The organism is Streptomyces boetiae, from assembly GCF_031845405.1.
Taxonomy (GTDB): Bacteria; Actinomycetota; Actinomycetes; order Streptomycetales; family Streptomycetaceae; genus Streptomyces; species Streptomyces boetiae.
This window is the reverse complement of sequence record NZ_JAVREN010000012.1, coordinates 1-56,783: the sequence shown is the minus strand read 5'-3', so window position 1 is coordinate 56,783 and position 56,783 is coordinate 1. Positions and strand designations below refer to the sequence as shown.

Annotated in this window: 49 protein-coding genes and 3 pseudogenes (1 of these 52 running past the window's edge); 34 read left to right on the top strand and 18 right to left on the bottom strand. The window is 75.3% G+C overall.

Features of this window, described 5'->3' with window-relative positions:
- The 3 genes from RM780_RS11055 to amiA form a co-directional block, all read right to left on the bottom strand.
- Positions 1-732 carry the 5' end (the start) of a CocE/NonD family hydrolase gene (locus tag RM780_RS11055; protein WP_311630448.1) on the bottom strand. The gene continues 777 nt to the left of window position 1, outside the view, so only the first 732 of its 1,509 coding nucleotides appear in the window; its start codon is at positions 730-732; its stop codon lies off the left edge, out of view.
- The gene (locus tag RM780_RS11050) at positions 729-1,589 is read right to left on the bottom strand and encodes a hypothetical protein (RefSeq protein ID WP_311630447.1); all 861 of its coding nucleotides are present in this window, start codon (positions 1,587-1,589) and stop codon (positions 729-731) included. The genes RM780_RS11055 and RM780_RS11050 overlap by 4 nt, the downstream gene beginning before the upstream one ends.
- A gap of 131 nt (positions 1,590-1,720) precedes the next feature.
- Positions 1,721-1,834: a streptamidine family RiPP gene (gene amiA / locus RM780_RS11045; RefSeq protein WP_311630446.1), complete on the bottom strand. Its 114-nt coding sequence runs from the start codon at positions 1,832-1,834 to the stop codon at positions 1,721-1,723.
- A gap of 145 nt (positions 1,835-1,979) precedes the next feature.
- On the opposite strand from amiA, the gene RM780_RS11040 reads away from it, so the two are divergent.
- A complete protein-coding gene (locus RM780_RS11040) occupies positions 1,980-3,188 on the top strand; it encodes a hypothetical protein (RefSeq protein WP_311630445.1) in 1,209 nt (402 codons plus the stop codon).
- 15 nt (positions 3,189-3,203) lie between these two features.
- Here the strand turns inward: RM780_RS11040 and RM780_RS11035 are convergent, their stop codons facing one another.
- The 3 genes from RM780_RS11035 to RM780_RS11025 form a co-directional block, all read right to left on the bottom strand.
- Positions 3,204-4,754, bottom strand: a complete 1,551-nt coding sequence (locus RM780_RS11035) for a helix-turn-helix domain-containing protein (RefSeq protein ID WP_311630443.1) — start codon at positions 4,752-4,754, stop codon at positions 3,204-3,206.
- Positions 4,755-4,907: 153 nt separating this feature from the next.
- A complete protein-coding gene (mhpA, locus tag RM780_RS11030) occupies positions 4,908-6,542 on the bottom strand; it encodes a bifunctional 3-(3-hydroxy-phenyl)propionate/3-hydroxycinnamic acid hydroxylase MhpA (protein WP_311630442.1) in 1,635 nt (544 codons plus the stop codon).
- Between the two features lie 198 nt (positions 6,543-6,740).
- The gene (locus RM780_RS11025; protein ID WP_311630441.1) at positions 6,741-7,193 is read right to left on the bottom strand and encodes a MarR family winged helix-turn-helix transcriptional regulator; all 453 of its coding nucleotides are present in this window, start codon (positions 7,191-7,193) and stop codon (positions 6,741-6,743) included.
- Positions 7,194-7,411: 218 nt separating this feature from the next.
- Between RM780_RS11025 and RM780_RS11020 the strand changes: the two genes are divergently transcribed.
- The 18 genes and pseudogenes from RM780_RS11020 to holA all read left to right on the top strand — a co-directional run bounded on the left by RM780_RS11020 (position 7,412) and on the right by holA (position 26,912).
- A complete protein-coding gene (locus RM780_RS11020; protein ID WP_311630440.1) occupies positions 7,412-8,407 on the top strand; it encodes a TAXI family TRAP transporter solute-binding subunit in 996 nt (331 codons plus the stop codon).
- Positions 8,408-8,606: 199 nt separating this feature from the next.
- The gene (locus RM780_RS11015; protein ID WP_311630439.1) at positions 8,607-9,590 is read left to right on the top strand and encodes a hypothetical protein; all 984 of its coding nucleotides are present in this window, start codon (positions 8,607-8,609) and stop codon (positions 9,588-9,590) included.
- A 39-nt stretch (positions 9,591-9,629) separates the two neighbouring features.
- Complete coding sequence (locus RM780_RS11010; protein WP_311630438.1) at positions 9,630-10,730, top strand: alcohol dehydrogenase catalytic domain-containing protein; 1,101 nt, start codon at positions 9,630-9,632, stop codon at positions 10,728-10,730.
- 43 nt (positions 10,731-10,773) lie between these two features.
- Complete coding sequence (locus RM780_RS11005) at positions 10,774-11,127, top strand: VOC family protein (protein ID WP_311630437.1); 354 nt, start codon at positions 10,774-10,776, stop codon at positions 11,125-11,127.
- 361 nt (positions 11,128-11,488) lie between these two features.
- Positions 11,489-11,632: pseudogene (locus RM780_RS11000) on the top strand (Cmx/CmrA family chloramphenicol efflux MFS transporter); the annotation flags it as partial.
- Positions 11,633-11,917: 285 nt separating this feature from the next.
- The gene (leuS, locus tag RM780_RS10995) at positions 11,918-14,770 is read left to right on the top strand and encodes a leucine--tRNA ligase (protein WP_311630436.1); all 2,853 of its coding nucleotides are present in this window, start codon (positions 11,918-11,920) and stop codon (positions 14,768-14,770) included.
- Positions 14,771-14,896: 126 nt separating this feature from the next.
- A complete protein-coding gene (locus tag RM780_RS10990) occupies positions 14,897-15,514 on the top strand; it encodes a hypothetical protein (RefSeq protein ID WP_311630435.1) in 618 nt (205 codons plus the stop codon).
- 161 nt (positions 15,515-15,675) lie between these two features.
- A complete protein-coding gene (locus RM780_RS10985) occupies positions 15,676-16,539 on the top strand; it encodes a DegV family protein (RefSeq protein WP_311630434.1) in 864 nt (287 codons plus the stop codon).
- Positions 16,540-16,639: 100 nt separating this feature from the next.
- Positions 16,640-17,527: a ComEA family DNA-binding protein gene (locus tag RM780_RS10980; RefSeq protein WP_311630433.1), complete on the top strand. Its 888-nt coding sequence runs from the start codon at positions 16,640-16,642 to the stop codon at positions 17,525-17,527.
- A pseudogene (locus tag RM780_RS10975) lies at positions 17,514-19,946 on the top strand (ComEC/Rec2 family competence protein); the annotation flags it as partial. The gene RM780_RS10980 and the pseudogene RM780_RS10975, both read left to right, overlap by 14 nt.
- A gap of 46 nt (positions 19,947-19,992) precedes the next feature.
- Complete coding sequence (locus RM780_RS10970) at positions 19,993-20,787, top strand: arylamine N-acetyltransferase family protein (protein WP_311630507.1); 795 nt, start codon at positions 19,993-19,995, stop codon at positions 20,785-20,787.
- Positions 20,788-20,944: 157 nt separating this feature from the next.
- Positions 20,945-21,640: a hypothetical protein gene (locus RM780_RS10965; RefSeq protein WP_311630432.1), complete on the top strand. Its 696-nt coding sequence runs from the start codon at positions 20,945-20,947 to the stop codon at positions 21,638-21,640.
- Between the two features lie 35 nt (positions 21,641-21,675).
- A complete protein-coding gene (locus RM780_RS10960; protein ID WP_311630431.1) occupies positions 21,676-21,963 on the top strand; it encodes a hypothetical protein in 288 nt (95 codons plus the stop codon).
- On the top strand, positions 21,964-23,418 hold the full coding sequence (locus RM780_RS10955; RefSeq protein ID WP_311630430.1) for a hypothetical protein: 1,455 nt from the start codon (positions 21,964-21,966) through the stop codon (positions 23,416-23,418).
- A gap of 26 nt (positions 23,419-23,444) precedes the next feature.
- A complete protein-coding gene (locus RM780_RS10950; RefSeq protein ID WP_311630429.1) occupies positions 23,445-24,845 on the top strand; it encodes a hypothetical protein in 1,401 nt (466 codons plus the stop codon).
- Positions 24,838-25,488 (top strand): hypothetical protein, encoded by a 651-nt coding sequence (locus RM780_RS10945; protein ID WP_311630428.1) that lies wholly within the window; start codon positions 24,838-24,840, stop codon positions 25,486-25,488. Before RM780_RS10950 ends, RM780_RS10945 begins: the two co-directional genes overlap by 8 nt.
- Positions 25,489-25,836 carry a hypothetical protein gene (locus tag RM780_RS10940; protein ID WP_311630427.1) on the top strand — a complete coding sequence of 116 codons (348 nt, stop codon included), beginning with the start codon at positions 25,489-25,491 and terminating at the stop codon, positions 25,834-25,836.
- Between the two features lie 80 nt (positions 25,837-25,916).
- The gene (holA, locus tag RM780_RS10935) at positions 25,917-26,912 is read left to right on the top strand and encodes a DNA polymerase III subunit delta (protein ID WP_311630426.1); all 996 of its coding nucleotides are present in this window, start codon (positions 25,917-25,919) and stop codon (positions 26,910-26,912) included.
- A 260-nt stretch (positions 26,913-27,172) separates the two neighbouring features.
- Here holA and rpsT read toward each other — a convergent pair whose 3' ends face one another.
- The gene (gene rpsT / locus RM780_RS10930) at positions 27,173-27,442 is read right to left on the bottom strand and encodes a 30S ribosomal protein S20 (RefSeq protein ID WP_311630425.1); all 270 of its coding nucleotides are present in this window, start codon (positions 27,440-27,442) and stop codon (positions 27,173-27,175) included.
- A 164-nt stretch (positions 27,443-27,606) separates the two neighbouring features.
- Here rpsT and lepA point away from each other — a divergent pair, with 164 nt between their 5' ends.
- Positions 27,607-29,463, top strand: a complete 1,857-nt coding sequence (gene lepA / locus RM780_RS10925) for a translation elongation factor 4 (protein WP_311630424.1) — start codon at positions 27,607-27,609, stop codon at positions 29,461-29,463.
- Between the two features lie 105 nt (positions 29,464-29,568).
- Entirely contained in the window at positions 29,569-31,446 is a 1,878-nt protein-coding gene (locus tag RM780_RS10920; RefSeq protein ID WP_311630423.1) for an AMP-dependent synthetase/ligase, read from the top strand.
- 628 nt (positions 31,447-32,074) lie between these two features.
- Here the strand turns inward: RM780_RS10920 and hemW are convergent.
- The 3 genes from hemW to RM780_RS10905 are packed head-to-tail and all read right to left on the bottom strand — an operon-like array spanning position 32,075 to position 35,021.
- The gene (hemW, locus tag RM780_RS10915) at positions 32,075-33,307 is read right to left on the bottom strand and encodes a radical SAM family heme chaperone HemW (protein WP_311630422.1); all 1,233 of its coding nucleotides are present in this window, start codon (positions 33,305-33,307) and stop codon (positions 32,075-32,077) included.
- 57 nt (positions 33,308-33,364) lie between these two features.
- Positions 33,365-34,195: a DUF3097 domain-containing protein gene (locus tag RM780_RS10910; protein ID WP_311630421.1), complete on the bottom strand. Its 831-nt coding sequence runs from the start codon at positions 34,193-34,195 to the stop codon at positions 33,365-33,367.
- 13 nt (positions 34,196-34,208) lie between these two features.
- Entirely contained in the window at positions 34,209-35,021 is an 813-nt protein-coding gene (locus RM780_RS10905) for an MBL fold metallo-hydrolase (RefSeq protein WP_311630420.1), read from the bottom strand.
- A gap of 174 nt (positions 35,022-35,195) precedes the next feature.
- On the opposite strand from RM780_RS10905, the gene hrcA reads away from it, so the two are divergent.
- From hrcA to RM780_RS10890, 3 genes are read left to right on the top strand one after another with little or no spacing between them, the layout of a single operon-like run.
- The gene (hrcA, locus tag RM780_RS10900; RefSeq protein WP_311630419.1) at positions 35,196-36,212 is read left to right on the top strand and encodes a heat-inducible transcriptional repressor HrcA; all 1,017 of its coding nucleotides are present in this window, start codon (positions 35,196-35,198) and stop codon (positions 36,210-36,212) included.
- Positions 36,213-37,352 carry a molecular chaperone DnaJ gene (gene dnaJ / locus RM780_RS10895; RefSeq protein ID WP_311630418.1) on the top strand — a complete coding sequence of 380 codons (1,140 nt, stop codon included), beginning with the start codon at positions 36,213-36,215 and terminating at the stop codon, positions 37,350-37,352. It abuts the gene before it with no gap.
- Positions 37,353-37,384: 32 nt separating this feature from the next.
- A complete protein-coding gene (locus RM780_RS10890; RefSeq protein WP_311630417.1) occupies positions 37,385-38,134 on the top strand; it encodes a 16S rRNA (uracil(1498)-N(3))-methyltransferase in 750 nt (249 codons plus the stop codon).
- Between the two features lie 76 nt (positions 38,135-38,210).
- On the opposite strand, the gene RM780_RS10885 is transcribed toward RM780_RS10890, so the two are convergent.
- Together RM780_RS10885 and RM780_RS10880 are read right to left on the bottom strand one after the other, a co-directional pair.
- On the bottom strand, positions 38,211-38,327 hold the full coding sequence (locus RM780_RS10885; RefSeq protein ID WP_311630416.1) for a methionine/alanine import family NSS transporter small subunit: 117 nt from the start codon (positions 38,325-38,327) through the stop codon (positions 38,211-38,213).
- Positions 38,327-39,868 carry a sodium-dependent transporter gene (locus RM780_RS10880; protein WP_311630415.1) on the bottom strand — a complete coding sequence of 514 codons (1,542 nt, stop codon included), beginning with the start codon at positions 39,866-39,868 and terminating at the stop codon, positions 38,327-38,329. The genes RM780_RS10885 and RM780_RS10880 overlap by 1 nt, the downstream gene beginning before the upstream one ends.
- Positions 39,869-40,058: 190 nt before the next feature.
- Here RM780_RS10880 and RM780_RS10875 point away from each other — a divergent pair, with 190 nt between their 5' ends.
- The 3 genes from RM780_RS10875 to RM780_RS10865 all read left to right on the top strand — a co-directional run bounded on the left by RM780_RS10875 (position 40,059) and on the right by RM780_RS10865 (position 42,452).
- Positions 40,059-40,418: a histidine triad nucleotide-binding protein gene (locus RM780_RS10875; protein WP_311630414.1), complete on the top strand. Its 360-nt coding sequence runs from the start codon at positions 40,059-40,061 to the stop codon at positions 40,416-40,418.
- Positions 40,419-40,434: 16 nt separating this feature from the next.
- Entirely contained in the window at positions 40,435-41,352 is a 918-nt protein-coding gene (locus tag RM780_RS10870; RefSeq protein ID WP_311630413.1) for a ribonuclease Z, read from the top strand.
- Between the two features lie 92 nt (positions 41,353-41,444).
- Entirely contained in the window at positions 41,445-42,452 is a 1,008-nt protein-coding gene (locus RM780_RS10865) for an NADPH:quinone reductase (protein ID WP_311630412.1), read from the top strand.
- 67 nt (positions 42,453-42,519) lie between these two features.
- Here RM780_RS10865 and RM780_RS10860 read toward each other — a convergent pair whose 3' ends face one another.
- Positions 42,520-42,813, bottom strand: coding sequence for a hypothetical protein (locus RM780_RS10860; protein ID WP_311630411.1), 294 nt, complete (start codon positions 42,811-42,813; stop codon positions 42,520-42,522).
- 143 nt (positions 42,814-42,956) lie between these two features.
- On the bottom strand, positions 42,957-44,282 hold the full coding sequence (locus tag RM780_RS10855; RefSeq protein ID WP_311630410.1) for a family 4 glycosyl hydrolase: 1,326 nt from the start codon (positions 44,280-44,282) through the stop codon (positions 42,957-42,959).
- A 57-nt stretch (positions 44,283-44,339) separates the two neighbouring features.
- On the opposite strand from RM780_RS10855, the gene RM780_RS10850 reads away from it, so the two are divergent.
- From RM780_RS10850 to RM780_RS10825, 6 genes are all read left to right on the top strand, one after another.
- Positions 44,340-45,515 (top strand): PfkB family carbohydrate kinase, encoded by a 1,176-nt coding sequence (locus tag RM780_RS10850; RefSeq protein ID WP_394812936.1) that lies wholly within the window; start codon positions 44,340-44,342, stop codon positions 45,513-45,515.
- 192 nt (positions 45,516-45,707) lie between these two features.
- The gene (locus RM780_RS10845; RefSeq protein ID WP_394812934.1) at positions 45,708-47,825 is read left to right on the top strand and encodes a PhoH family protein; all 2,118 of its coding nucleotides are present in this window, start codon (positions 45,708-45,710) and stop codon (positions 47,823-47,825) included.
- 12 nt (positions 47,826-47,837) lie between these two features.
- Entirely contained in the window at positions 47,838-48,335 is a 498-nt protein-coding gene (gene ybeY, locus RM780_RS10840) for an rRNA maturation RNase YbeY (protein ID WP_311630408.1), read from the top strand.
- Positions 48,332-49,630: a hemolysin family protein gene (locus RM780_RS10835; protein WP_311630406.1), complete on the top strand. Its 1,299-nt coding sequence runs from the start codon at positions 48,332-48,334 to the stop codon at positions 49,628-49,630. Before ybeY ends, RM780_RS10835 begins: the two co-directional genes overlap by 4 nt.
- 126 nt (positions 49,631-49,756) lie before the next feature.
- Entirely contained in the window at positions 49,757-50,473 is a 717-nt protein-coding gene (locus RM780_RS10830) for a hypothetical protein (protein WP_311630405.1), read from the top strand.
- Between the two features lie 35 nt (positions 50,474-50,508).
- Positions 50,509-50,868 carry a cytidine deaminase gene (locus tag RM780_RS10825; protein ID WP_311630404.1) on the top strand — a complete coding sequence of 120 codons (360 nt, stop codon included), beginning with the start codon at positions 50,509-50,511 and terminating at the stop codon, positions 50,866-50,868.
- Positions 50,869-50,881: 13 nt separating this feature from the next.
- On the opposite strand, the pseudogene RM780_RS10820 reads toward RM780_RS10825, so the two are convergent.
- Positions 50,882-52,093, bottom strand: a pseudogene (locus tag RM780_RS10820) (RNA-guided endonuclease InsQ/TnpB family protein).
- 155 nt (positions 52,094-52,248) lie between these two features.
- Between RM780_RS10820 and era the strand changes: the two are divergent.
- On the top strand, positions 52,249-53,184 hold the full coding sequence (era, locus tag RM780_RS10815; RefSeq protein WP_311630403.1) for a GTPase Era: 936 nt from the start codon (positions 52,249-52,251) through the stop codon (positions 53,182-53,184).
- Between the two features lie 31 nt (positions 53,185-53,215).
- Here the strand turns inward: era and RM780_RS10810 are convergent, their stop codons facing one another.
- The 3 genes from RM780_RS10810 to leuA form a co-directional block, all read right to left on the bottom strand.
- The gene (locus tag RM780_RS10810; protein WP_311630402.1) at positions 53,216-53,854 is read right to left on the bottom strand and encodes a TerB family tellurite resistance protein; all 639 of its coding nucleotides are present in this window, start codon (positions 53,852-53,854) and stop codon (positions 53,216-53,218) included.
- A 110-nt stretch (positions 53,855-53,964) separates the two neighbouring features.
- Positions 53,965-54,615, bottom strand: coding sequence for a sensor domain-containing protein (locus tag RM780_RS10805; protein ID WP_311630401.1), 651 nt, complete (start codon positions 54,613-54,615; stop codon positions 53,965-53,967).
- 113 nt (positions 54,616-54,728) lie between these two features.
- On the bottom strand, positions 54,729-56,495 hold the full coding sequence (gene leuA / locus RM780_RS10800; protein ID WP_311630400.1) for a 2-isopropylmalate synthase: 1,767 nt from the start codon (positions 56,493-56,495) through the stop codon (positions 54,729-54,731).
- Positions 56,496-56,783 lie beyond the last annotated feature (288 nt).

Below are 56,783 nucleotides of genomic sequence, written 5' to 3'. Positions count from 1 at the left end.
CGCCGAGGGCCCGCCCCAGGCGCGCCACAGCGCGAACGTGTCCTCGGCGAACGGGTCGTGGTGGCCGCCCACGGCGAGCAGGGGAACGCCGGCCCGCACCGCGAGCGCGACCGTCCGGCCGCGCTCGCGGTGCCGCCACAGGCCGGGCCAGGAGGGGAGGCTCCGGCCGAGGCGGGCGGGGAGGGCGTTCACCGGGAGGTGGGCCAGCAGGCCGGGGTCGGCGGACAGGGCCCGCTGGAGGGCCTGTTCGTCGGAGTCGGGCCGGTCGCCGTGGGCGGCCCACCACCCGGCGCGGGCCGACAGCCGTTCCACGCCGGAGGGTTCGCGCGCGGTCTCGGCGGGGCCCAGCGCGGGCACGGCGGCGAGGACCGCGTCCGGGCGGGCGTCCTCGGGGGCCTCCAGCGCGAGGGCGAGGGCGCAGTGCGCGGCGTAGGAGGCGCCGGCCGCGATCAACCGCCCGTCGCTCCAGGGCTGTCGGCGCAGCCAGCGAGCGGTGGCCGCGCCGTCGGCGGCCTCGCGCGCGTAGGGGTGCCAGGCGCCGGGGGAGGCGTGCCGCCCCCGCACGTCCTGGGCCACGGCGGCGAACCCGCGCCGGGCCCAGCCGCGCAGCTCGGCGCGGTGCCGCAGCCGGTCGTAGGGCGTACGCAGCAGGACGGCCGGGAACGGGCCGTCGCCGTCCGGGAGTTGGACGTCGGTGGCCAGGCCCTCGACGGCCGTGGTGAGGGTGCTCATCCGGCCGTTGAAGGCATCGGGGCGACGGCGGGGACGGGCAGCACGGGGTGCTCGGTGACGGTGAGGGTGCGCAGGTCGACGCGGCGCAGGCGGCGCCGGGGAGGCAGGCCGCCGGGGGCAGGGGCGCCGGCCTCGGGGGCGCCGGTGGCCCAGCGGGCGAGGTCGTCCGCGAGGAGGCCGGCGAGCAGCCAGGCCGCCGGGGCGGTGAGGGGGACGGGGGCGCCGGAGGTGCGCGGGCCGCTCCAGTAGGCGGCCAGCTCGCGGTGGGCGGGCGTGGCGGCGAGGCGGCGGGCTCGGACGTGGGCGGAGGTGACGTCGCCGGGGGCGGCGGCGAGGGGTTCGAGGTAGTACTGCCAGCCCTCGCGGTGGCCGCGCAGCCAGGCGACGCCGCGCTCGGGGAGCCGGTCGGCGGTGTCCCACAGCCCCTCGGGCACGGGCCCGTCGAGGCACCAGACGACGGCGGCGGGGCGCCCCGCGTCCGCCTCGCCGGGCCCGACGGCGCGCGGCTCGGCGCCCTCGGCCCGCAGGCAGGCGGCCAGCGGCCCGGTCAGCGCGGGGTCGCCCACCAGCCGCACCTCCCGGCGTCCGGCGGGCCACTCCCGGCGGGGCGGGGCGTCGGCCAGGTAGCCGGCCCCCTCGAACGCCCGCAGCAGGCGGCCGAGTCCGGCCCGCGCCTCCTCCGTGCCCGCCGTGTCCGTGCCCGCCGTGTCCGCGCCGGAGAGGCGGGCGAGGAGCGCGGGGCGGTCGGCCTCGCCGGTCCGCACGGTGAGGAATTCCCCCTCGGCCGTGCGCAGGGCCAGGCCCCGTCCGGGCACGGAGACGACCTCGACGCCGGGGGCGAGCTGGCTGCGGGACACGGGGCGTTCTCCTGTCGGCGAGGCGAGGCGAGGCGAGGCGAGGCGAGCGGTCGGGCCGGGGCGCGGGGCGTGGACGGGCGGGTGGGCCCGCCCCGCGGCGCGGGCGGGCCCACGGGGGTGAGTCGCCCTGCTCAGTCCTCGACGTCGTCGAAGGGGTTCTCGACGAGCGCGTTGGAGTGGGAGGCCGAGTCGTGGGCCAGCTGGCCCGGGTCGGCGATCGGCTCGAAGACCTGCTCGTTGTCCATGAACTCTCCTTAATCGCAAGGGAGGTACGACGCCCGGGTGAGCGCCGCACGGCAGACCTTAATGAAGATGATTATCTTTTCCTAGTCTTGTTGGAGGGTGATCCGGGTAACACGAGCCCCGGGCGCCCCGGCGAAGGAGGCCCCGATGACCGCCGGTCCGCTGCTGCTGATCTCCGACCACGTGGCGGGAAACGTCCGCGTGCTGACCGTCCCGGACGGCGAGGAGGCTGCTCGCCTGACGCGTCGTCACCTCTCCGAGCACGCCGGGTTCCTGGCCCTGCCGCGCGGGCGGGTGGCCTGCGTGGACGACCGCCGGGGGGAGCTGCTGGTGCTCGACCCCTTCGGCCCCGAGCTGGTGGAGGCCGCGGTCCCGGTCGCCGCCCCGGCCGAGCACCTGGCCGCCGACCCCACGGGCCGGTGGGTGGCGGTCACCACCGGCCTGGGCAGGAACGGCGCCCCCTGGTCGGACCTGCTGACGGTCGCGGACCTGGCCACGGGGGACGCGGCCCGGGTGCGCACCCGCGCGGGCGAGCCGGGCGTCACCGTCCTCGGGGGAGCCGTGGGGGACCCCCTCCTCGTCCTGCGGCACCGGGAGCCTGGCGCGCTGGACGTTCACAGCTTCGCCGCCCTGCTCGGCGCGCCTCCCGGCTGCCCGCCGGCCGCGCCGCTGGCCTCCCTGCCCCTGCCGGGGGACGGGCACGGAGACGCCCAACTCCCCTGCGCCGGGCGGGTATTCGCGGCCACGGGCGAGGGCGTGCACGCGGCGCGCCGCGAGGGCGGGAGGCTGGTCGCGGAGGCGGTGATCCCGTGGGGCGCGCCCGGCCGGGGCTGGTACCTGCGGCTGGACACCCGGCGCCCGGCGCTGTGGTCCACGCTGCGCGCAGGCCCGGCGGACCCGCTGCGGTGGACCTCGTGGACGAACCGGGCCTGGCGCCACGACCTGGAGACGGGCCGGACGACGGGGGCGGACCTCGGCCCGGGGCTGGTCTTCCGGCTGGCCCTGGCGCGGGAGCACACCGCCTTCACCCGCGTCCACCCGGACGGGGACGAGCTGATCCTGCTGGGTGCCGACGCCTCGGCGCCGGCGGCGCGGGTTCCCCTCCCGGCCATGGACGGGGCCCCGCGCCGCGGGGGCACCCCCTGGGAGGGCGTTCAGCGCCGCGCGGTGGCGGCCTCGCCGGGCGCGCGCTGGGTCGCCGTCACCCGAGGCGGCCACGGCGAGGTCCACCTCATCGACGCCCGCACGGGCGGGGAAACCACCCGCCTGCGCCTGGACACGCCCCTGCACCACGGCGGCCACCTCGCGCTGCGCACCCCGGCCGACGGGGCCGAGGCCGACCCCGTCGGCCGCTGAGGGCCCGTCGCCGGGTCAGCTCAGCGGCGGCGGGTGGGGGATGCGGCCGGTGAGGAGGAGGGCGAGGGTCAGGTCCTGGACGCCGGGGCCGTCGGAGAGGAGGTCGCGGTCCAGCAGGCGTTCGGCGGTCTGGAGGCGCGTGCGGACGGTGGCGCGGCCGATGCCCAGGCGGCGGGCGGCCCGCTGGGCGTCGCCGTTGGCCCGGACCCACGCGGTGGCGACCTCCAGGAGCTCCCCGCCGCGCGGGTGCCGCTCCACCGGGCCGAGGAAGGCCGCGGCCCAGGCCCGCGCGGCCTCGCCCGCCTCCCCGGCCTCCGCATACGGCGCCCAGGGCGCTCGCCGGTGCCCGGCGGCGCCCGCCGCGCGGGCGGCCTCCGCGGCCGGGCCCTCCGCCGCGGGCTCGGCCAGGCGCAGGGCCAGCGCGAGGAGGGCGCGGGAGGCGGCGTCCTCCAGCTCCAGGCCCAGGGCCCGCTGGGCGTTGCGCAGGTGGGCCGCGACGGTGTTGCGGTGCACGCCGAGGAGGACCGCCACGCCGGTGCGGGGGAACTGCAGCGCCAGGCGCAGGACGTCCACGGTCAGCCGGGGCGCCCCGTCCAGCGGCGCGAGCAGGCGGCGGGCCCAGCGCCGGGCCGGCTCGTGGGGCAGGAACTCCTCCAGCGAGGCCGTGCCCTGGAAGACGGCCCGCCGCCCGGCGCTGGTGCGCGCGGCGGCCAGGGCGTGGCGGGCCTGCTCGTACGCGCGGGCCGTCTGCGGCAGCGGGTGCGGCCGGCTCAGGCCCAGGGCGTAGCGGGGGTTGGCCGCCACGAGGTCGCTCAGCAGGGCGGGGATGCCGCGGTCCACGGCGCCCGGCGGCTCGTTCTCCTCCTCCGCGACCAGGCCGATGAGGTGCTCGTCCCAGACCGGGCAGCTCACCAGCAGCCCGCCCGCGTGGAAGCCCGCCGCGTCCTGGTGCGCCTGGGCGATCAGCTCCCGGTCGTCCGGGGCGCAGCGCAGCACGCACACCCGCACCCGCTCGGCCCGCAGCAGGGGCGGAACGGCCCCGGCGGACATCCGCAGCGCCAGCGACACGTCGCCCGTCATCAGCACCATGGTCACCGCGAGCCGCACCCGGTGGGCCTTGCGCTGGTACGCCGCCAGCACCTCCTCGGCCTCCCGCGCCCGGGCGAGGGCGGCCAGCAGGCTCCCGGCGTGCGAGGCCACCGCCACGGCCCGCCGGTCCGGGGGCAGCGTGCCCGCCAGCACCAGGACGGGGCGCGGGGGGCTCGTTCCCAGGGCCTCCAGCAGCACGTGGTACTCGCCGATCCGGGTGGCCGCCGAGGCGGTGCCCTGCGCGGCCAGGCGGGTCAGCACCGGCCGCGCGAGGGTCAGCACCTCCGGCGGGAAGCCGGGCGTTGCCACCATCACCGCGCCGGCGGGGCCCAGGAGGGCGCATTCCAGGCCGAGTTCGCGGGCCAGCCAGTCCGCCACGCCCTCAAGTTCCCCCGCAGCCCCGGGTCTGCGCGCCGCCCGGCCCAGCAGCGGCAGCAACTCGTCGATCCGGCCGGCGAACCCCTGCGTACTCAACACGTCGGCCACCCCACCCTTTCCGCCCTCGTGCCCGCCCCGGGCCCCACCAGTGTCACCGCCGCGGTGCGCGCCGCAACGACGCGAACCGGCCAGGCGCCGCGGGGCGCCCGGCCGGGATCGATGGTGGCAGGGTGAGGCCCGCCGGGCGGCCTCTCAGGCCGGGAGGGCGGGGGAGGGGGCGCGGTGGTGGAGGCGGGCGCGGAGCTGGGCGACCAGGTCGCGCAGGTCCGCGGCGTCGGTGGCGGTGCCGAAGAGGTAGAAGTCGGGGCGGATCAGGGCGGCCACGTGCCCGTGGCCGCGCAGGTGGGGCAGCCAGGCGTCGTCCACGTCCTCGTACTCCCCGTCCGGGAGGCCGCCGTCGGGGGTGGTGCCCTTCGGGTGCAGGGGAACGAACGCCGTGCCGACGCCCGCCAGGAAGGCGCGGTCGGCCGCGTCCAGGGCGGCCAGTGGGCCGGGCCCGTCCGTCAGCAGCACGAACCCGCCGCCGGTGAACGCGTCGATCAGCCCGGTGCGTTCACCCGCGCGCACCCGGTACTGCGGGGTCAGGTGCCCCACGTCCGCGCGCCGGGCGCCGTCCGCGCCGCGCTGCAGAACGCCGTCGCCCAGGACCGGCGGGGGAGCGGGCGGCAGCACCCGGGCGGGGTCCGCGCCCCCGGCGGTCATCCGGGCGTCCCGCTCGCGCGCCTCCTCCTCGTCCAGGACGCAGATGACCCGGCCCAGGGCCATGGACATCCCTATGGCGTGCTGGACGTGCTCGCGGCGCTCGGAGGTGTACGAGTCCAGCAGCGCCGCCTCGGAGGCGCCGCGCAGCACGAGGTCGAGCTTCCAGGCGAGGTTGAGCGCGTCGCGCACGCCCGAGCACATGCCCTGCCCGGCGAAGGGCGGCATCCGGTGCGCGGCGTCCCCGGCCAGCAGCAGGCGCCCGTCGCGCCAGCGGTCGGCCCAGCACGCCTGGAAGGTGTAGACGGTGTGCCGTTCGAGGGTGGTGTTCTCCGGGGTGCGGCCCCAGGGGGCGAGCAGGCGCCAGGCGGCCTCGGGGGTGTTCAGCTCCTCGACGGTCTCGCCGGGCAGGCGCATGAACTCCCAGCGCCGCCGCCCGGGTCCGCCGGAGACGACGGTGGTGGGGCGGGCGGGGTCGCACAGCTGCCAGTTCATGGGGGACCACACGGTCTCGCGGTCGTGGGGCAGCGTGTCGACGATCAGCCAGTCGAAGAAGAAGCCGAGGTCGGTCTCCTCGGTGTCCATGTGCCGGCGGACGAAGCTGTTGGCGCCGTCGGCCCCGATGACCCAGCGGGCGGCGTGCGTGAAGGTCGTGCCGTCCGCGGCGCGGGCGGTCAGCTCGACGTGCCCGTCCCCCTCGCCGCCCGGAATGTCACGCAGGCCGACGAGCTCCTGGCCGCGGTGCAGCGTCACGCCGGGAACGGCCGCGGCCTCGGCCGCCAGCACGGCCTCCAGCTCGGGCTGGGAGAAGAAGTTGGCGGTGGGCCAGCCGCTGGGGCCCGTGCCGGACCAGTCGATGCGGACCAGGGCCTCGCCCTGGCGGTTGCGCCACTCGTAGTGGTCGGGGACGGGGTCGGTGAGGGCCCTGACCTGCTCGCCCACGCCGGCCGCCTGGAAGATCCTGCCGATCTCGTGGTCGAAGTGCACGGCCCGGGGCAGCGGGTACGGCTCGGGCCAGCGCTCCAGGACGAGGACGTCGTGGCCGCGGCGGCCCAGGAGCAACGCCAGGAGCTGGCCGATCGGGCCGAAGCCGACGACGGCCACGTCGTGCGGGGGGTTCTTGGTCACAGGGCACCTCGCTGTGCGGTCCGGGCGGACGGGTGATCCCCTCGGGCCCGGCGCGGTCGTTCCGCCCCGTTCGGCGGAGACTTTCGAAAGTGAGCCGCACGGTACTTTCGAAACTTCGCCGGGTCAACGGGTGGTGTGCGCGGGTCGCGGGATTCGCCCGGGTCGCCGGGTCGCGGTTGCCGCCGGACTCGGCCGGGCTCAGCCGGCGTCGCGCGCCAGGCGCTCGGCCAGGCGCCTGAGGTCGGGCAGGGCGGCGGCGATGCGCGCGCGGGACTCGGCCGGGAGGTCCGCGAGGGCGGCGGCGACGCCGAGGTGGAGGGCGGAGTCGACCTGTTCGCCGCCCGCGCGCATCTTCGCCGTCGGGCGGAGCTGGACGGCGCGGCGGTCCGCCGGGTCGGGCGCCCGCTCCAGGAAGCCGTCCCGCACCAGGAGCGTGACCAGCGCGCTGACGTTGTTCGGCTGCATGCGCAGGGCGCGCGCGGCCTCGCGCACGCTGATGCCCGGCCGGTCGTGCACCAGGTGGAGCAGCTCGACCTGCGCCGGGGGGCGGACGTGCTCGCCCTCGGGGGGCCGGACGGTCTGGCGGAGCGTGCGGTGCAGCGTCCAGACGACGCGGCTCAGCTCGGCGGGCAGGTCCGCTGCTGCGGTCATGGTCAGCGAGCCTACCGGCGGGGCGCGGCGGGCCCCCGGGCGGAGGCTCGTCGGCTCTTTCGGGATAGGTATTGCACTATAGGTAAATGCGTGGATAAGGTGCGGCGGCCGGTCGCCGGGCGGCGGGTCGGGGTCGTTGCCTCTCGTCCGCCTCGGTCGTAGCATCCCAATTTACAGGACTTCTGTCCTTCTTTGCGGGACAACGAAAGTGAGTCGCCATGTCGCAGACCGCCACCGACGCCCAACGCCCGCCCGAGCCGGACATCGCGCGCTCCCTCACCCTCCACCTGCGCGGCGACTGGGGCGGCGCCAACCTGCACCGCGTCTGCGGCTGGATCGCCCAGGAGCTGGGCGACCGCACCGGCCCCCATACCCGCATCGCCACCTGGAACAGCCGCGGCTTCGTGGACGCCGTCCGCGCCGTGGGCCGCGGCGAGGTGCAGGTGGCCCTGGCCACCCCGTCCGCCTTCGTCTGCGCCGCCCTCGACGGCCGCGGCCCGTACGCCGACGAGCACTACCCGGACCTGCGCGCCCTGGGCGTGGTGCCCCAGCGCGACCGGCTGGTCATCGGCGTCAGGAAGTCCCTGGGCATCGGCAGCTTCGAGGAGCTGCGCGCCCGGCGCCCCGCGCTGCGCCTGGCCACCTCGGTGGACGACGGCGTGAACCACGTGGGCGTCGCGGCCCTGGAGCTGCTGGCCCGCTCCGGCGTGGACATCGAGGGCTGGGGCGGCGAACTCCTCCTGGACGAGCGGCCGTTCGAGTCCCTGGAGCACGTCGCCGAGGGCCGCGCGGACGCCATCGCCCACGAGGCCGTCATGCTCCCGGCCTGGCAGGAGATCGGCGCGGACCTGACGTTCCTGGAGGTCGAGCCGGAGGTCCTGGACGGGCTGCGCGCGGACTTCGGCTGGCCCGACGCCGTCGTGGAGGAGGGGTACTTCCCCGGCTCCCCCCGCTTCCGCACCCTCGACTTCTCCGACTTCCTGGTGCTCGCCCGCGCCGACCTGCCCGAGGACGTGGCCTACGCCATCGCCTGGGTGCTGGGCGAGACCCGCCACCAGATCGAGCGCCAGTACCGCCACATCCCGCCGGAGCGCAGCCCGATCACCTACCCGCTCGACCCGGTGACCATGGGCCGCGCCCCGATCCCGCTCCACCCCGGCGCCGCCCGCTACTACGAGGCGCTGCCCGGGTGGGAGGCCGCGCCCGCGTCCTGAGGCCCGCGTCCTGAGGCCGGCGCCCTGAGGCCCGCGTCCTGAGGCCCGCGGCGGGGGGGGCGCGCCCACCGCGCCCCGCGCCGGCCGTTGCGCCTACGCCCAGGCCGCCCGCCCCGGCCGTTACGACGCGCCTCGCCCCGGCCGTTGAGCCACGCCCGGGACCCGGCCGTCCCGCCCCGTACGGAACAAGGGAGTTTCCATGGGAGCCGTACCCGAAGTCATCCAGGCCGTCTGGTCCGGCCTGCCCGCCAGGACCGTCGAGCGCGACGAGGAGCTGCTGCTCGCCCCGCCGCACCCCAACCCCTTCCCGGTCAAGCTCTGGCAGGACCACGAGCCCCTGACCGTCGTGCACTACCCGCAGGAGTACGAGGCCGTCCCCTTCGCCCCGCCGCGCGGCGTCTACGAGAGTGACCGGGTGCGCGTGGAGTGGCAGACGATGGACAACCGCCAGCCCTTCTACCACCGCAACGCCGACGTGGACGAGATCTCCTACCAGATCGCGGGCGACCGGACCCTGATGACCGAGCTGGGAACGGTCGAGCACCGGCCCGGCGAGTTCTCCCGGCTGCCGCGCGGCATCGTCCACGACAACTACGGCCGCCGCGAGAGCCACCTCCTCTTCTACACGCCCGCCCCCGTGCGCGAGGAGGCCGCGCCCCTGCGCCTGTCCGAGGCCGCCTTCCCCGCCTACCCCGGCTGGGAGGCCGGGCCGGTCAACGAGGCCGTCACCCAGTGCATGGGCGAGCCCGGCCACGACATCGCCGTCTTCCCCGCCGACGAGCGCCGCCTGCTCGAAGGGGTCAACGCCACGGCCGCCCGCCTGCGGGTGCTGGCCACCGGCGGACGCCCGGGCACCACCTGGCTCTACCGCGGCAAGGGCTTCCGGCTGGGCACCGTACGCCTCGCCCCCGCCCGCGAGCGCGTCTACCACCGCACGCTGGACGCCGACGAGATCCAGTACCAGGCCCGCGGGCGCCGCACCCTGATCACCCAGCGCGGCATCGCCGAACTCGGCCCCGGCGACTTCATCCGCGTCCCGCTCGGCATCGCGCACGCCTCCGTCAGCGAGGAGGAGAGCGTTCACCTCGTCCTGCACTCCGACCGCGCGCTGCCGCAGATCGCGGCCTCCTCCCGGAGCGCCGACCCCTGCACGCCCGAGCGGCTCGCCGCCCTGCGCGCCTGACACCACGAACCCCCGCTGCGACGAAGGAGCCGCACCGCCATGAACGCCATGCTCGCCGCCCGTGCCCAGAAGGGCGCGAGCGCCCTCCAGTTGCACCGCATCGCCATACCCGAGCCCGGCCCCCAGGACGTGCTGGTGAAGGTCGCCTCCGCCGGGCTCGCCCCCGGCATGATGGCGCTGCTCGCGCAGGGGGCGTTCACCCACCTGCCCACCACCCTCGGGCACGAGGCGGCAGGAACCATCGCGGCCGTCGGCTCCGAGGTCACCGGCCTGGTCCCCGGCACCCGGGTCCGCGTCCACCCCAACCTCAACTGCCGCACCTGTGGCTACTGCCGCACCGACCGCGACATGATGTGCGCCCAGCAGGCGATGATCGGGCACGCGGCCTTCGGGGACGTGCCGATGCCGCTGTACGACGCGTACCACGACGGCGGCCTGGCCGAGTACGTCCGCGTCCCGCACTGGCTGATCGACCCGCTGCCCGAGGCGGTCGGCTTCGACCTCGGCGCCAAGGTCCACGACCTGGCCAACGCCATGCGCGCCCTGAAGTGCGCCAGCCTGCCCCTGGGCGCCACCCTGGTCGTCACCGCCGCCACCGGCACCATGGGCACCGCCACGGTCAAGCTGGCCTCCCACTTCGGCGTGGCCCGCCTCATCCTGGTGGGCCGCAGCGCCGAACGCCTCGCCGCGGTCCGGACGTTGGCCGGCGGAATCCCCACCGAGACCGTCGCCCTGGAGGAGCTGCCCAAGGACTGGGCCTCCACCCAGGGCCTGACCCGCGCGCTGCGCGCCCTCGCCCCCGCCGGGGCCGACGCCGTGCTCGACTACGTCCCCGACGGGCCCGCCACCGCCCAGTCCCTCGCCTCCCTGGCGACCGGCGGCTCGCTGGTCCACATGGGCGCCAACCGCGCCCCCCTCCTCTTCCCCATGATCGCCGTCATGGTCAACTGCTGGCGCATCGTGGGCACCCGCGCCTGCACCCGCACCGACGCGCGCGAGGTCCTCTCTCTCCTCGCCTCCGGCGCCCTCGACGCTTCGGAGCTGATCACCCACCGCTACCCGCTGACCGACGTGGTCCGCGCGGTGGACGAGATGCGCAGCCGCGCCGAGCCGATCTGGATGGCGGTCGTCAACCCGTGATCCCGCCGCGCGGCGTCCGGCCGCGCGGTGGCAGGCTGGGCCCATGGCGAACCGCTGGGTCGGAGTGACGGTGGACTGCGTGGACGTGGAGCGCGTCGCGGCCTTCTGGAGCGCGCTGCTGGACCGCCCCCGCGGCCCCTCCCGGCCCGGCTGGGTCTACCTCGGGCGGCGCGAGGACCCGCTGCCGCGCCTCGTCTTCCAGCCCGTGACCGAGTCGAAGCGCGGCAAGGTGCGCCTGCACCTGGACGTTGCGGTGGACGACATCGAGCGCGGCATCGCGCAGGTCGCGGCCCTGGGGGGCCGGTCCACGGGGGAGCGGCACGAGTACGAGCAGGGCGTGGTCGTGGTCATGGCCGACCCGGAGGACCACGAGTTCTGCCTGGTCCAGTACTACTGAACGGCCCTCCTGGGGCGTCGACTCGGCCCAACGCCCAACGCCCAACGGCCCCGCCTCCGCGCGCCCAGATGGCGTGCCCCGGCCGCGGCCGGCCGGGTGGCGTGCACGCCATGTCGAGCCCCGAGGCGCCCAGGACGGGGGCTTTCGGTCACGCCGTCAGCCCCCGCGACCACTGAGTTCACGGCTTCGCCGCCCCGCCGCCCCGCGCGGCCGGACGAGCTCGCCCCCAGGACCCTCCTTCCGTGCCGCAGGCGCGGCACGCCGCGCGAGCGGTCGAGGCGGGCGCGGGGCCTCCGCCCCGCCGCCAGCCCGGCACCGCGATCCGGCACCCCCGACCGCCGGTTCTCGTAGGCACACGGGTGTCGCGACCCGGGCGGTCGCGGCTTCGGCCGACGCCGGCTTCCTCGCCGTCGCCCTGACCACCGCGGTCGCGCTCGTTCGCCCGGACCGCAGGGGCCGCGCGCTCGCCGTGCTGCTCTCGGGAACGACCGTGGCCACCCCGGCCCCCGGTTCCGACGCCGCCCCGGCCTCCGTTCCCGGGAGGAGCGCCTGACCGTCCGGCCGGCCCGGGGCGCCGCCCGCCCCCGGGCCGCGAGCGGCGCCTCGCGGCCCGGCCCCGCGGCGGCGGGTGCGCTACCCTGACGCCATGCGTGCCGCACGCCTCCTGCTTACGCGGCCGCGCTGACGCAGGGCGCCGAGACGCCCGTCAGCGCGGCTGACCCCTCCTGCGCGAGGGGTTTTTTCATGGCCCTCATGGCGTGGCAGAGACGACGATGGAGTTCCGAGGACGATGAGCGAGACACACAGGTACGACGCCGCCCTGGCCGCGGAGATCGAGGCACGCTGGCAGGACCGCTGGGAGCAGGAGGGCACCTACGACGCGCCCAACCCCACGGGCGACCTGGCCGACGACTCGGGGCGGGCCGCGCGGCCCGAGAAGTTCATCATGGACATGTTCCCCTACCCCTCCGGGGCGGGGCTCCACGTCGGCCACCCGCTGGGCTACATCGCCACCGACGTCTACGCCCGCTACCTGCGGATGAGCGGCCACAACGTCCTGCACACCCTGGGCTTCGACGCCTTCGGCCTGCCCGCCGAGCAGTACGCCGTGCAGACCGGCACCCACCCGCGGGTCTCCACCGAGGCCAACATGCGGACCTACCGCACCCAGCTGCGGCGCCTGGGCCTGGGCCACGACCTGCGCCGGTCGTTCGCCACCATCGAGCCGGAGTACTACCGCTGGACCCAGTGGATCTTCCTGCAGATCTTCAACTCCTGGTACGACGCCGAGGCCGGCCGCGCCCGGCCCATCGGCGAGCTGGTCGCGCAGTTCGAGAAGGGCGAGCGGCCCACGCCCGACGGCCGGCCCTGGTCCGGGCTGAGCGGCCCCGAGCGCGCCGACGTGCTGGGCGGCCACCGCCTGGCCTACGCCTCGGACGCGCCGGTCAACTGGTGCCCGGGCCTGGGCACCGTGCTGGCCAACGAGGAGGTCACCGCCGACGGGCGCTCCGAGCGCGGCAACTTCCCCGTGTTCAAGGCGAAGCTGCGCCAGTGGAACATGCGGATCACCGCCTACGCCGACCGGCTGATCGACGACCTGGACACGGTGGAGTGGCCCGAGGCCATCAAGCTGCAGCAGCGCAACTGGATCGGCCGCTCGTTCGGCGCCCGGATCACCTTCCCCGTCGCGGGAGTTGAGGCGGGGGACGCGGGCGTTCAGGTCTTCACGACCCGTCAGGACACCATCTTCGGCGCCACCTACATGGTCCTGGCCCCCGAACACCCCCTGATCGACGGCGCGCTGCCCGCCGCCTGGCCCGAGGGCACCGACCCGCGCTGGACCGGCGGGCACGCCACTCCGGCCGAGGCCGTCGCCGCCTACCGCAAGCAGGCCGCCGCCAAGTCGGACGTGGAACGCCAGGCCGACGCGCGCGAGAAGACCGGCGTCTTCACGGGCGTTCACGCCGTCAACCCGGCCAACGGCGAGCAGATCCCCGTCTTCATCGCCGACTACGTCCTGCTGGGCTACGGCACCGGCGCCATCATGGCCGTTCCCGCCCACGACGGACGGGACTTCGCGTTCGCCCGCGCCTTCGGGCTGCCGATGCGCTGCGTGGTCCAGCCCTCGGACGGGCGCGGCACCGACCCCGCCGAGTGGGTGGACGCGTTCGTCTCCTCCGAGGCCCGCATCGTCAACTCCTCGGGCCCCGCGGTGAGTCTGGACGGCCTGACCGTCCCCGAGGCCAAGGAGCGGATCAACGCCTGGCTGACGCGGGAGGGTTCGGGCGAGGGCACGGTCACCTACCGGCTGCGGGACTGGCTGTTCAGCCGGCAGCGGTACTGGGGCGAGCCGTTCCCCATCGTCTACGACGAGGACGGCGTCGCGCACGCGCTGCCCGAGGAGATGCTGCCGCTGGAGCTGCCCGAGGTCGAGGACTACGCCCCGCGCACCTTCGACCCCGAGGACGCCGACACCGAGCCCGAGACCCCGCTCTCGCGCAACCAGGAGTGGGTCGACGTCACCCTGGACCTGGGCGACGGCCCCAAGCGCTACCGCCGCGAGACCAACACCATGCCGAACTGGGCGGGTTCGTGCTGGTACCACCTGCGCTACCTGGACCCGCACAACGACCGGGCGCTGGTGGACCCCGAGATCGAGCGGTACTGGATGGGCCCGCGCGAGGGCGCGGCCACCGGCGGCGTGGACCTGTACGTCGGCGGCGCCGAGCACGCCGTGCTGCACCTGCTGTACGCCCGCTTCTGGCAGAAGGTGCTGTTCGACCTGGGGCACGTCTCCTCGGCAGAGCCGTACCACCGCCTGTTCAACCAGGGCATGATCCAGGCGTACGTCTACCGCGACGCGCGCGGCTTCCCCGTCCCGGCGGCCGAGGTCGAGGAGCTGCCCGACGGGACGTTCGCGTACCAGGGCGAGACCGTCTCGCGCGAGCTGGGCAAGATCGGCAAGTCCCTGAAGAACGTCGTCGCCCCCGACGAGATCTTCGCCGCCTACGGGGCCGACACCCTGCGCCTGTACGAGATGGCGATGGGCCCGCTGGACGTCTCCCGCCCCTGGGAGACGCGCGCGGTCGTGGGCCAGTACCGGCTGCTGCAACGCCTGTGGCGCAACGTCCTGGACGAGGCCACCGGCGAGCCGGCGGTCGTGGACGAGGAGCCGGGCGAGGACACCCTGCGGGTGATGCACAAGACCATCCAGGGCGTGCGCGCCGACCTGGAGGGCCTGCGTTTCAACACCGCCATCGCCAAGATCACCGAGCTGAACAACCACGTCACCAAGGCCGGGCGCACCCCCCGCGCGGTGGCCGAGACGCTGGTGCGGCTGATCGCGCCGCTGGCCCCGCACATCGCCGAGGAGCTGTGGCACCGGCTGGGCCACGCGGAGAGCGTCGTGTGGGTGCCCTTCCCCGAGGCCGACCCGGCCTACGCCGTGGACGAGACCGTGACCTGCGTCGTTCAGGTGCGCGGGAAGGTCAGGGCGCGCCTGGAGGTGGCGCCCTCCATCGCGGACGCCGAGCTGGAGGCGCTGGCCCTGGCGGCGCCTGCGGTGGCGGAGGCGCTGGGCGGCGCGGAGATCCGGAAGGTCATCGTGCGCGCGCCCAAGCTGGTCAACATCGTCCCGGCCTAGGCGTCTCCGCCGAGGCGTTCCTCTCGAGGCAAGGGCCCTGGCCCGCATGGGACTTGGGTGCGCGCCGGGCGCGGTGCCCGGCGCGCGCCGGTCCGTTCCCGGCCGGACGGTCCTACCCTGGGCGGTATGGAGATAGCTCTGGCTCTGCTCGCGGTGTCCCTGGTGATGTTCGCGGTCTTCGTGCTGCTGGTGGTGCGCGGGGTGCGGGCCGCCAGGCGGGCGCTGCGCCGGGCCGGGCGCGAGGTGCGGCGCACGGTCACCGAGGCGGCGCTGACGGCGCGGGCCGCGCAGCCGGGGCCGGTCGGCGAGGTGGCGCGCACGCGGCGGGAGCTGCGGGCGGCGCTGGAGGGCGCGCGGAGCACGCTGCGCGCCGGGGCCGACCGGGACCCGGCGCTGCGCGAGGCCCTGGCTCTGCTCGGGCAGCTCGACGACCACGCGGAGCGGCTGGACGGCGAGCTGGCCTCGCTGATGACGGGCGAGCCCGACCGCCTGCGGATCGCCGAGCGCCTGCCCGCGCTGCGCGGCCGGGCGGAACGGATCGGCGCCTCGGCGCGCTCCCTGCGGATCGCCGCGCAGGACCGGGCGCACCACGACAACGCGCAGGGCCTGGACGCCCTGCACCGGCAGATCGCGATCGAGGCGGACTCGCTGCGGCACTGGCGGCCGGTGGAGCCGGGGCCGGCGGAGCGGCGGCCCGGGGTGGAACGGCCGGCCGAACGGCCGCGGCGGGCGGTCGAGGACTGAGCCGGGGCGGGGCCTGAGGAGGGACGGCGGTGACGGACGGGGCTTTGACGGGCGGGGCTTCGACGGACGGCGGTGCGGCCGACGGGCGGGCGGCGAACGGCCTGGTGGGGGCGGGCGGCCCGGCGGCGGGCGGCGCGCGGGCCTGGGCTAGTCTCCGGTCCATGCCCCCTACCGCGTCCTCCGCCGGACCCGTGGCCATCGTCACCGACTCCACGGCCTACCTGCCGGGGGCGGAGGTCGAGCGGCACGGGATCACGGTCGTTCCGCTGACCGTCGTGCTCGGGGGCGAGGCGTTCGAGGACGGCACGGAGGAGGCCGCACGGCGGCTGGAGCAGGCGCTGCACCACCGGCGGCCGGTGACCACCTCCCGGCCCGGGCCCGCGACGTTCGCGGCGGCGTACCGGGCTGCGGCCGAGGCCGGGGCGGGGGCCGTCGTCTCGCTGCACCTCTCCTCGGAGATCTCCGGAACGCGCGACGCGGCGATGGTGGCGGCGCGCGAGGCGCCCGTCCCGGTGCGCGTGGTGGACAGCGGCATGGTCGCGATGGCGCTCGGCTTCTGCGTGCTCGCGGCGGCCGAGGCCGTGGCGGACGGCGGCGGCCCGGACGACGCGGTGGCGGAGGCCGTGAAGCGGGCGGAGGCGACCCGCGCGTATTTCTATGTCGACACGCTGGAACACCTGCGGCGGGGCGGGCGGATCGGCGCGGCGCAGGCGCTGCTGGGGTCGGCGCTGGCGGTCAAGCCGCTGCTGGAGTTGACCGAGGGCCGGATCGAGCCCCGCGAGAAGGTGCGCACCGCCTCCCGGGCCATCGCGCGCCTGGAGGAGCTTGCCGTCGAGCACGCGGGCACGGGCCCGGTGGACGTGGCCGTGCACCACCTGGCGGCGGGGGAACGCGCCGCGCAGCTCGCGGAGCGGCTGCGGGGGCGGCTGCCCGGCCTGGTGGACCTGCACGTCAGCGAGGTGGGCGCGGTCATCGGCGCGCACACCGGGCCGGGGCTGCTGGGCGCGGTGGTCTCGCCGCGCTGACCACCCGATCGGGTGAGGGAGTTATCCACAGGGGGCCTGTCATCCACAGATTCGGGAGCGGGCCGCTGTGGGCTGATTACACAGAGTAACGTCCGTGCTCATGGAGACGACCCGCCTGCGCGGCCCCGGCCGCGCCCCCGGTCCCCGAGGCCCCGGCCGCACCCCCTCTCGCCGCCGCCTCCCCCCGCGCACCCGGGCCCGCGCCACGACCCTCTTCCCCTTGCCCGATCCGGTGCCTCCGCCGCCGGGCGGCGGCGGGACCGGGCCGGGGCGGGAGCCCGCCGATCCTCCGCCGCCGAAGGGGGCCGAGCGCTCCGCACCCGCGGAAGTGCCCGCCGCGCCCGGCCCCCTGCCGTGGGGGCGGCGGGTGCGGCTGGCCGTGGGCGAGCGGGTGCGGGTCGAGCGGCGGGCCGTGGCCGCGCTGTGTCTGGTGCTGCTGGTGGCCGCCGGGTTCGGCGTGCAGCACCTGTGGGCCGCACGGCCCCGGGCCGTCCCGGCCGTTGAGCCGGCCGCCGCGACCGCCGAGGCGGTCGTCGCGGAGGCGGCGCGACCGCCCGGGAAGGTGGTCGTGGACGTGGCGGGCGACGTGGGCGAGCCGGGGATCTACACGCTGCCCTCCGGCTCCCGCGTGGCCGACGCAATCGAGGCGGCGGGCGGCAGCGACCCCGACGCGGACACCACCGGCCTCAACCGGGCGCGCGTCCTCGCCGACGGCGAGCAGATCGTGGTCGGCACCCCGCCCGCCGCCCCGGGCCCGGCCGGCGCGCCCGCCGCACAGCCGGCCCCCGGCGGCGAGCCGCGCCTGAGCCTGAACGCTGCCACCGCCGCCCAGTTGGAGACCCTGCCCGGCATCGGCCCGGTCCTGGCCGGGCACATCCTCGCCCACCGGGAGCGGCACGGCCCCTTCACCTCCGTCGAGCAGTTGGGCGAGGTCACCGGCATCGGAGAGCGGCGCCTGGCGGAGCTGAGGGACCGTGTCACCCTCTGAGCCCCGCGCCGACCGGGCCCCCGTCCCCGCCCCCGCGGAGCCGCCCGGCGACCTGCGGCTGGTGCCCGCCGCGGCCTCCGCCTGGGCCGCCGCCGCGCTGGCCCCGGCCCTCTCCGGCCGGGGCGCGGCGGCCCTCGCGGCGGCCTGCTGCCTGGCCGCCGCCCCGCTGCTGGCGATCCGCCGGCCGCGGCGGCGCGGCCTGCGCGCCGCCGTGGCCCTGGCCCTGCTGTGCGCGGCGGCCGGGACGGCCGTCGCCGGGCTGCACGCCGCCGCCACCCGCGCCGGCCCCTGGCCCGGCCTCGCGGGCAGGGAGGTCACGGCCGAGGTCACCCTCACCGGCGACCCCCGGCAGGCCCGCGCCCGCCCGGGGCAGCAGGCCGGGCCCCGGCCGGTGCTGCTGCCCGCGCGGGCCACCGGCGTCCGGGCCGGCGACGAGGCGCACGCCGTGCGCAGCCCCGTGCTGCTCGTCGTCCGCGCCGAGGACCCGGGCGCCTGGCTGCGGCTGCTGCCCTCCACGCGGCTGCGCCTGACCGCCACCAGCACGCCCCCAGCCCCCGGCAGGGAGGCCGAACGGGCCGCCGTGCTGCGCCTGTCGCGGGCCGGGCCTCCCCGGGTCACCGGCGGCCCGGACGCGGCCCAGCGGCTGGCCGGGCGGCTGCGCGAGGGACTGCGCGAGGCCGCCGCCCCGCTCCCGGCCGACGCCCGCGCCCTCGTCCCGGCCATGGTCACCGGCGACGACTCCGCGATCCCGCCCGACCTGGAGGAGGCCGTGCGCGCCACCGGCCTGACCCACCTCATCGTGGTCTCGGGCAGCCAGGTCGCCGTCGTCCTCGGCGTGCTCCTCGGGCCGGTAGGCCGGGCCGCCCGTGCCGAGCGCGGCGGGCTCGCGGCCCGGCTCGGCCTCCCGCTGCGCGCCGCCGCCGCGGCGGGCGGCGGCCTGCTGCTGGCGTTCGTCCTGGTCTGCCGCCCCGACCCCAGCGTGCTGCGGGCCGGCCTGTGCGCGGGCATCGCGCTCCTGGCCCTGCTCACCGGGCGCCGCCGCTCGCTGCTGCCCGCCCTGGCCGCCGCCGCGCTGCTGCTGGTCCTGTGGCGGCCCGAACTGGCCCGCTCCTACGGCCTGTTGCTCTCCGTCCTGGCCACCGGCTCGCTGCTGGTTCTCGCCCCGCGCTGGGCCGAGGGGCTGCGCCGCAGGGGCGTGCCGCACCGGGCCGCCGAGGCGCTGGCCGCCGCGGGCGCGGCGCAGGCCGTGTGCGCGCCGGTGGTCGCCGTCTTCGCCGCGAGCACCAGCCTGGTGGCCGTCCCGTGCAACCTCCTGGCCGTGCCCGCCGTCGCCCCCGTCACCGTCCTGGGCTGGGCCGCGCTGGCGGCTGCCCCGCTCGCCCCGCCCCTGGCGCACGCCCTCGCCTGGCTCGCCGGCTGGCCCGCCCGCTGGATCGCCGGGGTCGCGCGCGCCGGGGCGGCGCTGCCGGGCGCCGAGCTGGGCTGGCCCGGCGGGTGGCGCGGAGCGGCCCTGCTCGCGGCCGTGACCCCGGCCGTGCTGCTGCTGGCCCGCCGCCTGCCGCGCCGCCCCTGGGGGGCCGCGCTGTGCGCGGCGCTTCTCCTGCTCGCCGTCCTGCGCCCGCCGCCGCTGGCACGGGTCCTCACCGGCTGGCCGCCGCCCGGCTGGCGGCTGGTGGCCTGCGACGTCGGCCAGGGCGACGGCCTGGTGCTCGCGGCCGGGGAGCGCGCCGCCGTGGTGGTGGACACCGGTCCCGATCCGGCCGCGATGGACCGCTGCCTGCGGGAGCTGGACGTGCGGCACGTCCCGCTGCTGATTCTCAGCCACTTCCACGCCGACCACGTCGGCGGCCTGGCCGGGGCGCTGCGCGGGAGGGCGGTGGGCGCGATCCAGACCTCAGCGGTCCGCCAGACGCCGGAGCAGGCCGCGTTCGTGGAGCGGACAGCGGCCGGGGCCGGGGTGCCGGTGATCCGGGCCGCCCCGGGCGAGCGGCGCCGCGTCGGCGGGGAGCTGAGCTGGGAGGTGCTGTGGCCCCCGGCCGGCGCGGAGGCGGCCTCCCTGGGGGCCAACGACGCCAGCGTCACCCTGCTCGTGCGCACCCGCGGGCTGACCGCCTTCCTCCCCGGCGACCTTGAGCCGCCCGCCCAGGAGCGGCTGCTGGCCGCCCACCCGGACCTCCCGGCCGTGGACGTGGTCAAGGTCGCCCACCACGGCTCGGCCTCCCAGCACCCGCCGCTGCTGGAGCGGCTGCGCCCCCGCCTGGCCCTCGTCTCCGCCGGCCGGCACAACCGCTACGGGCACCCGGCCCCCCGCACCCTGGAGGCCCTGGCCCGCGCGGGCGCCGCTGTCCTGCGCACCGACCGGCACGGAGCCCTGGCCATCACCACCTCGGACGACGGGCCCCGGGGCGTCGTCCGCAGGCCCGAGGACCGAAGTCCTAGGACGGGCGCCGTGTCAGGATGGCCGGATGGACGACGAGCGGATAGCGGCCTACCTGCGCAGGCTCGGCCTGCCCCGGCCGCGGAAGGCGGACGCCGAGACCCTGCGCGAGCTCCAGTTGCGACACCTGCGCACCGTTCCGTTCGAGAACCTCTCGGTCCACCTCGGCGAGGATGTCCAACTCACCGAGGAGGCGGTCGTGGAGAAGGTGACGGCCCGCGCCCGCGGCGGCTTCTGCTACGAGCTCAACGGCGCCTTCGCCGCGCTGCTGCGCGCCCTGGGCTTCGAGGTGACGCTGCTCAACGCCCGGGTGACGCAGCCGGACGGCGCGGTCGGCCCGCCCTACGACCACCTCACCCTCGCCGTCCGGGGCGCCGACGGCTCGGGCCCCTGGCTGGCGGACGTCGGCTTCGGGGACAACGCGCACCACCCGCTGCTGCTGGACAGCCGTGCGGGGCAGCGCGACCCGGCGGGCCTGTACCGGCTGACGGAGACGGCCGAGGGCGACCTGGACCTCACCCGGGACGGCATCCCGCAGTTCCGGATCGAGACGCGGCCGAGGGCGTTCTCGGACTTCGAGGCCACCTGCTGGTTCCACCGGACCTCGCCGCTCTCGCCGTTCACCCGCTCGCTGGTCTGCTCGCGGTTCACCGAGCACGGACGGATCACGCTCTCGGGGCGGCGCCTGACCGTCACCGCGGCCGGCGGCCGGGAGACGACGGAGCTGCCCGACGAGGCGGCGGTCCTGGACGCCTACCGCACGCACTTCGGCATCTCGCTGGAACGCGAGCCCACCGCCCGCGACTTCGGCCCCCGGCCCTAGCCCCCCCACAGCCTCTCGAACGAACGGTCGCACCGCGTCCGCACGCTCTTCAGGGGCTCTCCCCAATCCCTTCCTCATACCCCCGTTGCCCGTGACTCAAAAGCACGGATACGGTCACTGCGACGACGGAAATGAGCATGTGAACGGGGAGTTCCGCGTGGCGTTGACCGGAGAGCCGGCGATCGAGGAGGCCGGGACCGCGAGGGCGCGGGCGGAGGCGGCGCCCGACGCGCGGCCGGAGCAGGCGGGGGCGAGCGTCGCGCCGCCCAGCTCGTACCGGATGATCACGCCGACCGACTGGTTCCGCATACCGCTGCGCTCCGCGGCCCAGCGGGAGAAGTCCGTCCAGGCGCTGGTGGACCTGACCTACGCCAGCCGGGACGAGTTCGCCGTCAAGCGGCGCGAGCTGCGCGAGCTGCTGACCTCCATCACGGACAAGGCCGTGGAGCAGTTGGGCATAGAGCTGTACCTCTCCACCCAGGGCGTCTTCGGCGTGCCGATCCCGGCCAGCCTGCTGGTGACCGCCGAGCCCGAGGACCCCGCCGTCCGCGCCGTCCTGCCCGTGGAGATGCTCGCGGACGGCCTGCGGAACAAGCACGGCGAGAACGCCGACGTGCGGGTCGTGCGGCTGACCTGCGGCCCGGCGGTGCGCTGCCGGCGGCGCGAGCTGAGCCAGGACTCCAAGGACCTGGGCCAGCCCGAGGACCGCCCCAGCACGCTGCTCGACTTCTACCTGCCGGTGCCGCACTCGGGAGCCTGGCTGGTGCTGTCCTTCAGCACCCCGCTGCCCGAACTCGCGGACGCCCAGGTGGAGATGTTCGACGCCGTCGCCGACTCGTTCCTGTGGGCCTGACCCCGGCGCGGCCGGGACCGAAGTAAGGAGGGGGAATGCCGGACATCGTCCTCACGCTCGCGGAGATCCGCGAGCTGGGCCAGAGCCTGCGCCTGATCGCGGCCGAGTTCGACAACTCGGAGGACATCGCGGAGGAGTACGCCGAGATCGTCGGCCACGACGACCTGGCGCACGAGCTGGAGGAGTTCGCGGACAACTGGAGCAACCACCGCCGCGCGCTGATGGAGAACCTCCAGGGCCTGGCCGAGGCGGCCCAGACCGCCGCCGAGGGATACGACGGGATCGAACGCGACCTGGTGGACGCGCTGGAGGGGAACGCGTAGATGAGTGGCCGCCCGGGTGACTGGCACCCGCTGACCGAGGACGGCCGGGACCCGGTGCCCGGCGACTGGGAGCTGGTGCAGGAGGCCGCCGTCCGGTACCGGCGGACCGCCGACGCCATCCAGCGCGCCCGCACCCTGCTGCGCGAGGTGACCGACTCCGAGCAGGGCTGGCAGTCCGACGCCGGCCGGGCGTTCCGCGAGAAGGCCACCGAGCTGTCCGACGACGTCTTCCGCGCCTACGGCCGCTACGACGCCGCCGCCAACGCCCTGGCCGGGTACTGGCCCGAGCTGCAGGACGCGCAGGACGAGAGCCTGAGCCTGCGCACCCAGGCCCAGGAGGCCCAGGGCCAGATCGACCGCCTCGGCCCCCAGGTGGAGGCCGCCGCCGAGGAGGACGCCGAAAACCACGATCAGCACGGCACTCTTCAGGGTGATCTGGAGGGCGCCCAGGCCCAGCTTGCCTCGCTGCGCTCCCGCCTGAGCGAGATCGTCGGCGCCAAGGACGCCGCGGCCCAGCGCGCCGCCGACGCGATAGGCGACTTCATCGGCAGCGACGGCCTGGAGGACGGCTTCTGGGACCACGTCGGCGGCGCGCTCGCCTCCATCCGGGACGCGCTGATCGCGATCGGCAATATCGCGGGATTCATCGCGGCCTGGGCGGGGATCGCCGCCCTGCTCGTCGGATGGATCCCCATCATCGGCCAGGCCCTGGCCGGCATTCTCGGCACCATCGCCCTGATCGCGACCTGCTTCTCGCTCATCGGCAACATCCTCAAGGGCGACTGGGTCGGCGCCGGCCTGGACGTCCTGGGCATCGTCACCTTCGGCATCGCCCGCGCGGCCGGCGGAGTCGCCCGCGTGGCAAGCCAGTCGGGCCGCTTCCAGGCGTTCCGCAGCCTGCGCGGCATGTCGCAGTTCGGCAACCGCGCCGCCCGCACCACCCGCGCCACCGACATCATGGGCGACAGCGCGGGCAACCTGCGGCGCCTGAGCGACGAGGCCGCCCGCTTCGCACGCCCCTCCGGCCTGCGCGGCGCCTACGGCAACCTCGGCGGCGACATGGCCACCAGCCTGCGCAACCTGCGCACCGCCAACTACGGCTCCATCCTCGGCGAGACCCGCGCCCTCCCCGGCCAGCTCGCCGCCGGCGGCTGGCGCGGCGGCCTCCAGGGCGGCGCCCACCAGCTCTTCGGCGTCCACAACGGCGCGGCCGACGCCCTCTCGATGGGCCGCGCGGCGGAGAACGGCGCGCAGTACTTCGGCATGAGCGGGGCCGCCGGCCTCGAACTGGGCTCCCAGGCCGTCGGCACGGCGGGCGGCATGTACGGCAACTTCCGCGACGGCGCCCAGCAGCTCCAGATCCCCTCCCTCACCGCGGGGGAGAACATCCTGGATGCCAACGTCACCGGCGTCGGCGACCTCAACTACAGCGAAAGCGAGGCCCTGCCCAGGTGAAGGGCCAGGCGAATCCGACGGCGCCCGTGCTGCTCGCGGGAGAACGGCCGCTGGCCCGCTGGGGCGTGCTCCGGCGGGCCCGGGCCGCCGTGGAGGACGGCAGGCTGATGGTGCGCGGGCGCTCGGGCACACACGCCTGGGCGCTCGGCCCGGGCGGCGCCGTCGCCTCGGCCGTGCACGTCCGCGGCAAGGTTCAGCCGCCCCCCACCCGGCGCGAGGGCACCACCCCGTACAACGCCTCCGGCGGCACCCTGCACCTGTGCGACGCCTCGGGCGCGAGCGTGGCCCGCCTGATCGTCAGCGACTGGCTGCCCAACGGCACCGAGCCCGTCACCATGGACTTCCCCGACGCGATCCCCACCCGGGGCAGCGACCTGATGGCCGGCCAGTTCCTGCGGCTCTCCGGCCTGCGGGACTTCCTCACCCACCACGGCCTGCTGGTGCGCGAGGCCGACGAACCCCCGCCGCCCGCGCCGGAGTTCGCCGGAACGCTGCGCCCGGGCCCGTCGGGAGCCGTCCCCCTCGCCCTGCTGCTGCCCGCGCTCGCGCTGGTGCTCGCCGGGCTCCTCGCCCTGGCCGTCACGGCCCTGGCGGGCGACGGCGAGACCGCGCGCAACGTCGGCTTCGCCGCCGTCACCGCCCCGCTGATGCTCCTCGCGCTGCTCAGCATCGGCTTCGCCGGTGTCACGGCCCTGCGCAACCTCGCCGCCCTCCGCGCCGCGGGCGCCGACGCCGAGCTGCGGCCCAGCCCGGGCGTGCCGGTCACCCGCGCGTTCCTGGGGCGCAGTTCGCTGCGCCTGGTGGGGGAGAACCTGGAGCTGCGCACGGCCCAGAACGTCCTGCGTCTGATGCGCGGCCCCGCCGACCCCGTCCTGGGCGTGCGGGAGGCCGTGGTGCTGGAGGAGTCGGGACGGCCCTGGGCGGTCGTTCTCCTGGACCGGCGCGAGAGCGTCCAGGCCTTCCTGCACTGGGACACCTGGTTCCGCGGGGACCCGCAGCTCGGGCGGCTGCGCGCCTTCTGCGAGGAGGCCGGCCTCGTCCTCGCCCGCCGGGCCACGGCCAGGCGCTTCCCCGCGGGGCCCGCCAACGCCACCGACCGCACCGCCCGGAAGCCGGGCCTGGACCGCGCGGTCGACGGCGGGCGGTACGCGTTCCTGACCCTGGTCGCCTTCCCCTGCATGGTGGCCCCGCCGGTCGCGTTCGCCCGCGGCGCGGACGGCGGCATCGACTGGGCGCCCTACTACGTGATGAGCGGCGTCACCTTCGCCGTGGCCTTCGTGCCCTGGGTGATCCGCCTGTGCGCGCGGGTGGCCTGGCTGGACCGGCTGGTGACGGCCGAGCGGGTGTCCGAGGTGACCTACCGCCGCGCGACAGCACGGACAGCGCGGACGGCACGGAAGACAGCGAAGGAGACGCGCCGTGGCTGAGAACCTGTGGGTCGCGGGATTCGACCACCCCGGCGCCGGCTGGCACCAGCTGGACGTGCGGGCCGAGGACGGCCCCGAGCGCGTGGCGCAGGAGATTGCCGACCGCGGCGGGGACCTCAACCACCTCTACGCCGAGGCCGTCCTCCCCGAGCTGAAGCTGATCCGGCAGGGCGCGGTCGAGCGCGGCGCCGCGCCCGTGGTCGTCTTCGTGCCCGACGTGCCCGCCGAGTCCCGCCCGCTGGTGCCCATCACGGCCTTCGTGGCGCCCTGGGGCGGCCCGCCCCCGGACGGCGGCCCGGCCTCGGTGGCCGCGCTGGCCCGGGTGCCGCGCGACTACCGGCTGCGCGAGCCCCTCATCGGCGAGATCGACCTCCCGGCCGGGCCCGCGCTGCGCGTGCACGAGCTGGTGCGGGAGGAGCCGACGGAGGACGGCCGCCGGCTGCTGATGGAGTACGTCTCCTACTACGTCTTCCCGCCCGGCCTCACGGACGGGCCGGTCGAGATGACCGTCAGCTGGTCCAGCCCGGCGATCGGGGCCGAGATGGCCGGGACCGCCGACGAGATAGCCGCCTCGCTCACCGTGAGCCCGGCGGCGGAGACCTTGCCCGCAGAGGCCCTCTTCGGGAAGGCAGGTGCCGAGTAGATGGACGGCCGGGAGCCCCAGTACGTCTTCGAGCGGACGCAGATAGGGAAGGGGCTGCGGCCGATCGCCCAGCAGGGCGTCGTCGTCCTGCACGACGGCGTCCTCACCCTGCTGGGCAGCGAGCGGCAGCCCATCGACAGCGCGCCGCTGGCGCAGGTGACGGCCTCCAAGGTGCGCTTCACCCGGGGCCAGACGCTGTCGCTGACGCTCAACGGCACGAAATACAACGTCTCCCCGGGCTGGGGCGCGCGGGGCGTCTTCGTGCTGCCCGGCGACACCGAGCACGTCAGGACGGCGGCCGAGGCGCTGCTGCGGCTGATCCAGGCGAGCGGCGGCTCGGCCGGCTGATCCGGGAAACGCCCCGGGCCGGTCCGGGGGCGGCGGGCGGCCGTTCCCGCGCTGTCACAGGGGCGTGGGATGCTGGGCGCATGGCCGCCAGAAACGACGGAAACGCCCGGGGCGAGGACGTCCTCGCCCCCGTGACCCTGGCCGTCGGCCAGGAGGAGCTGCTGCTGGACCGGGCCGTGCAGCAGGTGGTGGCCGCCGCGCGGGCCGCCGACCCGGACACGGACGTGCGCGACCTGGCGCCCGGCGAGCTCCAGCCGGGCACGCTGGCCGAGCTGACCAGCCCCTCGCTGTTCGCCGAGCGCAAGGTCGTCGTCGTCCGCCAGGCCCAGGACCTCGGCGCGGACACGGTCAAGGACGTGAAGGCGTACCTGGCCGCCCCCGCCGAGGAGATCACCCTCGTCCTGCTGCACGCCGGCGGCGCCCGCGGCAAGGGCCTGCTGGACGCCGCCCGCAAGGCCAAGGTGCGGGAGGTGGCCTGCCCGAAGATGACCAAGCCGGCGGACCGGCTGGCGTTCGTCCGCGCCGAGTTCAGGTTCGCCGGTCGCAGCGCCACGCCCGGCGCCTGCCAGGCCCTGGTGGACGCCATCGGCAGCGACCTGCGGGAGCTGGCCTCGGCCTGCGCGCAGCTCGCGGCCGACGTGGAGGGCGCCATCGACGAGGCCGTCGTCGCGCGGTACTACACGGGCCGCGCCGAGTCCTCCAGCTTCACGGTCGCCGACCGGGCCGTCGAGGGCCGCGCCGCCGACGCGCTGGAGGCCCTGCGCTGGGCCCTGGCCACGGGCGTTGCCCCGGTGCTGATCACCAGCGCGCTGGCGCAGGGCGTGCGGTCCATCGGCCGGCTGGCCTCGGCGCCCGGCGGGATGCGCCCGGCCGACCTGGCCCGCGAGCTGGGCATGCCGCCGTGGAAGGTGGACCGGGTGCGTCAGCAGATGCGCGGCTGGTCCGCGGACGGGGTGGCCACCGCTTTGTGTGCCGTGGCCGAGGCGGACGCGGCCGTCAAGGGCGGGGGCTACGACCCGGCGTACGCGCTGGAGAAGGCCGTCGTCGCCATCGCCGCCGCCGCCCGCTCACGCTGACCCCGGCCGCTCGCCCGCGCACCGGAAGGCGGAACGGCCGGGCGCGGGCAGCACAAGGCCCCGGACCGTGCCGACGGGGTCGGCGGTCCGGGGCCTGAGGCTCGAACGAAGCGGGCCTGGGCCCGGGGCGTTCCGGCGCGAGAGGCGGGGGGTGCCGCGCGTGGCGAACGCTGGGGGCGCGGCGCCCGGGGCCGGGCCGCCCCGGTGCGGTTCAGCGCGCTCCGGGGTGGTTCAGCGTGCCCTGGGGCTTGAGGGGGCTCTCAGCCGGCCTGGAGGGCGTTGACGCGGGCGGCGAGCGCCGACTTCTTGTTGGCCGCGTTGTTCCGGTGCAGGACGCCCTTGGAGACGGCCTTGTCGAGCTTGCGGGCCGCGACGCGGCGGGCGGCCTCGGCCTGCTCGTAGTCGCCGGCGGCTGCGGCCTCGCGGGCGGCGCGGACGGCGGTCTTGACCTCGGACCTGACCGCCTGGTTCCGCTGGCGGGCCTTCTCGTTCGTCTTGATCCGCTTGATCTGGGACTTGATGTTCGCCACGAATGTGCCTCGGGTTCGGTGGGTGTTCTGGGGGTGTCCGGACCGGACACGGTCAGCCAGCGTACCAGCGGGCCCGGCCGCGCTCCCAATCAGGACCAGCCCGCCCCGCATGGGACCATGGACCCGACCGAGCGACCCACCGTTATGACCGGACAGGACCCCGCGTGCCCGCGATCCCCTCCAACGCGCCGGAACCGAGCCGTACGGACCCGGCTCAGCTCCGCAACTTCTGCATCATCGCGCACATCGACCACGGCAAGTCGACCCTCGCCGACCGGATGCTCCAGCTGACCGGCGTGGTCGAGCAGCGGCAGATGCGCGCCCAGTATCTCGACCGCATGGACATCGAGCGCGAGCGGGGCATCACGATCAAGTCCCAGGCGGTGCGCATGCCCTGGGCCGTGGAGGGCACCGCGCACGTGCTCAACATGATCGACACCCCCGGGCACGTGGACTTCACCTACGAGGTCTCCCGCTCGCTGGCGGCCTGCGAGGGCTGCGTGCTGCTGGTGGACGCCGCCCAGGGCATCGAGGCCCAGACCCTCGCCAACCTCTACCTGGCGATGGAGAACGACCTCACGATCATCCCGGTCCTGAACAAGATCGACCTGCCGGCCGCCCAGCCCGATAAGTTCGCCGCCGAGCTGGCGCACCTCATCGGCTGCGACCCCGGCGACGTGCTGCGGGTCTCGGCCAAGACCGGCGAGGGCGTGGAAGCGCTGCTGGACGAGGTGGTCCGCCAGGTCCCGGCCCCGGTGGGCGTGGCCGACGCCCCCGCCCGCGCGATGATCTTCGACTCGGTCTACGACGCCTACCGGGGTGTGGTCACCTACGTGAAGGTGGTCGACGGCCGGCTCGGCCGCCGCGAGCGCATCGCGATGATGTCCACCGGCGCCACCCACGAGCTGCTGGAGATCGGGGTCAACTCCCCGGAGATGACCCCCTCCGACGGCCTGGCCGTCGGCGAGGTCGGGTACCTGATCACCGGCGTGAAGGACGTGCGCCAGTCCAAGGTGGGCGACACGGTCACCCTCCAGCGCAACGGCGCCACCGAGGCGCTGGGCGGGTACAAGGACCCCAAGCCCATGGTCTTCTCCGGGCTGTACCCCATCGACGGCTCCGACTACCCGGCCCTGCGCGACGCCCTGGAGAAGCTCCAGCTCAACGACGCCGCACTGGTCTACGAGCCGGAGACCTCCGCCGCCCTCGGCTTCGGCTTCCGCGTCGGCTTCCTCGGCCTGCTCCACCTGGAGGTGGTGCGCGAGCGCCTGGAGCGGGAGTTCGGCCTCGACCTGATCGCCACCGCCCCGAACGTGGTCTACCAGGTGCGGATGGAGGACGGCTCCGAGCACACGGTGACCAACCCCAGCGAGTACCCCACGGGCAAGATCGACGAGGTCCGCGAGCCGGTGGTGCGTTCCACCCTGATCGCCCCCAGCGAGTACGTCGGCGCGATCATGGAGCTGTGCCAGACCCGGCGCGGGGCCCTCCAGGGCATGGACTACCTCTCCGAGGACCGGGTCGAGCTGCGCTACACCCTGCCGCTGGCGGAGATCGTCTTCGACTTCTTCGACGCCCTGAAGTCCAAGACCCGCGGCTACGCCTCCCTGGACTACGAGCCGACCGGCGAGCAGGCCGCCGCCCTGGTCAAGGTGGACATCCTCCTGCACGGCGAGAAGGTGGACGCCTTCTCCGCCATCGTCCACAAGGACAAGGCGTACGCCTACGGCGTCAGGATGGCCGCCAAGCTGCGCGAGCTCATCCCGCGCCAGCAGTTCGAGGTGCCGATCCAGGCCGCCATCGGCTCCCGGGTGATCGCCCGGGAGACGGTCCGCGCGATCCGCAAGGACGTGCTCTCCAAGTGCTACGGCGGCGACATCTCCCGCAAGCGGAAGCTGCTGGAGAAGCAGAAGGAGGGCAAGAAGCGCATGAAGATGGTCGGCCGCGTGGAGGTGCCCCAGGAGGCGTTCATCGCCGCCCTCTCCTCGGACAGCGAGGGGGGCGAGGGGAAGAAGAAATAGTCACCCCACTTACAAAGCGGGGCCCGGGAGCTTTACTCTGGCTGCCATCCGGTAGTTACTCGTGAGTTACCCGTCCCCGTTGCAGCGCGGCACCCGGAGGAAGTCGTGACCGAGAAGCAGTATTCGCTCAACAACAGGCCGCCGTCGGTGGCGCACCTGTTCCTGGAGCGTGTTGCCTCCACCCCCGACCGGATCGCGTTCCGCTACCCGGTCGTGACCGAGGGCGAGGGCCCGGACGACTGGTCGCACTCCTGGACCTGGGCGCAGACCGCCGAGCGGGTCTACGCCGTGGCCGCCGGCCTGATGGACCTGGGCATCCGCCCGGAGGACCGGGTCGGCATAGCCTCGGCGACGCGCGTGGAGTGGATCCTGGCCGACCTCGGCGTGATGTGCGCGGGCGCCGCCACCACCACCGTCTACGCCCAGACGGACGCCGAGGAGACGGCCTACATCCTGTCCGACTCGGGCAGCAGGGTGCTCTTCGCCGAGGACGCCGCGCAGCTCGCCAAGGTCCGCGAGCGCCGCTCGGAGCTGCCGGAGCTGAGCCACGTGGTGGTCCTCGACGCGGCCGACGCGGTGGCGGCCGAGGGCGACCCCGAGGGCTGGGTCCTCTCCCTGGACGAGCTGTCCGAGCGCGGCGCGACCTACCTGGAGAAGAACCCCGACTGCGTGACCGAGACCATCGCCGGCCTGCGCGGCGACCAGCTCGCGACGCTGATCTACACCTCCGGCACCACCGGCCGCCCCAAGGGCGTGCGGCTCAGCCAGGACACCTGGTCCTACATGGGCCTGGCCGTCCGGCAGATCGACCTGATCGCCGAGGACGACGACCAGTTCCTGTGGCTGCCGCTGGCCCACGTCTTCGGCAAGATGCTGCTCTCCTCGCACATCGTGATCGGCCACGTGATGTCCGTGGACGGCCGCGTGGACAAGATCATCGACAACCTGCCGGTGGTCCGGCCCACCGCGATGTGTTCCGTCCCCCGGATCTTCGAGCGGGTCTACAACGGCGTCGCCAACCGCGCCCGCGAGGCCGGCGGCGCGCGCTACCGGATCTTCACCTGGGCCGTCGGCGTCGCCCGCGAGTACGCGCGCACCGCGCAGGAGAGCTACCGCCGCACCGGCAAGGAATCGGTGCCGGCGGGTCTGGCCCTCAAGCACGCCGTCGCGGACCGCCTGGTCTACAGGAAGCTGCGGGCGGCCTTCGGCGGCCGGCTGCGCGGCTTCGTCTCGGGCGCGGCCCCGCTCTCCCCGGACATCGCCTACTTCTTCTGCGGCGCCGGCCTGCCGATCCTGGAGGGCTACGGCCTGACGGAGTCCGCCGCGGCCAGCGCGGTCAACCCCTGGCAGGGGTACCGCACCGGCACCATCGGCAAGCCGCTGCCGGGCAACGAGGTCCGCATCGCCGAGGACGGCGAGATCCTGATGCGCGGCCCCGGCATCATGCAGGGCTACCACAACCAGCCGGAGAAGACGGCCGAGGTCCTGGAGCCGGACGGCTGGTTCCACACCGGCGACATCGGGGAGCTGTCCGACGACGGGTACCTGCGGATCACCGACCGCAAGAAGGACCTGTTCAAGACGGACGGCGGCAAGTACGTGGCGCCCTCCGAGATCGAGGGCCAGTTCAAGGCCGTGTGCCCCTTCGTCTCCGCGATGGTGATCGTCGGGGCGGGTCGGAAGTTCTGCTCGGCGCTGATAGCGCTGGACGAGGCCGCGATCATGTCCTGGGCCCAGCAGAACGAGGTCCCCGGCACCTATGCCGAGGTCGTGGCCCACGAGCGCACCCGCGCCCTCATCGACGGCTACGTGCAGGAGCTGAACGGCTCGCTCCAGCGCTGGCAGACCGTGAAGAAGTTCCAGCTCCTGCCCCGCGAGCTGGACGTCGAGCACGGCGACCTCACCCCGAGCCTGAAGCTCAAGCGCCCTGTGGTGGAGCGCGAGTTCTCCGGCCTGATCGAGGAGATGTACGACCCGGCCTGACGGCCGTAGCGTCCCGACGCGGCCCCGAGCGCCCCGCTCCGCGGGGGGCGCCGGGGCCGCACTGCTGCGCCGCCCGCACTGCTGCGCCGCCCGCACTGCTGCGCCGCCCGCACTGCTGCGCCGCCCGCACTGCTGCGCCGCCCGCACTGCTGCGCCGCCCGCATGGCTGCGCCGGTCGTGCGGCTGCGCCGCCCGCATGGCTGCGCCGCCCGCACTGCTGCGCCGCCCGCACTGCTGCGCCGCCCGCACTGCTGCGCCGCCCGCATGGCTGCGCCGGTCGTGCGGCTGCGCCGCCCGCATGGCCGCGCCGACCGCGGTCGCGAGCCGGTCCGCCGCTGCGCCGTGCGCGGCCCCCGGGGTGCTCCACGCCGGGCGGAACGCCCCTGCCGGTGGGCGGCGGTGGCTTCCCCTGCCCGGGGAGCGGTTCCCCCCGGGTCCGGGGAACACCCGCGAGGGCCCGGCGATCGTCCGCCGGGGCAACGCCCGTGGCGGGTGCCGGGCCGGAGGGTCCCGGTGCCGGGGTGGGAACCGGGGCTCCGCGGGCCCGTCCGGGGCCGCCCGTCGCAGAGAGTGCTGGCGGCGGGCGCACGCCTGCTGTTGGTCGCCGCGTGGGCGTCCGGCCTGGCGTTCAGTCCGTGAGGTCGCGGGTGAGGGCGTCGGCCAGGAGGCGGCCCTGGAGGGTGAGGACGGCGCGGTCCTCGGCGAGGGCCTCCGAAGAGAGCAGGCCCTCGCGGGCGGCGCGCTCCGCCGCCGCGCGGCCCGCGGGGCTCAGGAGGGAGAGGGGGCAGCCCTCGGCCAGGCGGAGCTCCAGCAGGACGCGTTCGACGCGGCGGTCCTCGGCCGACAGCAGCTCGCGGCCCGCGCCGGGGGAGCGGCCCTCCGCCAGCGCGCGGGCGTACGCGGCGGGGTGCTTGACGTTCCACCACCGCACGCCCCCGACGTGGCTGTGCGCACCGGGGCCCGCGCCCCACCAGTCGGCGCCGGTCCAGTACAGGAGGTTGTGGCGGCAGCGGGCCCCGGGGCCCGTCGCCCAGTTCGAGATCTCGTACCAGGAGAAGCCCGCCGCGCTCAGCGTCTCCTCCGCGATCAGGTACCGGTCGGCCTGCGCGTCCTCGTCGGGCGCCGGGACCTCCCCGCGCCGCACCCGGCGGGCCAGCCGCGTCCCGTCCTCCACGATCAGCGAGTACGCCGAGACGTGGTCGGGCCCGGCCCCGATCGCGGCCTCCAGCGAGGCCCGCCAGTCGGCGTCGGTCTCGCCGGGGGTGCCGTGGATCAGGTCGAGGTTCACGTGTTCGAAGCCGGCCGCGCGCGCCTCGGCCACGCACGCCTCCGGGCGCCCCGGCGCGTGCGCCCGCTCCAGCACGGCCAGGACGTGCGGGCGCGCGCTCTGCATCCCGAAGGAGATCCGGGTGAAGCCCGCCTCCCGCAGCGCCGCCAGGGAGGCGGGGGTGACCGACTCGGGGTTGGCCTCGGTGGTGACCTCGGCGTCCGGCGCCAGCCCGAACTCGCCGCGGATCGCGTCCAGCATCCGCGCCAGGCCGTCCGGCGGCAGCAGCGTGGGCGTTCCGCCGCCGACGAAGACGGTGGAGGCGGGGCGCGGGTCGTCGCCCAGGGCCTTGCGGGCCAGCCGGATCTCGGCCTCCACCAGCTCGGCGTACCCCTCCCGCCCGACGCCCCCGCTGCCGGGCCCGCCCAGCTCGGCCGCGGTGTACGTGTTGAAGTCGCAGTACCCGCAGCGGGAGGCGCAGAAGGGGACGTGCAGGTAGAACGCGAGCGGCCGGGCGGCGGCCCCGGCGGTCGCGGAGGGCGGCAGCGCGCCGTCCGCGGGCACCGGCTCGCCGTCGGGAAGGGTGGAGGGCATACCCCCAGTGTCGGCCATCCGCGCGCGGGCCCGGCCCCGGCGCGGAAGGCCCGCGCCTCAGACCGGCCCGGCCGGGCCGCCGACCGTGACGTGGTCGATCAGGTGCTCCACCGGGCCGAGGAGGGCGGGCTCAAGATCCCGGTAGTCCCGGACGGCCGCCAGGATGCGCTGCCACGCGGCACCCGTGTTCGCGGGCCAGCCCAGCGCCCGGCACACCCCCGTCTTCCAGTCCTGCCCCCGGGGAACGTCCGGCCAGGCGCGCAGGCCCAGCGCGGCCGGCTTCACCGCGGCCCAGACGTCGACGAAGGGGTGCCCGACGATCAGCACGTCCGGGTGGGAGACCTCCGCCGCGATCCGCGACTCCTTGGAGCCGGGCACCAGGTGGTCCACCAGCACGCCCAGCCGGGCGCGCGGCGAGGGCCCGAACTCCCGCACCACGGACGGCAGGTCGTCCACGCCCGCCAGGTACTCCACGACGACCCCCTCCACCCGCAGGTCGTCGCCCCACACCTTCTCGACCAGCTCCGCGTCGTGCCGCCCCTCCACATAGATGCGCCCGGCGCGCGCCACCCGCGCGCGGGCACCCGGCACGGCCACCGAGCCGGAGGCCGTGCGCGCCGGGCCCGCCGCGCCGCCGCCCCGGGCCGGGCGGACCAGGGTGACGGGCCTGCCCTCCAGCAGGAAGCCGCGCGGCCGGAGCGGGAACGCCCGGTGCTTGCCGAAGCGGTCCTCCAGCGTGACCACGGCCGCCTCGCAGCCCACCACCGCGCCGCAGAAGCCGGTGGCGACCTCCTCGACCACCAGGCCGGGCTCGGCGGGCACCTCGGGCACGGGCCGGGAGCGCTTCCACGGCGGCGTCAGGTCGGGGTCGTCGTACCGGCTGCGCATGCCGCCCATTCGATCACGGGCCGGGGCGCGGCGGTACGCCGAACCGGCCGGCCAGCTCCTCCCGCTGGGCGCGGACGAACGCGGCGCCCACCACCGCCCCGTGGCCCGGCACGTACCGGGCCTCGGGGCCGCCCAGCGCCAGCAGGGCGTCCAGCGCCGCGGGCCAGCGCTCCGGGCTCGCGTCCGGCCCGGCCTGCGGCTCCCCGGACTCCTCGACCAGGTCCCCGCAGAAGACCACCGGCGGCGTGCCCGGCACCAGCACCGCCAGGTCCAGCGCGGAGTGCGCGGGCCCCAGGTCCGCCAGAACGGCCGCGCGGCCCCCGCCGAGGTCCAGCACCGCGCGCGACCCGCGCCCCGGCGACGGCGCCCGCCACGGGCGTTCCCGAGCCGCCGCGAGATCCGCCGCCGCGGCGGCCGGGTGCAGGCCGTGCCGCGCCCCGTCCGCCGCCGGATCGGCCGCCCCCGGCGCGGCCAGGAACGCCGCGAGCCCCGCCGGCCCCCACGCCTCGGCCGCCGGGAACGCCCCCGCGCCCAGCAGGTGGTCGAAGTGCGGGTGCGTGACCACCAGCCGCGTCACGCCACCCGGCGGCAGGCCCGCCCCCCAGGCCCCGGCCGCCTCACGCGAGGGGCCCGCGTCCACCAGCAGCAGGCCGCCCGGGGAGGCCACGAGCCCCACCGTCTCGTCCCAGCCGGGCAGCCGCCGCCGGAACACCCCGGGCGCCACCGCCTCCCAGCCTTCGCCCGGAAGCCACCGCTCCCACCCCTCACGGGGCTCCCGCCCGGCCCCGCCCGCACCGCCCCGCCCGCGCCCCGCGCCCGTGTCCATGCCCGGACGTTAACGGACGGGTGCCGGCGGGCAGGTGCTGCGGGAGATGTCAGTCTGCCGCCGCTCGTTCCCTGGCCGTGCTACCCGGCCGTACACTGGAGCAGGGTCTGGCACTCCCCGAGCGCGAGTGCCAGGGCGGCAGCCAGCGGCGGACGGCCGGACGGGAGGTGCGACATGCTCAGTGAACGCAGGCTGGAGGTGTTGCGGGCCATCGTCCAGGACTACGTCGGCACGGAGGAGCCGGTGGGTTCCAAGGCGCTGACCGAGCGGCACAACCTCCAGGTCTCCCCGGCCACGGTCCGCAACGACATGGCCGCCCTGGAGGAGGAGGGGTACATCGCCCAGCCGCACACCAGCGCCGGCCGGGTCCCCACCGACAAGGGGTACCGCCTCTTCGTCGACAAGCTCGCGGACGTCAAGCCCCTGTCCGCCCCCGAGCGCCGCGCCATCCAGAACTTCCTGGGCGGGGCCGTGGACCTGGACGACGTGGTGGCCCGCACGGTCCGCCTCCTCGCCCAGCTCACCCGCCAGGTCGCCGTGGTGCAGTACCCCTCGCTCAGCCGTTCCACGGTGCGGCACGTCGAGCTGCTCGCGCTGGCCCCGGCCCGCCTGATGCTGGTCCTCATCACCGACACCGGGCGGGTCGAGCAGCGGCACGTGGACTGCCTCGCCCCGTTCGGGGAGACCTCGCTGGCCGAGCTGCGCGCCCGGCTGAACAGCCGCGTCGCGGGCGAGCGTTTCACCGAGGTGCCGCGGCTGGTCGCGGACCTGCCCGACTCCTTCGACGCCGAGGAGCGCGGCACGGTCTCCGCGGTTCTCTCCACCCTTCTGGAGACGCTGGTGGAGGAGACCGAGGAGCGGCTGATGATCGGCGGCACGGCCAACCTCACCCGCTTCGGGCAGGACTTCCCGCTCACCATCCGCCCCGTGCTGGAGGCGCTGGAGGAGCAGGTGGTGCTGCTGAAGCTGCTGGGGGAGGCGAAGGATTCCGGCATGACCGTGCGCATCGGGCACGAGAACAACCACGAAGGACTGACCTCCACGTCGGTCGTCTCTGTCGGTTACGGTTCAGGCGACGAAGCCGTCGCAAAGCTCGGCGTGGTCGGACCGACCCGCATGGACTACCCCGGAACGATGGGAGCGGTGCGCGCAGTGGCACGTTACGTCGGACAGATTCTCGCGGAGAACTAAGTGGCGGCCGACTACTACGCCATCCTTGGCGTGCGACGCGATGCCTCGCAGGAAGAGATCAAGAAGGCCTTCCGGCGGCTGGCGCGCGAGCTGCATCCGGACGTGAATCCGGACCCCAAGACCCAGGAGCGGTTCAAGGAGATCAACACCGCGTACGAGGTGCTCTCCGACCCGCAGAAGAAGCAGATGTACGACCTGGGCGGGGACCCGATGAGCGGCGCCGCCTCGGCGGGCGCGGGCGCGGGCTTCGGCGGCGCCGGCTTCGGGAACTTCTCGGACATCATGGACGCCTTCTTCGGCGCCGCGTCCCAGCGCGGCCCGAAGTCGCGCACCCGGCGCGGCCAGGACGCCATGATCCGGCTGGAGATCGACCTCAACGAGGCCGCCTTCGGCACCACCAAGGACATCCAGGTCGACACCGCCACCGTCTGCGGCACCTGCAACGGCGAGGGCGCCGCCCCCGGCACCTCCGCGCAGACCTGCGACATGTGCCGCGGGCGCGGCGAGGTCTCGCAGGTGACGCGGTCCTTCCTCGGCCAGGTCATGACCTCCCGGCCCTGCCCCCAGTGCCAGGGCTTCGGCACCGTGGTGCCCACTCCATGCCCCGAGTGCGCGGGCGACGGCCGGGTCCGCACCCGCCGCACGCTGACCGTGAAGATCCCGGCCGGTGTGGACAACGGCACCCGCATCCAGCTCGCGGGCGAGGGCGAGGTCGGCCCCGGCGGCGGCCCCGCCGGCGACCTGTACGTGGAGATCCGCGAGAAGCCGCACGCCGTCTTCCAGCGCCGCGGCGACGACCTGCACTGCACGGTGACCGTGCCCATGACCGCCGCCGCCCTGGGCACCAAGGTGCCGCTGGAGACGCTGGACGGCATGGAGGAGGTCGACATCCGGCCCGGCACCCAGTCCGGCCAGTCGATCCCGCTCCACGGCCGCGGCGTCTCGCACCTGCGCAGCAACGGCCGGGGCGACCTCGTGGTGCACGTGGAGGTCCAGACACCCTCCAAGCTCGACCCCGAGCAGGAGGAGCTGCTGCGGCGGCTGGCCAAGCTGCGCGGCGAGGAGCGGCCCATGGGGCAGTTCCAGCCCGGGCAGCAGGGCCTGTTCTCCCGGCTCAAGGACGCCTTCAACGGCCGCTAGGCCGCCGCCGGTTCAGCGAGGATCTTCCCGAGGTGAGCACCGCACCCGTCTTCCTCTCCGGCGCCCTCTCCGGCGCCGGCCCCGGCGCCCTGCTGCGCCTGGACGGCCCCGAGGGGCGGCACGCCGTCACCGTGCGCCGCCTGCGCCCCGGCGAGGAGATCGTCCTGACCGACGGCGCCGGCACCGCCGCGCGCGGCACCGTCGCGGCCGTCACGGGGAAGGACAGCCTGGACGTCGCGGTGGAGGAGGCCGTCGCCGAGCCCGCGCCCGACCCCTGGCTGACCGTCGTCCAGGCCCTGCCCAAGGGGGACCGCGGCGAGCTGGCCGTGGAGACCATGTCCGAGACCGGCGTGGACGCGATCGTGCCGTGGGCCGCGGCCCGCTGCGTCACCCAGTGGAAGGGCGAGCGCGGCGAGCGGGCCCTGGCCAAGTGGCGGGCGGCGGCGCGCGAGGCGGGGAAGCAGGCCCGGCGCGCGCGGTTCTGCGAGGTGGCCGAGCCAGTCGGCACCCGGGAGGCGGCGCGGGGCGTCGTCGCGGGAGCCGCGTTCGCCGCCGTGCTGCACGAGTCCGCGACCGAGCCCCTGGCCACCGCCCCGCTGCCGACAGGCGGCCGGATCGTGCTGATCGTCGGCCCCGAGGGCGGCGTCACCGACCAGGAGCTGGCCGCCTTCGCGGAGGCCGGCGCCCGCCCCTGCCGCCTGGGCCCCACCGTCCTGCGCACCTCCACCGCCGGCACGGCCGCCGCGGCCCTCCTGCTGGGCCGCACGGGCCGCTGGTCCTGAGCCGCCGAACGCCCCGGGCAGCGGACGCCCCCGACGGCGCGCGCCGTCGGGGGCGTTCCGCGAGAGGTGGCAGCGGTCAGGCCGTGTCCTCCCGCTCCTCGGGGTGGCGGCGCAGCAGGAACACGGCGGTGATCAGCCCGCCCCAGACCACGGTCATGGCCACGATCATCATCGCGACGGCGCTTGCGGACATCAGCGGCTCCTCTCGGGCTCGGCCGGGGACACCGGCTCCTCTGCCGGTACGGCGGTGGGCGTGCGGCGCCAGCGGACCAGCGAGAGCAGGATCCCCGCGAGCAGCGCGGCCCCGGCCACGCCCCAGCCCGCCCACAGCAGGAACGACGTCTCGTACCCGCCGTAGTTCTCCTCCAGCTCGTCCCGGAAGCCGCTGACCGTCATCCAGACCAGCATCAGCGGCGTGACCACGGCCAGGCACACCCGCCACCACCGGCCGAGCCGGACGGCCGAGGTCGCGTCGGCGTTCCTCTGGAGCGGGCCAAGCTGCCGGGTGACCCAGGCGACGGTGACGACCAGCGCCAGGGCGGCCAGCACGATGCCGTACTGGTTGATGAAGTGGTCGGAGACGTCCAGGAAGTGCAGGCCGCTGCCGTTGGAGAACAGCGTCAGGGACACCGTCGCCAGGGCCCCGCCCACGAGCAGGACGGCCTTGCGGCGGGCGAGCCCGAGGCGGTCCTCGACGGCCGCGATGACGACCTGCACGATGCTGATCAGCGAGGTGAACCCCGCGAAGACCAGCGAGGAGAAGAACAGCACCCCGAACAGGCCGCCCATGGGCATCTCGGAGATGATCTGCGGGAAGGCCATGAACGCCAGCCCCACGCCGCTGGAGGCCACCTCGGCCACCGGCACCCCGGCGCTGGTGGCCATGAATCCGAGGGTGGCGAAGACCGCGACGCCCGCCAGGATCTCGAAGGAGCTGTTGGCGAAGCCGGCCACCAGCGCGGAGCCGGTCAGGTCCGACTTCCGGCGCAGGTAGGAGGCGTAGGTGATCATGATGCCGAAGCCGACGGACAGCGAGAAGAAGATCTGCCCGTAGGCGGCGACCCACACGCTGCCCTCGCTCAGGGCGTCCCAGTCCGGACTAAACAGCGCGTCCAGGCCGAGGTCGGCCCCGTCCAGGGTGACGGCCCGGACCACCAGCACCAGGAAGAGCACCAGCAGCAGCGGGATGAAGATGATGTTCGCCTTCTCGATGCCCCGCCGCACGCCCAGGTAGAGGACCACCAGGGCCGCGATCCAGACCCCGATCAGCGGCCAGGCCACGCCGGGCACGAAGGTGCTCACGTCGCCCGGGTCGGCCGAGACCTGGAGGAAGTCGTTCAGCAGGAACGCCTCCGGGTCCTCCCCCCAGGACTGGTCGAAGGAGAAGCCGATGTACCGGACGGCCCAGGCCAGGATGGCCGCGTAGTAGGCCGCGATCACGAAGCAGATGGCCACCGTCCACCAGCCGATGGCCTCGGCGGGCCGCCGCAGCAGCCGGGTGGCGCCGGGCGGCGAGGAGCGGTACTTGCGGCCGATGGTGTATTCGAGGATCAGCAGCGGGATACCGGCCGTCAGCAGCGCGGCGAGGTACGGCAGGATGAACGCCCCGCCGCCGTTCTCATAGGTGACGGCCGGGAAACGCCAGATGTTGCCCAGGCCGATGGCCGATCCGACGGCGGCCATGATGAACCCGGTCCGGCTTCCCCACTGTTCTCTCTTCGGCTCTGTCGTCATAGGCGGAACGTCCTTGAGCTGTGTGCGGAGGGGTTGGCGAGCGACGCGGTATACGGGCGTAGATTGCTCCCGCATACGGGCGCGCCGCAGGTTACCAGCCCCCACCCGCTCTGGCACCGGGTGCGGCACGGGCCGCGTGAGGCGATAGCATCCGGCCCGTACGCCCGCGCGACGAGGAGGCCGGCCACCGATGGCGGGAGAACCGCAGCCCGACTGCCTGTTCTGCAAGATCGTGTCCGGAGATGTCCCGGCGACGATCGTCCGGGAGACGGAAACGACCGTCGCCTTCCGGGACATCAACCCGCAGGCCCCCAGCCACGTGCTGGTCATCCCCCGCGTCCACTACCCCGACGCCGCCGCCCTGGCCGCCGCCGAGCCGGCCGTCGCCGCCGACGTGCTGCGCGAGGCCGGTGAGGTCGCCCTGGAAGAGAGGCTGGACGGCACCGGCTACCGGGTGGTGTTCAACACCGGCTCGGGCGCGGGCCAGACCGTCTTCCACGCCCACGCCCACGTCCTCGGCGGCCGGGGCCTCGCCTGGCCGCCCGGCTGAGGGCCCCGGCCCGCGGGTGTCCGCGCGCGAGCTGATCGTCCTGGGCACGGCCAGCCAGGTGCCCACCCGCGACCGGAATCACAACGGCTACGTCCTGCGCTGGGACGCCGAGACCCTGATGTTCGACCCCGGCGAGGGCACCCAGCGGCAGATGCTGCGCGCCGGGGTCAGCGCCCACTCCCTGACCCGGATCTGCGTCACCCACTTCCACGGCGACCACTGTCTGGGCCTGCCCGGCGTCATCCAGCGCGTCAGCCTGGACCGGGTGCCGCACGCCGTGGCCGTCCACTACCCGGCCTCGGGGCAGGAGTTCTTCGAGCGGCTGCGCTACGCGACCGCCTACCGGGACGCCGCCCGGCTCGACCCCCGGCCGGTCGCCGCCGACGGGCCGGTGCCGGGCCCGCCGCCCGGCGCGTTCTCCCTCACCGCGCACCGCCTCTCGCACCCCGTGGACTCCTTCGGGTACCGGCTGGCCGAGCCCGCCGGGCGCCGGATGCTGCCCGAGCGGCTGGCCGCGCGCGGGATCGCCGGCCCGGACGTGGGCCGGCTGCTGCGCGAGGGCGAGCTGCGCGGCGTCCGCGTGGAGGAGGTGAGCGTCGAACGCCCGGGGCAGCGCTTCGCGTTCGTCATGGACACCCGGCTGTGCGACGGCGTCTACTCCCTGGCCGAGGGCTGCGACCTGCTGGTCATCGAGTCCACCTTCCTGGAGCGGGACGCGGCGCTGGCGGAGGAGTTCGGGCACCTGACGGCCCGGCAGGCGGCGGAGGTGGCCGCCGCGTCGGGCGTGCGGCACCTGGTGCTGACGCACTTCTCGCAGCGCTACCCGGACCCGGCCGAGTACGGCCGCGAGGCGCGGGAGGCGGGCTTCACGGGCGAGTTGACGCTGGCCGAGGACCTGACGCGCGTTCCCGTGCCGCGCCGCCGCGCGGACTGACCGGCGCCGCGCGGACCGGGCGGACTTTCGGCGTTCGCCCGGGGGAACGCCCGGGGCGGGGGCGCGCCGGGCGCGGTGCGAGAATCCCGATCATGCGAGCCGCGTACATCGAACGCCTCGGGCCGCCCGAGGAGATCCGCTGCGGGACCCTGCCCGACCCCGAGCCGGGGCCGGGGGAGGTGCTGGTCGAGGTGGCGGCCTCGGCCGTCAACCCCGTCGACACCCTGGTGCGCGCCGGGGCGTTCCGCACGCCCGTGACGTTCCCCTTCGCCGTCGGGCGCGACCTGACCGGCACGGTGCTGGCGGCCGGGCCCGGCGCGGAGGGCTTCGCGCCGGGGGAGCGGGTGTGGTGCAACAGCCTGGGCCACGGCGGGCGGCAGGGCGCGGCGGCCGAGCGCGCGGCCGTTCCCTCCGACCGGCTCTACCGGCTGCCGCCGGGCGCGGACCCGGTCGAGGCGGCGGCGGTGCTGCACCCGGCGGCCACGGCCTGGCTCGCGCTGTTCCGGCACGCCGGGCTGCTGGCGGGCGAGACGGTGCTGGTGGCCGGGGCGGCGGGGAACGTCGGCTCCGCGCTGGTCCTCCAGGCCGCGCGGGCCGGGGCGCGCGTGATCGCGACCGCGCACCCCCGGGACGAGGAGTACGTCCGCTCGCTGGGCGCGCACGAGGTGCTGGACTACCGGCGGCCGGCCGGTGCGCGGCTGCGCGCGCTGTGCCCCGACGGGATCGACGTGCACGTGGACACCTCGGGCCGCCAGCGGCTGGCGGAGGTCGTCGACCTGCTCGCCTGGCGCGGACGGATCGTGCTGCTGGCCGGGACCGCCGCGCGGCCTGAGCTGCCGGCCGGGCAGCTCTACCAGCGCGACGGCTCGATCCTCGGCTTCGTCATCTCCCGCGCGACGACGGCCGAGCTGGCCGGGGCGGCCGAGGCGGTCAACGCCCTGCTGGCCGAGGGGGCCCTGCGCGCCCGCGCCGTCGAACGCCTCCCCCTGGAGGCCGCGCCCGAGGCCCACGCCCGCGTCGAGAACGGCCGCGTCCGGGGCGGCCACCGCCTGGTCCTGCTGCCGGGCTACCCGGGCCTGGGGGCGGCGGCCGGAGCCTGAGGCTTCGGCCACGCGGCACCCCGCCCGGCGGTTCGTGCGGGCGGCGGGGCGCCGCCGAGGCGGGGGCCTACAGCCCGCCGCGTGCGCCGACGCGGGCGGGGGACGTGCCGAGGGCGGTGAGGCGGTCCAGCTCGGTGCGGGCGACGGCGAGGGCGTCTCTGAGGTTTTCCCAGTCCTCGACGCTGATGACCAGCGCGAGGACCGCGTCCCGGTCGGTGAGGGCCACGCGGCGGCGCTCGGAGCCCACCCGGGCGGCCAGCGCGCCCAGCCGCGTGGCCGCCTCCTGAACGGATATGCACCCGTCCGGCGCCGTCTCCTCGTCGTCTCTGACTTCCGCCGTCAGGGCGGTGATCGGGTCCATGCGGCTCGCTCCCTGGCGATGAGGGTTGGGGGCTGTCCGGGCCTTCGTGAGCGGTCCCGGGTCGCGCTGCGGTCACGGCGTCTACCGTCCGTGTGAGAAGGGTGTCAGACAGTGAGCGCGGGAGCCAAGGGGGCCCCGTGGGTTCAGGCCAGTCCCGGCCAGGGCCCGGCGGCGTCCAGGACGCGGGCGGCGGCGGAGGCGGAGTCGACGAGCGGGTGCAGCGCCAGCGCGCGCAGGGCCGCCTCCCGCGAGCCGGTCAGGGCCGCCTCCAGGGTGGCGCGTTCGGCGGCCTTGACCTGAAGCATCAACCCCAGCTCGGCCGTTCCCGGCGTCAGGCACGGCACCGGGTGCGCGCCCTGCCGCCCCACCTCGCAGACCGTCTCCACGACGGCGTCGTCGGGCAGCGCGGCCACGCACCCGGCGTTGCGGACGTTCAGGATCAGCCGCGTGCGTTCGTCCGCCGCCAGGGCCCGCATCACGGCCACCGCCACGCGCTCGTAGCCGCCGCCCGCCAGATCCTCCTCGTCGCGCGGCCCGGCGCCCGAGGCCGCGCGGGCCTCCGCCCCGTAGGTCTCCTCCCGCTCCCGGCGGGCGCGCTCCCACAGCGCCGCCGCCTCGGCGGGCGCGGCCCGCTCCGCCGCCGCGAAGAACGCCCCCTGCTGCCGGTGCAGGAACTCCCCCCGCGTCTCCCCGGCCGCGCGCGCCGCCGCCACCGCCTCGCGGCGGAAGTAGTACGCGTGCAGGTACTCGTTGGGCAGCGAGCCCAGCGCGCGCAGCAGCCGGGGCCCGAACAGGCGGCCCTCCTCGAACGACCCCAGCGCGGCCTCGTCGGCCAGCAGCCCCGGCAGCAGGTCGCGGCCCCGGTGGGTGAGGGTCCGCAGCCAGCCCAGGTGGTTGAGGCCCAGGTAGTCGAAGCCGGCCTCCCGCGGGTCGACCCCCGCGGCGCGGGCCGCCCGGCGCACCAGCCCCAGCGGCGAGTCGCAGATCCCGATCACCCGGTGGCCCAGCTCGGCGGACATCGCCTCGGTGACGAGCCCGGCCGGGTTGGTGAAGTTGATCAGCCACGCCTCGGGCGCCAGCTCCCGCACCCGGCGGGCGATCCGCAGCGCCACGGGCACGGTGCGCAGGCCGTAGAGGACGCCGCCCGCCCCCAGCGTTTCCTGGCCCAGAACGCCCTCGGCAAGCGGCGTCCGCTCGTCGCCCACCCGCCCGGCGGTGCCGCCCACCCGGACGGCGCAGAAGACGAAGTCCGCGCCGCGCAGCGCCTCGTCCAGCGACCCGGCCACCTCGACCGCCGGCGCGCCGGAGCCGCCCGCGCCCTGGCCCTCCAGCACGGCAGCGATCGCGCGGGCCCGGCCGGGGTCCGTGTCGTGGAGGGCGACCCGGTCCGGCGCGCCGTCCGTTGTCAGCAGGGCGCGGTATACCAGGGGAACGCGGAAGCCACCGCCGCCGATGATCGTGAGCTTCATGGGGCGGAACGTACCGTAGATATCCCGCCATTCTGACGGAGCCCCGTGGTGACGACAGTGCATCCCCGAGTGAACCCCCAAGCGCCTCCTTCCCGCGACGCGGACGGACGCCGGCACATCGACCCGCTGGCCGCCCACCGCGTCCCCGGCGACCCGCCCTGGGACGTGTACCTGACCGGCACCGTCTTCCTGGACATCGTCTTCACCGGCCTGGACTCGGCCCCCGTGCGCGGCACGGAGTCCTGGGCCCGCGGCATGGGCTCCAGCCCCGGCGGGGTGGCGAACATGGCGACCGCCCTGGCCCGGCTGGGCCTGCGCACGGCCCTGGCGGCGGCCTTCGGCGACGACAAGTACGGCGAGTACTGCTGGGAGACGCTGGAGCGCGGGGAGGGCGTCGACCTGTCGCTCTCGCGGGTGGTGGGCGGCTGGCACTCGCCGGTCACCGTCTCGATGGCCTACGAGGGCGAGCGGACGATGGTCTCGCACGGGCACGAGGCGCCGCTGCCGCGCGAGGCGCCGGGGCCCTGCCCGGCCGGGCAGGGGGTGGCCCGCTCCTGCGTGGCCTCACTGCGGCCGGGGCACCCGCAGGAGTGGATCGCGACGGCCGCCCGCGCCGGAAGCCGCGTCTTCGCGAACAGCGGCTGGGACGAGTCGGGCGCCTGGGACCTGGCGGCCCTGCCCGGCCTGGAGCACTGCGAGGCGTTCGTGCTCAACGCCGCCGAGGCGATGCGCTACACGCGCGCCCGGGACGCGCGCGCCGCCGCGCACGCGCTGGCCGAGGCGGTGCCGCTGGCGGTGGTGACGATGGGCGCCGAGGGGGCGTACGCGGCGGACGGCCGCACCGGGGAGGTGGCCCGGGTGCCCGGCATCGTGGTGGAGCCGCTGGACACCACGGGCGCGGGCGACGTCTTCATGGCCGGTTTCGTCACCGGAACGCTGGCGGGCTGGCCGCTGGCCGACCGGCTCGCGCTCGCGGGACTGATCGCGGCGCTGTCCGTGCAGGAGTTCGGCGGCTCGCTCTCCGCGCCCGGCTGGTCCGAGATCGCGGCCTGGTGGCGGCAGACCCGCGAGCCGGCCGCCGGGGGCGAGGCGGCGGCCGAGCGGGCGGCGGCCCGGTACGCCTTCCTCGACGCCCTCCTCCCCGGCGACGCGCCCCCCTGGCCCCGCCGCCGCGCCGTCCCCACCCTCGGCTTCCGCGACACCCCGGCGCCGGGCCGGGCCGGCGAACGCTGACCCCCGGGGGGCCCGCGCCGCGCGCACCGGAGAGCGTCGCGCCTCGTGATTCCCACCGGTTATTCCCACTGGTCCTGTCAGTCCCTCGGCGTACTCTGGAAGACCGGTGGCCGCCCGGCGCGGCGCCGGGGCAGGCACCGGGCACGACCCGGAAGCACAGAGAGGGATGAGCAGGTCCACGACGGGCCGCCCATGACACAGACACCGACACACCAGCCAGCGGCGACCGCCTCCCCCGCGAGCGGGAGGGGCCCCCAGGCCACCGCCCGGTTCACCGTCCCGGCGAAGCACCCCATGGTGACGGTCCTGGGCTCCGGGGACGCGCTGCTGCGCGTCATCGAGACGGCGTTCCCCGCCACCGACATCCACGTCCGGGGGAACGAGATCGCGGCCACGGGCGACGAGGCCGAAGTCCGCCTCGTCCAGCGCCTCTTCGACGAGATGATGATCGTCCTGCGCACCGGCCAGCCGCTCACCGAGGACGCGGTCGAGCGCTCGATCGCGATGCTCCGCGGCGAGGACGGCACCGGCGGGGACGCCAGCCCCGCCCAGGTCCTCACGCAGAACATCCTCTCCAACCGCGGCAAGACGATCCGCCCCAAGACGCTCAACCAGAAGCTCTACGTCGACGCCATCGACCAGCACACCGTCGTCTTCGGCATCGGCCCCGCCGGCACCGGCAAGACGTACCTGGCCATGGCCAAGGCCGTGCAGGCCCTCCAGGCCAAGCAGGTCAGCCGGATCATCCTCACCCGCCCCGCCGTGGAGGCCGGCGAGCGCCTCGGCTTCCTGCCCGGCACGCTCTACGAGAAGATCGACCCCTACCTGCGCCCGCTCTACGACGCCCTGCACGACATGCTCGACCCCGACTCCATCCCCCGCCTCCTCAGCGCGGGCACGATCGAGGTCGCGCCCCTGGCGTACATGCGCGGCAGGGCACAGCCCGTGTTCACCAAGGTGCTCACTCCGGACGGATTCCGCCCCATCGGCGAACTCCGGGTGGGCGACCTCGTAGTCGGGTCCAACGGCGAGCCCACCCCCGTGCTCGGCGTGTACCCGCAGGGGCAGAAGGACATCTACCGCCTCTCCGCGCAGGACGGGTCTTCGACCCTCTGCTGCGGCGACCACCTGTGGACCGTGCGCACGGCGGCCGACCGCCGCCGCAACAAGCCCTGGCGCGTCCTTGAGACCAAGGAGATGATCGGCAGGCTCAGGGCCGCGCACGCCCGCCGGTACGAGCTGCCCCTGCTGAGCGCGCCCGTGAGCCTCCCGGAGCGAGAGGTTCCTATGGACCCTTACGCCCTGGGCCTGCTCCTCGGCGATGGCTGCCTCACGGGCCGGACCACCCCGTCCTTCAGCACCGACGACCCCGAGCTGGCCGTCGCGCTGGAGTCGGCACTTCCAGGCGTCGAGGTCCGCCGGAAGAACCGGGCGGACTTCACGCTGAACCGCGTGCGGGAGCCGGGAGACGTCATCACGCTGGAGAACCCGGTCACCGGCGCCCTGCGCGCACTCGGGCTGCTCGGCACCAGGTCATCCACCAAGTTCGTGCCGGACGACTATCTGCGCAACGCGGCGCCGGTCCGGCTCGCGCTCCTCCAGGGGCTGCTGGACAGCGACGGCGGGCCGGTGACTCAGGCGGGCCGCACCTGCCGCATCGAGTACACGACGACATCCGCCGCACTGCGGGACGGAGTGATCGCGCTCGTCCGGTCACTGGGCGGCGTCGCCTACAGCCATCGGCGGGCAGCCGAGGGCCGGCCGCCCGGGACGGCGAGAGGCCGGCGCGTCGTCCACCGGCACGATGCCTACACGCTTGACATCCGGCTGCCCGAAGGCGTCGCGCCGTTCCGGCTGGCTCGCAAGCTCCATGCCTACACGGCGGCGGGGGGCGGCGGACGCCCGATGCGTTTCATCGACAGCATCGAGCCCGCGGGGCGGGCGGAAGCCGTGTGCATCCAGGTCGCCGCCGCCGACTCGCTCTATGTCACCGAGGACTACCTGCTGACGCACAACACACTGAACGACGCCTTCATCATCCTCGACGAGGCGCAGAACACGAACCCCGAGCAGATGAAGATGTTCCTCACCCGCCTCGGCTTCGAGTCCAAGATCGTCATCACCGGCGACGTCACCCAGGTCGACCTGCCCAGCGGCACCAAGAGCGGCCTGCGGCAGGTCCAGGAGATCCTGGCCGACGTGGACGACGTCCACTTCGCCCGGCTCACCAGCCACGACGTGGTCCGCCACAAGCTCGTCGGCCGCATCGTGGACGCCTACGACCGCTACGACGACCGGCACGGAAAGTAGCCGCCCCGCATCATGCCGATCGAGGTCAACAACGAGTCCGGCACGGAGATCGACGAACGCTCCCTGCTCGACGTCGCCCGCTACGCCCTGGCCCGGATGCGGATCCACCCGCTCTCCGAGCTGTCGGTGATCGCGGTGGACGAGGCGGCCATGGAGCAGCTCCACCTCCAGTGGATGGAGCTGCCCGGCCCCACGGACGTGATGTCGTTCCCCATGGACGAGCTGCGCCCGCCGTCCAAGGACGACGAGGAGCCCGCCGTGGGCCTCCTCGGGGACGTGGTGCTCTGCCCCGAGGTGGCCCGCAAGCAGGGCGAGCAGGCCCCCACCCGGCACTCCATGGACGAGGAGCTCCAGCTCCTGACCGTCCACGGCGTGCTCCACCTCCTCGGGTACGACCACGAGGAGCCCCAGGAGAAGGCCGAGATGTTCGGCCTGCAGAAGGCCATCGTCGACGGCTGGCGGGACGAGCGCGGCATCACCGGCCCGTCCCCCGCCCCCACCACGTCATGACCGGGACCCTGCTGCTCGCGGTCCTGGCGCTGCTCGCCCTGGCCTGGCTGGCCTCCTGCGCGGAGGCCGGCCTGGCCGTCATCACCGGGTACCGCGCGGAGGAGGCGGTGCGGGCCGGCCGCCGGGGCGCCGCGCGGCTGGCCGCCGTCGCCGCCGACCCCACGCGGTACCTCAACCTCGCCCTCCTGCTGCGCGTGGCCGCCGAGATGGGCGCGGCGGTGCTGGTGGCGCACGCCTGCCTCCAGGAGTTCGGCGACGTCTGGCAGGCCCTGGCCGTGGCGTTCGGCGTCATGGTGCTGCTGTCGTTCGTCGCGGCCGGCGTCTCGCCGCGCACCATCGGCCGCCAGCACCCGCTGAACACCACGACCGCCGCCGCCTACGTCCTGGTCCCCCTGGCCCGCGTCCTGGGCCCGCTCACCCAGGCCCTGATCATCCTGGGCAACGCCCTCACCCCCGGCAAGGGCTTCCGCAAGGGCCCCTTCGCCTCCGAGGCCGAGCTGCGCGCCATGGTGGACCTCGCCGGGCGCGAGGCGCTGATCGAGGACGAGGAGCGCCGGATGGTGCACTCCGTCTTCGAGCTGGGCGACACCCTGGTCCGCGAGGTGATGGTGCCGCGCACCGACGTCATCTCCATCGACCGGGGCAAGACCATCCGCCAGGCCCTCACGCTCGCCCTGCGCTCCGGCTTCTCCCGCATCCCGGCCACGGGCGAGAGCGACGACGACATCGTCGGCATCGTCTACCTCAAGGACCTGGCGCGGAAGGTGCACGTCAGCCGCGAGGCCGAGTCCGAGCCGGTGGAGAGCGTGATGCGGCCGGCGACGTTCGTCCCCGACACGAAGAACGCCGGGGACCTGCTGCGGGAGATGCAGCGCGACCACATCCACCTGGCGGTGGTCATCGACGAGTACGGCGGAACGGCCGGGCTGGTCACGATCGAGGACATCCTGGAGGAGATCGTCGGGGAGATCACCGACGAGTACGACACCGAGCTGCCGCCCGTGGAGGAGCTGGGCGAGGGCGCGTACCGGGTCACCGCGCGCCTGGACCTGGGGGCGCTGGGCGAGCTGTACGGGCTGCGGCTGGACGACGAGGACGTGGAGACCGTCGGCGGCCTGCTCGCCAAGGCCCTGGGCCGCGTCCCCATTGCGGGCGCCCGCGCCACGGTCGACCTCACGGCCGACCAGACCAAGCCGCCCGGCCTGGCGGCCCTCCGCCTCACCGCCGAGTCCCCCGCCGGCCGCCGCAACCGCATCGACCGCATCCGCGTCGACCCCGTCCACGCCCCGGACTGACCGCCCCCGCACCCGCCCCGCGCCCGGCGATCGGGGCCCCGGCCGCTCACCCGAATGGCGGGGCGCCGGTGGACGCGGGCGGGCCGGGGTGGCGCGATGGGAAGCATGGATTCTCCTCTGCGGACGATGGCCGTGACCGGAGTCGCCGCGCTGAGCCTGGTCCTGGTGCCGGGCCAGCCGGCCGCCGCCGACTCGCTCAGCGAGGCCCAGCTGCGCGAGGCGCTGCTGGACGCCGTGGACTTCCCCGAGGGCTGGGCCGCCGACAGCGAACGCTCCGCCCGCGAGCGCGGGTTCGGCGTCCCCGAGCCCACCGAGCCGGACTGCTCCGGCCTCTTCGGCTCCCCGCCCGAGGACGGCGGGGACGAGGGCACCGCCTGGGCCGGGTTCGCGCGCACCCGCAGCGGGCCGTTCGTCACCACCGTCGCCACCGCGCACGCCGACGCCGCCGCCGCCCGGAGCGCCGTGGAGAGCGCGCGCGAGGCCCTGGACGGCGCGTGCGCCACGATCCATACCCGCGAGGGCGCCGGGGAGCGGGGCGTCACCGTGGCCTACGACGCCGCCGCGCTGGAGCTGAAGCAGGCCGCCTCCTTCGGGGAGGAGGCCGTGGCCGTCCGCTTCCAGCGCCGCCTGGACGGCGAGGTCGCCACCACGCCCGTGGTCGCGGACCTCGTCATAGCCCGCGTCGGCGCCCAGACCGTCCGCATCGCCCAGGCCGGGCGGGACGACGGCAGCACCGGCGAGGTCACGGAGATCGCCGAGCGCGCCGTGGAGAAGCTGCGCCAGGTCGCGGAGGGCCGCACCCCGGCCCCCAGCCCGGACCAGCCGGGCACCACCGACCTGTGAACGGCCGGGCTGCCAAAGCCGCATAAGCTCGCCCCATGACTGACGCCGCCGCCGATGCCCTGGACCCCGAGGACCGGAAGCTCCTCACCCTGGCCCGCTCCGCCCGCGCCCGCAACGCCGTCCCCGAGGGCGCCGCCGTCCGCGACGAGACCGGCCGCACCTACGTCGCCGGCACCGTCGCCCTGCGCGCCCTCCCCCTGAGCGCCCTCCAGACCGCCGTGGCCATGGCCGTGGCCAGCGGCGCCAAGTCCCTGGAGGCCGCCGCCGTGGTCACCGACAGCCCGGAGCTGGGCCCCGCCGACCTGGACGTCGCCCGCGAACTCGGCGGCCCGGACGTCCCCGTCTTCCTGGCTGGCCCGGACGGCCAAGTCCGTGCAACGATCGGCGGATCTTGACCCCCTCCCCTGCCTAGATGCGGGGGGTTCCAGCGGTCGCCCGCTGGGTTTCCTGCTTCGTCGACGACTGCCCCGTCCGGGAGGACTCCCGTTGAGGTCTTACACCGCCTCCGCAGGCCGAGGCGGCCAGCCCGGCCGCCTTGACGGTGCGTGCCGCGTTCACGTCGCGGTCATGCGTGGTGCCGCAGTCCTCGCACGTCCATGTGCGGACGTTCAGGGGCAGCTTCTCGCGGGCCGTGCCGCAGTTCCCGCACAGCTTGCTGCTGGGGAAGGAGCGGTCGGTCACGATGAGTTCGCGCCCGTACCAGGTGCACTTGTACTCCAGCATGGAGCGCAGTTCCGTCCAGGCCGCATCGGAGATGGCGCGCGCGAGCTTGCCGTTCTTGAGCAGGTCGCGGACGGTGAGGTCCTCGATCACGACCGTTTGATTCTCACGGACGAGACGCGAGGTCAGTTTGTGCAGGAAGTCGCGGCGCCGGTCGGCGATCCGCGCGTAAATCCTGGCAACGCGGCGGCGGGCCTTCTCCCGGTTCGCCGAGCCCTTCGCCTTCCGCGACAGCGCCCGCTGCGCCTTCGCCAGCCGGGCGCGGTCACGCCGCTCATGCTTCGGGGTGACGATCTTCTCCCCGGTCGACAAGGTCACGAGGCTGGTTACGCCCGCGTCGATACCGACCGCCTTCGTGGTGGCCGGGGCCGGAGCGATGCGGTCGTCGCACAGCATCGACACGAACCAGCGCCCGGCGCTGTCACGGGACACCGTCACCGTGGCCGGTACCGCCCCCTCCGGGAAGGGACGCGACCAGCGGATGTCCAGCGGCGCGGACATCTTCGCCAGCGTCAGTGGCCCGTCGCGCCAGGTGAAGGCGCTGCGGGTGTACTCGGCCGACGCCCTGGACTTCTTCCGGCTCTTGTACCGGGAGTACTTGGCGCGCTTGGCGAAGAAGTTGGCGAACGCCGTCTGAAGGTGGCGCAGTGCCTGCTGGAGCGGAACGGAGGACACCTCCGCCAGGAACGCGAGCTCTACCGTCTTCTTCCACTCCGTCAGCGCGGCCGAGGACTGCACGTAGGAGATGCGGCGCCGCTCGCCGTACCAGGCCCGCGTGCGCTCCTCCAGCGCCTTGTCGTACACCAGCCGGACACAGCCGAACGTACGCGACAGCTAAGCCGCCTGCTCGTCCGTGGGGTGAAAGCGGTACCGGAAAGCCCGCCTGACCTGCCGCGTCACGCTTCACAAGCTATTGGTACCCGAGTGAGAAGCGGGTACCGGCCAAAGGCGATTCACCCTTCCCTGCCCGCTCCGCAGGAGCTACGTTCCTCCCCCGCAAGCGGGAGGTACCCCCACCCCGGTCTGAAGGCCGCTGTATCCACGAAAGAGTCCCGATGACCAGCACCGGCAGCACCCCTTCCCACCGTTCCGGATTCGCCTGCTTCGTCGGCCGCCCCAACGCGGGGAAGTCGACGCTGACCAACGCCCTGGTGGGGACGAAGGTCGCGATCACCTCCAACCGCCCCCAGACCACCCGGCACTCCGTGCGCGGCATCGTCCACCGCCCCGACGCGCAGCTGATCCTCGTCGACACCCCCGGGCTGCACCGCCCCCGCACCCTGCTGGGGCAGCGGCTGAACGACGTGGTGCGTGCGACCTGGGCCGAGGTCGACGTCATCGGCTTCTGCCTCCCGGCGAACGAGAAGACCGGCCCCGGGGACCGCTTCATCGCCCGCGAGCTGGCGAAGATCACCCGCACCCCGAAGGTCGCCGTCGTCACCAAGACCGACCTCGTGGACGGCGAGGCCCTGGCCGAGCAGCTCATCGCCGTGGACCGGCTGGGCAAGGAGAACGGCCTGGAGTGGCAGGAGATCGTCCCCGTCTCGGCCGTCTCCGGCGCACAGGTCGGGCTCCTGGCCGACCTGCTGGTGCCGCTGATGCCGGAGGGCCCGCCGCTCTACCCCGAGGGCGACCTGACCGACGAGCCCGAGCAGGTCATGATCGCGGAGCTGATCCGCGAGGCCGCGCTGGAGGGCGTCCGCGACGAACTCCCGCACTCCATCGCCGTGGTGGTCGAGGAGATGCTGCCCCGCCCCGACCGCCCCGAGGACCGGCCGCTGCTGGACATCCACGCCAACCTCTACATCGAGCGCACCAGCCAGAAGGGCATCGTCATCGGCCCCAAGGGCCAGCGCCTGAAGGCGGTCGGCACCACGGCCCGCCGCCAGATCGAGGCCCTGCTCGGCACGCCCGTCTTCCTCGACCTCCACGTGAAGGTCGCCAAGGACTGGCAGCGCGACCCCAAGCAGCTCCGCCGCCTCGGCTTCTGAGCCGCGGCCCGCGGCGGCCGTCGCCCGCGCGCTACGGCCGGGACGCGTCCGTCGCCGCCGCGGAGAGGAGGCGTTCGGTCTCGGAGGGCAGCAGGCGCAGGGCCTCGCCGATCAGGGTGAGGATGGTGCGTTCGGTGGGAGAGTAGGGCCCGTCCGCCAGGGCGATGCCCGCGCCGTGGAGGACCAGGGCCTCGCGGCCGGGGGCCTCCAGATGGGGCGCGAGGGCGGTCAGGCTCTCCCAGAGCGGCAGCGTGTCGGCGGCCAGCGCCGCCTGGAGCGTCAGCAGCCGCTCGTGCGTACAGTCCGGGAAGCCCGCCGCCCGGATCGAGGCAACGGCCGCCTTGCGCGCCGCGACCGCCTGCCCGTCCGTGCCGAGCACGGCCAGGGCGATGGTGTGCACGGCGTCCCGCAGCAGCCCCGCGAGCTGCGTCGTCGTGGGCACGTCGAGGGCCGTGGCGAGGAACCTGCCGTGGCAGGAGGAGCACTCCACCACCGGCTCCGCGTCGCCGCGCCTGGCGACGGGCACGCCCAGGACCGTGAGCCTGCGCCGCCCGGCGAGCCGCTGGTAGCAGCGGTCCCCGCCGCACGCGGCGCAGAAGAAGTCTCCGTCCCCGATCACCCGCCAGGCCGTCCGGACCCCAGCGAACCGGGTCACCCAGGAGCGCACCACGCCGTACCTCCGTTAGCCGCCGGCCCCCGTGCCATCTGCTGTGGGCGTGATGTTAACCACATTGAGGGGTCCGCGTCAGTAGTGCGTACGGAAGTAACGCACCTACTGCGTCAGGTCTGGACAAAACCCGGAGGCCGTGATTCCCGCGGCCCCCCGGAGACCAGCCCCCGGGTGAGCGCCGCGTCCGCCGCTGCCAGCGCGCGCACCACCGGCACGGACGTGGCCAGCAGCACCGCCCCGGCGGCCGTGGTGAACGCGATGTCGGCCGCCTCCGAGGGGTTTCCGGTCATCAGGTCGAACAGGCCCGTCCCGCCCTCGTCGCGCGGCAGCGACCACGACCAGGTGACGTAGAGCAGGGACCCCAGCCCGCCCACCGTCCAGGTCAGCGCGACGCAGAACGCCGCCACCCGCAGCGGGAAGGCCACCACCATGTGCGCCAGCGCCCGCCAGGCCCACCCGTCCCGCAGCGCCCGCAGCCCGTCCCCGCCGGCCCGCACCGCCGCCCGCGGCCGATGCCCGGCCAGCCGCTCCAGCCGCCGCAGCTCCATCCCCGCGAACGCCCGCGCCCCCATCAGCGTCCCGGCCAGCGCCGGGAGCCCCACCCACACCACCAGCGTCGAGAGCCCGAACGACAGGCCCGTCACCGCCACCGTGAACGCCGCCACCGCGACCGGCAACCCGCCCAGCACGTACGCCAGTTCCCGCCCGAAACGCCTCAGCCACCCGGGCCGCCCGGCGGCCCCGATCTCCACATCCGCCATGCCCGTCAGCCTGCCGCCGGCGCCTTCGGCGGGACAGCCGCCCAGCCACCGGGCCCGGGGTGGGGCCAGCCCCACCCCGGGCCCGGGGGACGGCCGCAAAGCGGCAGGCTCGCTCAGCGCAGGGCGCGGTTCACGGCCGAGACGACGGCCTTCAGCGAGGCGCGGACGATGTTCGCGTCGATCCCCACGCCCCACAGGACGCGGTCGCCCACCGCGCACTCGATGTACGCGGCGGCCTGCGCGCCCGCCCCCGCGCTCATCGTGTGCTCCACGTAGTCCAGGAGCCGCACCTCCTCGGCGACCACCCCGGTGCGGCCCAGCGCGTCGAAGAACGCCGCCAGCGGGCCGTTGCCCGTGCCCGACAGGACCGTGTCGGCCCCGTCCACCACGGCCTCGACGGTCAGCGCGTCCTGCCCGCCGCTGGTGGTGGAGGTCTGCGCGCTGCGCAGCGCGATCCGGCCCCAGGGCGCCTCGGGCGTGGGCAGGTATTCCTCGCTGAAGATCCGCCAGATCTCCGCCGGGGTGACCTCGCCGCCCTCGGCGTCCGTCTTCCCCTGGATGATCCGGGAGAACTCCACCTGCATCCGCCGCGGCAGGTCCAGCTTGTGGTCGTTCTTCAGCACGTAGGCCACGCCGCCCTTGCCGGACTGCGAGTTGACCCGGATGACCGCCTCGTAGGAGCGGCCCACGTCCTTGGGGTCGATCGGCAGGTAGGGAACGTCCCACACCAGCGCGTCCACACCCACCCCGGCCGCCTCGGCGGCCTCGTCCATCGCCTCGAAGCCCTTCTTGATGGCGTCCTGGTGGGAGCCGGAGAAGGAGGTGTACACCAGGTCGCCCACGTACGGGTGGCGGGGCGGGATCTCCATCTGGTTGCAGTACTCCCAGGTCCGGCGGATCTCGTCGATCCCGGAGAAGTCGATCTGCGGGTCCACGCCCTGGGAGAAGAGGTTCATGCCCAGCGTCACCAGGTCGACGTTGCCGGTGCGCTCGCCCTGGCCGAACAGGCAGCCCTCGACCCGGTCCGCCCCTGCCATCAGCGCCAGCTCGGCGGCGGCCACGGCCGTTCCCCGGTCGTTGTGCGGGTGCGCGGACAGGCAGACGAACTCGCGCCGCGAGAGGTGCCGCGACATCCACTCGAAGCGGTCGGCGTGCGTGGAGGGCGTCGAACGCTCCACCGTGGCGGGCAGGTTGAGGATGATCTCGCGGCCGGGCCCGGGCTGCCACACGTCCATCACCGCCTCGCAGACCTCCAGCGCGAAGTCCAGCTCGGTGTCGGTGAAGATCTCGGGGCTGTACTGGTACCCGAACACGGTGCTCTCGTCCAGCAGCTTCTCCGCGTACTCCATCACCATCCGCGTGCCGTCCACGGCGATGCTCCGCACGTCCTCGCGGCTGCCGCGGAAGACGACCCGGCGGAAGGTGGGGGCGGTGGCGTTGTAGAGGTGGACGGTCGCCCGCGGCGCTCCGGCCAGCGACTCCACGGTCCGGGCGATCAGCTCCTCGCGGGCCTGCGTCAGCACCGAGATGGTGACGTCCTCGGGGACGGCGCCCTCCTCGATGATGGAGCGCACGAAGTCGAAGTCGGTCTGGCCGGAGGCGGGGAAGCCGACCTCGATCTCCTTGTAGCCCATGCGGACGAGCAGGTCGAACATGGCCCGCTTGCGGGCGGGGGACATGGGGTCGATCAGCGCCTGGTTGCCGTCGCGCAGGTCGGTGGACAGCCAGCGCGGGGCGGCGGTGATCCGCCGCGAGGGCCAGGTGCGGTCCGGCAGGTCGACGGCCTCGAAGGGGCGGTACCGGTGGACCGGCATGCCCGAGGGGCGCTGCGTCACGGTGGCGGCGGTCAGCGGGGTGGGCCTGCTGCTCGTGCTGCTCATAGGGGGAAGGGCTTCCTTTTCCTGATGCCTGCGGTCTGTCGGACGAGAGGGGCCGACGGCAGCGCCGAACTCCGCGGGGAGGGGGTCGGCCGTAGTGACTACAGACCCTCGCCGCGGCGGCTAAGGAGAAGGAGCTTCCAGGAACGCATCGCCTGCCAGCCTAACCCCGCCCGTGCCCGACGCCTCCCGCGTATCAGCATCCGAGACATACGCCACACTTCGCGCGCCCCTCGCGCACGACGGACGCGCGCCCGCCCGCACCCGCCCGCGCCCTGCGCCCGGCTCGCC

What these genes read in the sequence shown, in the direction of transcription:
- amiA (WP_311630446.1), bottom strand. Translation starts at nt 1,834, where the DNA reads ATGGACAACGAGCAGGTCTTCGAGCCGATCGCCGACCCGGGCCAGCTG.
- RM780_RS11040 (WP_311630445.1), top strand. Translation starts at nt 1,980, where the DNA reads ATGACCGCCGGTCCGCTGCTGCTGATCTCCGACCACGTGGCGGGAAAC.
- RM780_RS11025 (WP_311630441.1), bottom strand. Translation starts at nt 7,193, where the DNA reads ATGACCGCAGCAGCGGACCTGCCCGCCGAGCTGAGCCGCGTCGTCTGG.
- RM780_RS11020 (WP_311630440.1), top strand. Translation starts at nt 7,412, where the DNA reads ATGTCGCAGACCGCCACCGACGCCCAACGCCCGCCCGAGCCGGACATC.
- RM780_RS11015 (WP_311630439.1), top strand. Translation starts at nt 8,607, where the DNA reads ATGGGAGCCGTACCCGAAGTCATCCAGGCCGTCTGGTCCGGCCTGCCC.
- RM780_RS11010 (WP_311630438.1), top strand. Translation starts at nt 9,630, where the DNA reads ATGAACGCCATGCTCGCCGCCCGTGCCCAGAAGGGCGCGAGCGCCCTC.
- RM780_RS11005 (WP_311630437.1), top strand. Translation starts at nt 10,774, where the DNA reads ATGGCGAACCGCTGGGTCGGAGTGACGGTGGACTGCGTGGACGTGGAG.
- leuS (WP_311630436.1), top strand. Translation starts at nt 11,918, where the DNA reads ATGAGCGAGACACACAGGTACGACGCCGCCCTGGCCGCGGAGATCGAG.
- RM780_RS10990 (WP_311630435.1), top strand. Translation starts at nt 14,897, where the DNA reads ATGGAGATAGCTCTGGCTCTGCTCGCGGTGTCCCTGGTGATGTTCGCG.
- RM780_RS10985 (WP_311630434.1), top strand. Translation starts at nt 15,676, where the DNA reads ATGCCCCCTACCGCGTCCTCCGCCGGACCCGTGGCCATCGTCACCGAC.
- RM780_RS10980 (WP_311630433.1), top strand. Translation starts at nt 16,640, where the DNA reads ATGGAGACGACCCGCCTGCGCGGCCCCGGCCGCGCCCCCGGTCCCCGA.
- RM780_RS10970 (WP_311630507.1), top strand. Translation starts at nt 19,993, where the DNA reads ATGGACGACGAGCGGATAGCGGCCTACCTGCGCAGGCTCGGCCTGCCC.
- RM780_RS10960 (WP_311630431.1), top strand. Translation starts at nt 21,676, where the DNA reads ATGCCGGACATCGTCCTCACGCTCGCGGAGATCCGCGAGCTGGGCCAG.
- RM780_RS10955 (WP_311630430.1), top strand. Translation starts at nt 21,964, where the DNA reads ATGAGTGGCCGCCCGGGTGACTGGCACCCGCTGACCGAGGACGGCCGG.
- RM780_RS10940 (WP_311630427.1), top strand. Translation starts at nt 25,489, where the DNA reads ATGGACGGCCGGGAGCCCCAGTACGTCTTCGAGCGGACGCAGATAGGG.
- holA (WP_311630426.1), top strand. Translation starts at nt 25,917, where the DNA reads ATGGCCGCCAGAAACGACGGAAACGCCCGGGGCGAGGACGTCCTCGCC.
- hemW (WP_311630422.1), bottom strand. Translation starts at nt 33,307, where the DNA reads ATGCCCTCCACCCTTCCCGACGGCGAGCCGGTGCCCGCGGACGGCGCG.
- RM780_RS10910 (WP_311630421.1), bottom strand. Translation starts at nt 34,195, where the DNA reads ATGCGCAGCCGGTACGACGACCCCGACCTGACGCCGCCGTGGAAGCGC.
- RM780_RS10905 (WP_311630420.1), bottom strand. Translation starts at nt 35,021, where the DNA reads ATGGACACGGGCGCGGGGCGCGGGCGGGGCGGTGCGGGCGGGGCCGGG.
- hrcA (WP_311630419.1), top strand. Translation starts at nt 35,196, where the DNA reads ATGCTCAGTGAACGCAGGCTGGAGGTGTTGCGGGCCATCGTCCAGGAC.
- RM780_RS10885 (WP_311630416.1), bottom strand. Translation starts at nt 38,327, where the DNA reads ATGTCCGCAAGCGCCGTCGCGATGATGATCGTGGCCATGACCGTGGTC.
- RM780_RS10880 (WP_311630415.1), bottom strand. Translation starts at nt 39,868, where the DNA reads ATGACGACAGAGCCGAAGAGAGAACAGTGGGGAAGCCGGACCGGGTTC.
- RM780_RS10875 (WP_311630414.1), top strand. Translation starts at nt 40,059, where the DNA reads ATGGCGGGAGAACCGCAGCCCGACTGCCTGTTCTGCAAGATCGTGTCC.
- RM780_RS10865 (WP_311630412.1), top strand. Translation starts at nt 41,445, where the DNA reads ATGCGAGCCGCGTACATCGAACGCCTCGGGCCGCCCGAGGAGATCCGC.
- RM780_RS10860 (WP_311630411.1), bottom strand. Translation starts at nt 42,813, where the DNA reads ATGGACCCGATCACCGCCCTGACGGCGGAAGTCAGAGACGACGAGGAG.
- RM780_RS10855 (WP_311630410.1), bottom strand. Translation starts at nt 44,282, where the DNA reads ATGAAGCTCACGATCATCGGCGGCGGTGGCTTCCGCGTTCCCCTGGTA.
- RM780_RS10845 (WP_394812934.1), top strand. Translation starts at nt 45,708, where the DNA reads ATGACACAGACACCGACACACCAGCCAGCGGCGACCGCCTCCCCCGCG.
- ybeY (WP_311630408.1), top strand. Translation starts at nt 47,838, where the DNA reads ATGCCGATCGAGGTCAACAACGAGTCCGGCACGGAGATCGACGAACGC.
- RM780_RS10835 (WP_311630406.1), top strand. Translation starts at nt 48,332, where the DNA reads ATGACCGGGACCCTGCTGCTCGCGGTCCTGGCGCTGCTCGCCCTGGCC.
- RM780_RS10830 (WP_311630405.1), top strand. Translation starts at nt 49,757, where the DNA reads ATGGCCGTGACCGGAGTCGCCGCGCTGAGCCTGGTCCTGGTGCCGGGC.
- RM780_RS10825 (WP_311630404.1), top strand. Translation starts at nt 50,509, where the DNA reads ATGACTGACGCCGCCGCCGATGCCCTGGACCCCGAGGACCGGAAGCTC.
- era (WP_311630403.1), top strand. Translation starts at nt 52,249, where the DNA reads ATGACCAGCACCGGCAGCACCCCTTCCCACCGTTCCGGATTCGCCTGC.
- RM780_RS10805 (WP_311630401.1), bottom strand. Translation starts at nt 54,615, where the DNA reads ATGGCGGATGTGGAGATCGGGGCCGCCGGGCGGCCCGGGTGGCTGAGG.
- leuA (WP_311630400.1), bottom strand. Translation starts at nt 56,495, where the DNA reads ATGAGCAGCACGAGCAGCAGGCCCACCCCGCTGACCGCCGCCACCGTG.